Annotated in this window: 59 protein-coding genes, 1 tRNA gene and 1 pseudogene (2 of these 61 only partly in view); 28 read left to right on the top strand and 33 right to left on the bottom strand. The window is 70.9% G+C overall.

Annotated elements, in window-relative coordinates; genetic code table 11:
• On the bottom strand, window positions 1–815 hold the 5' portion of the coding sequence (locus FED44_RS10685; protein ID WP_138460529.1) for a nitroreductase/quinone reductase family protein. The gene continues 118 nt to the left of window position 1, outside the view; the window shows 815 of its 933 coding nt (coding positions 1–815); it begins with the start codon at window positions 813–815; its stop codon lies off the left edge, out of view.
• A 559-nt stretch (window positions 816–1,374) separates the two neighbouring features.
• Here FED44_RS10685 and FED44_RS10690 point away from each other — a divergent pair.
• From FED44_RS10690 to FED44_RS10705, 4 genes are all read left to right on the top strand, one after another.
• Complete coding sequence (locus FED44_RS10690) at window positions 1,375–1,923, top strand: GNAT family N-acetyltransferase (protein WP_138460530.1); 549 nt, start codon at window positions 1,375–1,377, stop codon at window positions 1,921–1,923.
• Window positions 1,924–2,028: 105 nt separating this feature from the next.
• A complete protein-coding gene (locus FED44_RS10695; RefSeq protein ID WP_187405995.1) occupies window positions 2,029–3,879 on the top strand; it encodes a flavin monoamine oxidase family protein in 1,851 nt (616 codons plus the stop codon).
• A gap of 98 nt (window positions 3,880–3,977) precedes the next feature.
• On the top strand, window positions 3,978–5,003 hold the full coding sequence (locus FED44_RS10700) for an ATP-binding cassette domain-containing protein (RefSeq protein WP_111699966.1): 1,026 nt from the start codon (window positions 3,978–3,980) through the stop codon (window positions 5,001–5,003).
• Window positions 5,000–5,836, top strand: coding sequence for an ABC transporter permease (locus tag FED44_RS10705; protein ID WP_111699967.1), 837 nt, complete (start codon window positions 5,000–5,002; stop codon window positions 5,834–5,836). The genes FED44_RS10700 and FED44_RS10705 overlap by 4 nt, the downstream gene beginning before the upstream one ends.
• Before the next feature lie 2,097 nt (window positions 5,837–7,933).
• Here the strand turns inward: FED44_RS10705 and FED44_RS37220 are convergent.
• Window positions 7,934–9,031, bottom strand: a pseudogene (locus tag FED44_RS37220) (BTAD domain-containing putative transcriptional regulator); the annotation flags it as partial.
• A 182-nt stretch (window positions 9,032–9,213) separates the two neighbouring features.
• Here FED44_RS37220 and FED44_RS10715 point away from each other — a divergent pair.
• The 3 genes from FED44_RS10715 to FED44_RS10725 are packed head-to-tail and all read left to right on the top strand — an operon-like array spanning window position 9,214 to window position 10,641.
• Complete coding sequence (locus FED44_RS10715) at window positions 9,214–9,510, top strand: ArsR/SmtB family transcription factor (protein WP_111699968.1); 297 nt, start codon at window positions 9,214–9,216, stop codon at window positions 9,508–9,510.
• Window positions 9,511–9,518: 8 nt separating this feature from the next.
• Window positions 9,519–9,800: a hypothetical protein gene (locus tag FED44_RS10720; RefSeq protein WP_133305956.1), complete on the top strand. Its 282-nt coding sequence runs from the start codon at window positions 9,519–9,521 to the stop codon at window positions 9,798–9,800.
• A gap of 1 nt (window position 9,801) precedes the next feature.
• The gene (locus FED44_RS10725) at window positions 9,802–10,641 is read left to right on the top strand and encodes a hypothetical protein (RefSeq protein ID WP_138460532.1); all 840 of its coding nucleotides are present in this window, start codon (window positions 9,802–9,804) and stop codon (window positions 10,639–10,641) included.
• Window positions 10,642–10,705: 64 nt separating this feature from the next.
• Here the strand turns inward: FED44_RS10725 and FED44_RS10730 are convergent, their stop codons facing one another.
• On the bottom strand, window positions 10,706–11,245 hold the full coding sequence (locus FED44_RS10730; protein WP_138460533.1) for a GNAT family N-acetyltransferase: 540 nt from the start codon (window positions 11,243–11,245) through the stop codon (window positions 10,706–10,708).
• Window positions 11,246–11,474: 229 nt separating this feature from the next.
• On the opposite strand from FED44_RS10730, the gene FED44_RS10735 reads away from it, so the two are divergent.
• The gene (locus FED44_RS10735) at window positions 11,475–11,693 is read left to right on the top strand and encodes a hypothetical protein (protein ID WP_133306196.1); all 219 of its coding nucleotides are present in this window, start codon (window positions 11,475–11,477) and stop codon (window positions 11,691–11,693) included.
• A gap of 87 nt (window positions 11,694–11,780) precedes the next feature.
• On the opposite strand, the gene FED44_RS10740 is transcribed toward FED44_RS10735, so the two are convergent.
• On the bottom strand, window positions 11,781–12,602 hold the full coding sequence (locus FED44_RS10740; RefSeq protein WP_154956601.1) for a 5'-nucleotidase C-terminal domain-containing protein: 822 nt from the start codon (window positions 12,600–12,602) through the stop codon (window positions 11,781–11,783).
• Between the two features lie 365 nt (window positions 12,603–12,967).
• Here FED44_RS10740 and FED44_RS10745 point away from each other — a divergent pair, with 365 nt between their 5' ends.
• Together FED44_RS10745 and FED44_RS10755 are read left to right on the top strand one after the other, a co-directional pair.
• A complete protein-coding gene (locus FED44_RS10745; protein WP_208758906.1) occupies window positions 12,968–13,630 on the top strand; it encodes a DinB family protein in 663 nt (220 codons plus the stop codon).
• A gap of 369 nt (window positions 13,631–13,999) precedes the next feature.
• Entirely contained in the window at window positions 14,000–14,416 is a 417-nt protein-coding gene (locus tag FED44_RS10755) for a nucleotidyl transferase AbiEii/AbiGii toxin family protein (protein WP_208758907.1), read from the top strand.
• Window positions 14,417–14,760: 344 nt separating this feature from the next.
• Here FED44_RS10755 and FED44_RS10760 read toward each other — a convergent pair whose 3' ends face one another.
• Both FED44_RS10760 and FED44_RS10765 read right to left on the bottom strand, forming a co-directional pair.
• The gene (locus tag FED44_RS10760; RefSeq protein WP_138460535.1) at window positions 14,761–15,210 is read right to left on the bottom strand and encodes a WapI family immunity protein; all 450 of its coding nucleotides are present in this window, start codon (window positions 15,208–15,210) and stop codon (window positions 14,761–14,763) included.
• A 202-nt stretch (window positions 15,211–15,412) separates the two neighbouring features.
• On the bottom strand, window positions 15,413–16,255 hold the full coding sequence (locus tag FED44_RS10765; protein ID WP_138460536.1) for a PHP domain-containing protein: 843 nt from the start codon (window positions 16,253–16,255) through the stop codon (window positions 15,413–15,415).
• Between the two features lie 499 nt (window positions 16,256–16,754).
• On the opposite strand from FED44_RS10765, the gene FED44_RS10770 reads away from it, so the two are divergent.
• Window positions 16,755–17,129, top strand: a complete 375-nt coding sequence (locus tag FED44_RS10770; protein ID WP_138460537.1) for a hypothetical protein — start codon at window positions 16,755–16,757, stop codon at window positions 17,127–17,129.
• A 119-nt stretch (window positions 17,130–17,248) separates the two neighbouring features.
• On the opposite strand, the gene FED44_RS10775 is transcribed toward FED44_RS10770, so the two are convergent.
• Window positions 17,249–17,611, bottom strand: coding sequence for an inositol monophosphatase family protein (locus tag FED44_RS10775; protein ID WP_138460538.1), 363 nt, complete (start codon window positions 17,609–17,611; stop codon window positions 17,249–17,251).
• Window positions 17,612–17,637: 26 nt separating this feature from the next.
• Between FED44_RS10775 and FED44_RS35740 the strand changes: the two genes are divergently transcribed.
• The gene (locus tag FED44_RS35740) at window positions 17,638–17,811 is read left to right on the top strand and encodes a hypothetical protein (protein WP_167521445.1); all 174 of its coding nucleotides are present in this window, start codon (window positions 17,638–17,640) and stop codon (window positions 17,809–17,811) included.
• 59 nt (window positions 17,812–17,870) lie between these two features.
• On the opposite strand, the gene FED44_RS10780 is transcribed toward FED44_RS35740, so the two are convergent.
• From FED44_RS10780 to cysS, 3 genes are all read right to left on the bottom strand, one after another.
• A tRNA-Thr gene (locus FED44_RS10780) sits at window positions 17,871–17,943 on the bottom strand.
• A gap of 50 nt (window positions 17,944–17,993) precedes the next feature.
• Window positions 17,994–18,953, bottom strand: coding sequence for a 23S rRNA (guanosine(2251)-2'-O)-methyltransferase RlmB (rlmB, locus tag FED44_RS10785; RefSeq protein WP_138460539.1), 960 nt, complete (start codon window positions 18,951–18,953; stop codon window positions 17,994–17,996).
• Between the two features lie 22 nt (window positions 18,954–18,975).
• Entirely contained in the window at window positions 18,976–20,370 is a 1,395-nt protein-coding gene (cysS, locus tag FED44_RS10790) for a cysteine--tRNA ligase (protein ID WP_117410353.1), read from the bottom strand.
• Window positions 20,371–20,665: 295 nt separating this feature from the next.
• On the opposite strand from cysS, the gene FED44_RS10795 reads away from it, so the two are divergent.
• Window positions 20,666–22,315, top strand: a complete 1,650-nt coding sequence (locus FED44_RS10795; protein ID WP_138460540.1) for a DUF2637 domain-containing protein — start codon at window positions 20,666–20,668, stop codon at window positions 22,313–22,315.
• Window positions 22,316–22,660: 345 nt separating this feature from the next.
• Here the strand turns inward: FED44_RS10795 and FED44_RS10800 are convergent, their stop codons facing one another.
• The 3 genes from FED44_RS10800 to FED44_RS10810 all read right to left on the bottom strand — a co-directional run bounded on the left by FED44_RS10800 (window position 22,661) and on the right by FED44_RS10810 (window position 24,080).
• A complete protein-coding gene (locus tag FED44_RS10800; RefSeq protein ID WP_138460541.1) occupies window positions 22,661–22,930 on the bottom strand; it encodes a GlsB/YeaQ/YmgE family stress response membrane protein in 270 nt (89 codons plus the stop codon).
• 191 nt (window positions 22,931–23,121) lie between these two features.
• The gene (ispF, locus tag FED44_RS10805; protein ID WP_138460542.1) at window positions 23,122–23,580 is read right to left on the bottom strand and encodes a 2-C-methyl-D-erythritol 2,4-cyclodiphosphate synthase; all 459 of its coding nucleotides are present in this window, start codon (window positions 23,578–23,580) and stop codon (window positions 23,122–23,124) included.
• Window positions 23,581–23,597: 17 nt separating this feature from the next.
• Window positions 23,598–24,080, bottom strand: a complete 483-nt coding sequence (locus FED44_RS10810; protein WP_030510364.1) for a CarD family transcriptional regulator — start codon at window positions 24,078–24,080, stop codon at window positions 23,598–23,600.
• A 256-nt stretch (window positions 24,081–24,336) separates the two neighbouring features.
• Between FED44_RS10810 and FED44_RS10815 the strand changes: the two genes are divergently transcribed.
• Window positions 24,337–24,993, top strand: a complete 657-nt coding sequence (locus FED44_RS10815; RefSeq protein ID WP_187405996.1) for a copper chaperone PCu(A)C domain-containing protein — start codon at window positions 24,337–24,339, stop codon at window positions 24,991–24,993.
• Window positions 24,994–25,074: 81 nt separating this feature from the next.
• Here the strand turns inward: FED44_RS10815 and FED44_RS10820 are convergent, their stop codons facing one another.
• Window positions 25,075–25,764 carry a response regulator transcription factor gene (locus FED44_RS10820; RefSeq protein WP_111697679.1) on the bottom strand — a complete coding sequence of 230 codons (690 nt, stop codon included), beginning with the start codon at window positions 25,762–25,764 and terminating at the stop codon, window positions 25,075–25,077.
• Window positions 25,761–26,933 carry a sensor histidine kinase gene (locus FED44_RS10825; RefSeq protein ID WP_244301839.1) on the bottom strand — a complete coding sequence of 391 codons (1,173 nt, stop codon included), beginning with the start codon at window positions 26,931–26,933 and terminating at the stop codon, window positions 25,761–25,763. The genes FED44_RS10820 and FED44_RS10825 overlap by 4 nt, the downstream gene beginning before the upstream one ends.
• Before the next feature lie 122 nt (window positions 26,934–27,055).
• Between FED44_RS10825 and phoU the strand changes: the two genes are divergently transcribed.
• A complete protein-coding gene (gene phoU / locus FED44_RS10830) occupies window positions 27,056–27,715 on the top strand; it encodes a phosphate signaling complex protein PhoU (RefSeq protein ID WP_111697758.1) in 660 nt (219 codons plus the stop codon).
• Between the two features lie 125 nt (window positions 27,716–27,840).
• Window positions 27,841–29,289: a hypothetical protein gene (locus FED44_RS10835; RefSeq protein WP_138460543.1), complete on the top strand. Its 1,449-nt coding sequence runs from the start codon at window positions 27,841–27,843 to the stop codon at window positions 29,287–29,289.
• 66 nt (window positions 29,290–29,355) lie between these two features.
• Here the strand turns inward: FED44_RS10835 and FED44_RS10840 are convergent, their stop codons facing one another.
• The 3 genes from FED44_RS10840 to mshA are packed head-to-tail and all read right to left on the bottom strand — an operon-like array spanning window position 29,356 to window position 31,956.
• Window positions 29,356–30,099 (bottom strand): phosphoglyceromutase, encoded by a 744-nt coding sequence (locus FED44_RS10840; RefSeq protein WP_138460544.1) that lies wholly within the window; start codon window positions 30,097–30,099, stop codon window positions 29,356–29,358.
• Between the two features lie 39 nt (window positions 30,100–30,138).
• Window positions 30,139–30,624, bottom strand: coding sequence for a type III secretion system chaperone family protein (locus FED44_RS10845; protein WP_111697683.1), 486 nt, complete (start codon window positions 30,622–30,624; stop codon window positions 30,139–30,141).
• 9 nt (window positions 30,625–30,633) lie between these two features.
• Window positions 30,634–31,956 carry a D-inositol-3-phosphate glycosyltransferase gene (gene mshA / locus FED44_RS10850; RefSeq protein WP_138460545.1) on the bottom strand — a complete coding sequence of 441 codons (1,323 nt, stop codon included), beginning with the start codon at window positions 31,954–31,956 and terminating at the stop codon, window positions 30,634–30,636.
• Window positions 31,957–32,070: 114 nt separating this feature from the next.
• On the opposite strand from mshA, the gene FED44_RS10855 reads away from it, so the two are divergent.
• Genes FED44_RS10855 through FED44_RS10865 form a run of 3 tightly spaced genes read left to right on the top strand, consistent with a single transcriptional unit; the run spans window position 32,071 to window position 34,218 of the window.
• Window positions 32,071–32,847, top strand: a complete 777-nt coding sequence (locus tag FED44_RS10855; RefSeq protein WP_138460546.1) for an SDR family NAD(P)-dependent oxidoreductase — start codon at window positions 32,071–32,073, stop codon at window positions 32,845–32,847.
• Window positions 32,844–33,680 carry a class I SAM-dependent methyltransferase gene (locus tag FED44_RS10860; protein ID WP_111697685.1) on the top strand — a complete coding sequence of 279 codons (837 nt, stop codon included), beginning with the start codon at window positions 32,844–32,846 and terminating at the stop codon, window positions 33,678–33,680. The genes FED44_RS10855 and FED44_RS10860 overlap by 4 nt, the downstream gene beginning before the upstream one ends.
• 10 nt (window positions 33,681–33,690) lie before the next feature.
• Window positions 33,691–34,218, top strand: coding sequence for a GNAT family N-acetyltransferase (locus tag FED44_RS10865; protein ID WP_111697686.1), 528 nt, complete (start codon window positions 33,691–33,693; stop codon window positions 34,216–34,218).
• A gap of 15 nt (window positions 34,219–34,233) precedes the next feature.
• On the opposite strand, the gene FED44_RS10870 is transcribed toward FED44_RS10865, so the two are convergent.
• On the bottom strand, window positions 34,234–34,779 hold the full coding sequence (locus FED44_RS10870; protein ID WP_138460547.1) for an O-acetyl-ADP-ribose deacetylase: 546 nt from the start codon (window positions 34,777–34,779) through the stop codon (window positions 34,234–34,236).
• A gap of 51 nt (window positions 34,780–34,830) precedes the next feature.
• On the opposite strand from FED44_RS10870, the gene FED44_RS10875 reads away from it, so the two are divergent.
• The 5 genes from FED44_RS10875 (at window position 34,831) to FED44_RS10895 (ending at window position 37,497) form a co-directional block, all read left to right on the top strand.
• Window positions 34,831–35,187 carry a BlaI/MecI/CopY family transcriptional regulator gene (locus FED44_RS10875; RefSeq protein ID WP_111697688.1) on the top strand — a complete coding sequence of 119 codons (357 nt, stop codon included), beginning with the start codon at window positions 34,831–34,833 and terminating at the stop codon, window positions 35,185–35,187.
• Window positions 35,184–36,110, top strand: a complete 927-nt coding sequence (locus tag FED44_RS10880) for a M56 family metallopeptidase (protein WP_138460548.1) — start codon at window positions 35,184–35,186, stop codon at window positions 36,108–36,110. The genes FED44_RS10875 and FED44_RS10880 overlap by 4 nt, the downstream gene beginning before the upstream one ends.
• A 101-nt stretch (window positions 36,111–36,211) precedes the next feature.
• Window positions 36,212–36,646, top strand: coding sequence for a helix-turn-helix domain-containing protein (locus FED44_RS10885; protein ID WP_111697690.1), 435 nt, complete (start codon window positions 36,212–36,214; stop codon window positions 36,644–36,646).
• Window positions 36,647–36,649: 3 nt separating this feature from the next.
• Window positions 36,650–37,036, top strand: coding sequence for a hypothetical protein (locus FED44_RS10890; protein ID WP_187405997.1), 387 nt, complete (start codon window positions 36,650–36,652; stop codon window positions 37,034–37,036).
• A gap of 131 nt (window positions 37,037–37,167) precedes the next feature.
• Window positions 37,168–37,497, top strand: a complete 330-nt coding sequence (locus FED44_RS10895; RefSeq protein WP_111697691.1) for a DUF2516 family protein — start codon at window positions 37,168–37,170, stop codon at window positions 37,495–37,497.
• 13 nt (window positions 37,498–37,510) lie between these two features.
• Here FED44_RS10895 and FED44_RS10900 read toward each other — a convergent pair whose 3' ends face one another.
• Complete coding sequence (locus tag FED44_RS10900) at window positions 37,511–38,482, bottom strand: magnesium transporter CorA family protein (RefSeq protein WP_111697760.1); 972 nt, start codon at window positions 38,480–38,482, stop codon at window positions 37,511–37,513.
• A 60-nt stretch (window positions 38,483–38,542) separates the two neighbouring features.
• On the opposite strand from FED44_RS10900, the gene FED44_RS10905 reads away from it, so the two are divergent.
• Entirely contained in the window at window positions 38,543–40,207 is a 1,665-nt protein-coding gene (locus FED44_RS10905) for a DUF2207 domain-containing protein (RefSeq protein WP_138460549.1), read from the top strand.
• Between the two features lie 193 nt (window positions 40,208–40,400).
• On the opposite strand, the gene FED44_RS10910 is transcribed toward FED44_RS10905, so the two are convergent.
• Complete coding sequence (locus FED44_RS10910) at window positions 40,401–41,342, bottom strand: asparaginase (RefSeq protein WP_138460550.1); 942 nt, start codon at window positions 41,340–41,342, stop codon at window positions 40,401–40,403.
• 45 nt (window positions 41,343–41,387) lie between these two features.
• On the opposite strand from FED44_RS10910, the gene dtd reads away from it, so the two are divergent.
• Window positions 41,388–41,813 carry a D-aminoacyl-tRNA deacylase gene (dtd, locus tag FED44_RS10915; RefSeq protein WP_111697694.1) on the top strand — a complete coding sequence of 142 codons (426 nt, stop codon included), beginning with the start codon at window positions 41,388–41,390 and terminating at the stop codon, window positions 41,811–41,813.
• Between the two features lie 134 nt (window positions 41,814–41,947).
• On the opposite strand, the gene ygfZ is transcribed toward dtd, so the two are convergent.
• The 11 genes from ygfZ to FED44_RS10970 all read right to left on the bottom strand — a co-directional run bounded on the left by ygfZ (window position 41,948) and on the right by FED44_RS10970 (window position 53,281).
• Window positions 41,948–43,036, bottom strand: a complete 1,089-nt coding sequence (gene ygfZ / locus FED44_RS10920) for a CAF17-like 4Fe-4S cluster assembly/insertion protein YgfZ (RefSeq protein WP_138460551.1) — start codon at window positions 43,034–43,036, stop codon at window positions 41,948–41,950.
• A gap of 173 nt (window positions 43,037–43,209) precedes the next feature.
• Window positions 43,210–44,784: a fused response regulator/phosphatase gene (locus FED44_RS10925; RefSeq protein WP_111697696.1), complete on the bottom strand. Its 1,575-nt coding sequence runs from the start codon at window positions 44,782–44,784 to the stop codon at window positions 43,210–43,212.
• On the bottom strand, window positions 44,777–46,462 hold the full coding sequence (locus FED44_RS10930; RefSeq protein ID WP_111697697.1) for an ATP-binding response regulator: 1,686 nt from the start codon (window positions 46,460–46,462) through the stop codon (window positions 44,777–44,779). Before FED44_RS10930 ends, FED44_RS10925 begins: the two co-directional genes overlap by 8 nt.
• Window positions 46,459–47,454 (bottom strand): ATP-binding SpoIIE family protein phosphatase, encoded by a 996-nt coding sequence (locus FED44_RS10935; RefSeq protein WP_111697698.1) that lies wholly within the window; start codon window positions 47,452–47,454, stop codon window positions 46,459–46,461. The genes FED44_RS10930 and FED44_RS10935 overlap by 4 nt, the downstream gene beginning before the upstream one ends.
• Before the next feature lie 32 nt (window positions 47,455–47,486).
• Window positions 47,487–47,885 (bottom strand): anti-sigma regulatory factor, encoded by a 399-nt coding sequence (locus FED44_RS10940; RefSeq protein WP_138460552.1) that lies wholly within the window; start codon window positions 47,883–47,885, stop codon window positions 47,487–47,489.
• Window positions 47,882–48,247, bottom strand: a complete 366-nt coding sequence (locus FED44_RS10945; protein ID WP_208758908.1) for an STAS domain-containing protein — start codon at window positions 48,245–48,247, stop codon at window positions 47,882–47,884. The genes FED44_RS10940 and FED44_RS10945 overlap by 4 nt, the downstream gene beginning before the upstream one ends.
• Window positions 48,247–49,080, bottom strand: a complete 834-nt coding sequence (locus tag FED44_RS10950) for an STAS domain-containing protein (RefSeq protein WP_111697700.1) — start codon at window positions 49,078–49,080, stop codon at window positions 48,247–48,249. Before FED44_RS10950 ends, FED44_RS10945 begins: the two co-directional genes overlap by 1 nt.
• A gap of 98 nt (window positions 49,081–49,178) precedes the next feature.
• Window positions 49,179–49,589 (bottom strand): Fur family transcriptional regulator, encoded by a 411-nt coding sequence (locus FED44_RS10955; RefSeq protein ID WP_111697701.1) that lies wholly within the window; start codon window positions 49,587–49,589, stop codon window positions 49,179–49,181.
• Between the two features lie 371 nt (window positions 49,590–49,960).
• Window positions 49,961–50,458, bottom strand: a complete 498-nt coding sequence (locus tag FED44_RS10960) for a heme-binding beta-barrel domain-containing protein (RefSeq protein ID WP_111697702.1) — start codon at window positions 50,456–50,458, stop codon at window positions 49,961–49,963.
• Between the two features lie 64 nt (window positions 50,459–50,522).
• Window positions 50,523–51,179, bottom strand: a complete 657-nt coding sequence (locus tag FED44_RS10965) for a response regulator (protein WP_138460553.1) — start codon at window positions 51,177–51,179, stop codon at window positions 50,523–50,525.
• Window positions 51,176–53,281 carry a sensor histidine kinase gene (locus tag FED44_RS10970; protein WP_138460554.1) on the bottom strand — a complete coding sequence of 702 codons (2,106 nt, stop codon included), beginning with the start codon at window positions 53,279–53,281 and terminating at the stop codon, window positions 51,176–51,178. The genes FED44_RS10965 and FED44_RS10970 overlap by 4 nt, the downstream gene beginning before the upstream one ends.
• Window positions 53,282–53,494: 213 nt before the next feature.
• Here FED44_RS10970 and FED44_RS10975 point away from each other — a divergent pair, with 213 nt between their 5' ends.
• On the top strand, window positions 53,495–54,136 hold the full coding sequence (locus FED44_RS10975; protein WP_111697704.1) for a hypothetical protein: 642 nt from the start codon (window positions 53,495–53,497) through the stop codon (window positions 54,134–54,136).
• A gap of 43 nt (window positions 54,137–54,179) precedes the next feature.
• Window positions 54,180–54,542 carry a DsrE family protein gene (locus tag FED44_RS10980; RefSeq protein ID WP_111697705.1) on the top strand — a complete coding sequence of 121 codons (363 nt, stop codon included), beginning with the start codon at window positions 54,180–54,182 and terminating at the stop codon, window positions 54,540–54,542.
• A 70-nt stretch (window positions 54,543–54,612) separates the two neighbouring features.
• Here FED44_RS10980 and FED44_RS10985 read toward each other — a convergent pair whose 3' ends face one another.
• Window positions 54,613–55,212, bottom strand: partial view of a type 1 glutamine amidotransferase gene (locus FED44_RS10985; protein WP_111697706.1) — the 3' portion only. The gene runs 108 nt beyond the window's last position; the window shows 600 of its 708 coding nt (coding positions 109–708); its start codon lies off the right edge, out of view; it ends in the stop codon at window positions 54,613–54,615.

Genomic DNA, 55,212 nt, shown 5'->3' on the forward strand with positions numbered 1-55,212 from the left:
TCCTCCGACATGCGGTCGAGTTCCGCCATGAACCGCCGGGGTTCGGCCGTGCCGATCCCGTCCAGCAGGGCGACCAGCTCCCCCTGGACGCGTGCGATCACCTGGTGCTGCTCGCCGAGACGGTCGAGGGCGTCGCGCAGGTGGGGATGCCGGTCCGCGAGCGTGGGAAAGACCGCGGCGTCCTCACCCCGATGATGGAGCGCCAGCCCCTGGCAGAACGCCAGGCAGTGCTGCCTGAGCCGCAACCCGAGCCCGAGGTCGCCCCGCTCCGGCCGGCTGTGTGCCTGCGCGGTGAAGTGGGCCTCGGCCTCCTCCCGCACGTGCCGGAGCTGGGCGCGCAGCCAGGCGTGGATCTCCAGCAGCTTGCCCGCCATGGTGGTGACGTCCTCGGGCACCTCGGCGGGCGCCTCCGGGCGCTCCAGCACGACGACCGGCAGGGTGCGGGCCGTACGCGCCTGGTAGTCGCCGTATCCCGGGGCCACCCGCACGACGTGCTCGAACAACCGCTCGCGCGCCGCGCCCTCGGCCGGCACCGCGATCGCGTCGAAGACCTCCTCTCCCACCTCGACCCGTACGGCCGGACGCGCGAGCAGGTTGTGATACCAGGCGGGGTGGCGTGGCGCGCCACCCGCGGACGCCACGACCAGCAACAGGTCGCCGTCGCGGACGTAACCGAGCGGAACGGTGTGCTCCTTTCCCGACTTCGCGCCGACGGTGGTCAGCAGGAGCAGGTCGCCGCCCTCGAAAGGGCCGCCGACCCTGCCGCCGTTGGCGCGGAACTCGTCGATGACGGACTGGTTGAACGATTCGGGCACTGAATGAACTCCAAGAGATCGAAAGAATGAACACGAAGACGGGCGCGGTGACGGCGCGTGCCGGCATGCCGCTCGGGGCGCGTCCGCGCGCGGAAAGGCCGGCAGGCGGAGACTCCCGGACGTCAGAGGACCGGAAAGGACCGGATCGACGGCACGGCGCTCACCGTGAGGAACGACGGCTCACGAACGGCGGCTCACGAACGGCAGGCCGACGAACGACGGCGGACGAGCGGACGTGGCCGGCGACGGCGTGGGAGTGCGCTCGCCCGTGGCGTACACGGGCGCGGCGGCTCAGCCGCGACGTGCGAGCACGGAGCGCGGCGTCAGGCGGGAGATGCGGAGTGTGTACTCACGGCGGAGGTCCCTTCACGAAGGTGCGGCCCGGCTGCCGATCGGCCTACCGCTGCCTCCCTGGGGCAGCGTCCATTTGATCGGCGCCACGCGGCACGCCGATCATTAGAACCGGCCCGTTCTCCCCCTGTCAATGCGGTCCCGTACTCGGCGGAATCCGCGCCGCCGGCGGAAGCGGAGAACGTCGCGATTCGGAGAAGGAGACCGCATGGCGGATCAGACCACCTCGATCCGGCTCGTCCGGGTGGACGACGCCGAGATCATCGCCGCGCATCGGGCCCGCGACAGGCGGGCGTACGCGCAGTGGGAGCCCGCGCAGCCCGACGAGTTCTACACGACGGCCGGGCAGCGGGCCCGCATCGAAGGACTGCTCGCCGACCATCGCCAGGGCGACCGGTGGCCCGCCGTCATCGTGGCCGAAGGCGAGGTGATCGGCCAGGTGACCGTGAGCACGATCCTGCGCGGCCCCTTCGGCAAGGGCTTCCTCGGCTACTGGGTCGCGACGGCCAGCCAGGGCCAAGGGCATGCGACCCGAGCGGTGGGCCAGACCCTCGCGGTGATGCGCCGGGACCTCGGGCTGCGCCGCGCGGAGGCGCACACGCGACTGGAGAACCTCGCCTCTCAGCACGTGCTGCGCGCCAACGGCTTCCGGCCCTGGGGTATCGCCCACGCGCACATCCTCGTCGACGGCGCGTGGCGAGACGAGATCTTCTGGGAACGGCTGCTCGACGAGGGGCCGCCCTTGACCCGCGCCTGACCATTTCCTGGGGCACCAGTTACCTTTTCGCGGCGCGTCGCGCGCCGCCGCACGGCCACCACTTCGAAACTCACTCTCCGCAACCATCACGTGGAGGAGGAGTTCGTGGTCACAATCGACCGGCGAGGATTCGCCAAGCTGGCCGGGCTGGGCGCGGTGACGTCCGTCGTCAGTCCGTCCCTGGGCACGGCCGCCCCCGCATCGGCGGCGCGGGCGCCGTACGCGGGAGAGCGCCGGCAGACCTGTCTTCGGGTGGCGCGCGATCTCCTGCTCGTGGAGGAGAACGGCACCGACCTCAAGCACCGGTACCTTCAGGTGCTCATCGACAAGGGTCTCCCCCGGGCCCGTACGTCCAAGAGGGTGCTGATCGTGGGGGCCGGCATCTCCGGGCTCGTGGCCGCCAGGCTGCTCAAGCAGGCGGGGCACCGGGTCACCGTCATCGAGGCCAACGGGAACCGCATCGGCGGCCGGATCAAGACCTTCCGCACGGGGTTCCGCGACCGGCGCCAGTACGCCGAGGCGGGGGCGATGCGCATCCCCGACTTCCATCCGCTGACGCTGGCGCTGATCGACAAGCTGGGGATCACCCGCCGCCCCTTCTACAACGTCGACGTGACGCCCGGCGTCCCCCCCAGGGGACCGGTGCCGCCGGTCGTCTACACCTCGCGGCAGGGACAGGTGTGGCGATCCGCCCCGCCGAAGGGCGACTTCACCGCTCCGCCGCGGATGAACCACACGTTCGTCCACGTGAACGGCGTCACCCAGCGCCGGGACGAGTACGCCGCGGACCCGCGCAGGATCAACGCCACGTTCGGGCTCAAGGACAGCCGGACCGCGGCCCGGATCCTCGACGAGGCGCTCGACCCGGCGAGGGACTACTTCTCCGTTGTCCGGGGCGGCGACCGGGTCGACAAACCGCTGCCGGAGCTGGTCGACGGCTGGGCCCGGCTGCTGCACGACTTCGACGGCTACTCGATGTACGCCTACCTGAAGGAGCACGCGAAGCTGAGCGACGAGGCGATCGACGCCATCGGCACGCTGGAGAACCTGACCTCCCGCCTGCCGCTGTCGTTCATGCACACGTTCCTCACCCGCAGCCTCGTCAACCCCGGCGTGACCTACTGGGAGATGGCCGGCGGCAGCGGATCGCTGCCGTACGCGCTGGAGCCCGGGCTGCGCGACGAGATCCGCATGGACCGCAGGGCCATGCGCATCGACACCTCCGGCCGGGGCGTGCGGATCTCGACCGTCAGCGAGGCGGGCAGCACCGAGGACGAGTTCACCCGGCAGGGGCGGCACGAGACGTTCGAGGGCGACGTCGCGATCATCACCGTGCCGTTCTCCGCGCTGCGCCACGTCGAGATCGCGCCGGCTCTGTCGTACGCCAAGCGCCGCTCGATCATGGAGTTGCACTACGACTCCGCGACGAAGGTGCTGCTGGAGTTCGGCAGGCGGTGGTGGGAGTTCACCGAGGAGGACTGGAAGCGCGAACTCGGCGGCCGTTACCGCCCCGGGCCCGTGACCCACGTGACGGGCGGCGGATCGGTCTGCGACAACGCCAACCGGTTCATGTACTTCCCCTCGCATCCGGTGCCCGGCAGTGAGGGCGGGGTCGTGCTGGCCAGCTACTCGTGGGCCGACGACGCGACCCGCTGGGACTCCATGGACGACGAGGAGCGGTACGGCTACGCGCTGCGCGGGCTGCAGGAGGTGCACGGCGACCGGATCGCGGAGTTCTACACCGGCCACGGCCAGACCCAGAGCTGGATGCGCAACCGCTACGCCTTCGGCGAGGCCGCGGTCTTCACCCCCGGCCAGATGACCGAGATCCACCCCGCCATCGCCGTGCCCGAAGGCCCGCTGCACTTCGCCGGGGAGCACACCTCGCTCAAGCACTCCTGGATCGAGGGCGCCCTGGAGTCGGCCGTACGCGTGGCCCTGGAGGTCAACGCCTGACCCGTACGCCTTCGGTGCCCCCGGCGGGGTGAGGGCCACGGCAACCGGTGAAACCTGGTCGAAGGCGCCGTGAAACCCGGGCCGCCGAGAGTGATGCCATGAGCATCACAGAATTCCGACCTTCCGGGGGCGGCCCGTCCGCGGCCGGGGGCACCGATCTGGCCGTACGGGTGAGAGGGCTCGTGAAGACGTTCGGCGAGCACCGCGCCGTCGACGGCATCGACCTGGACGTGCGTTCGGGTGAGATCTTCGGCGTGCTCGGCCCGAACGGCGCCGGGAAGACCACGACGCTGCGCATGCTGGCCACCCTCCTGAAGATCGACGAGGGCCGTGCCGAGATCTTCGGGGTCGACGTGGCCGGCAACCCGCACGTGATCCGGCAGCTGGTCGGCGTCACCGGGCAGTACGCGTCGGTCGACGAGAACCTGACCGCCCGCGAGAACCTCTGGCTCTTCAGCCGCCTGCAGGGCGTCGCCGCGCCCCGTGCCCGACGCATCTCCACCGAGCTGCTCGGCCAGTTCGGCCTGGAGGACGCCGCCGACAAACCGATCTCACAGTTCTCCGGCGGCATGCGCCGGCGTCTCGACCTGGCGGCCAGCCTGATCACCAGGCCACCGCTGATCTTCCTCGACGAGCCGACCACCGGTCTCGATCCCCGTACGCGCGGCCAGATGTGGGACACCATCCGCGGCCTGGTCGCCGACGGCTGCACGGTGCTGCTGACCACGCAGTATCTGGACGAGGCCGACCAGCTCGCCGACCGCGTGGCCGTCATCGACCACGGCCGCAAGGTCGCCGAGGGCACCCCCGACGAGCTGAAGACCGCCGTCGGCGACTCCACCCTCCAGTTGCTGCTCGCCGATCCGGGCGAGGTGCCCGCCGCCGTGGAGATCGTACGGCGCGTCCTCGGATCCGAGCCGGTCCTCAGCCCGGAGAAGGGCCGCCTCAACGTCGCCCTCGACCAGGCCGACCTCGCCGCGGACGTACTGATCGCGCTGCGCTCCGCCGGGGTGTCGATCACCTCGGTGAGCGTGGACAAGCCCAGCCTGGACGAGGTGTTCCTGGCCCTCACCGGCCACGGGACGGACGGGGACGCCGAGAACGGCAAGAAGGAGAACCGATGAGCACCGTGATCGCACCCTCCCGCGAGGTGGTCCGGGCCGCCGAGCGCGTGGCGGCAGCCCGGCCGCGTGTCTCCATCGGCGACACGCTCAGCCAGACCCTGATGATGGCCTGGCGGGCGCTCAAGAAGATGCGCCGCAACCCGGAGCAGTTCTTCGACGTGGCGCTGCAGCCGCTCCTGTTCACGGCCATGTTCGCCTTCATCTTCGGCGGCGCCATCGCCGGCGACGTGGCGAGCTACCTTCCCCTGATGATCCCCGGCATCGTCGCCCAGACGGTGCTGACGACGTGCATGGCCACGGGCACCCAGCTCCGCGAGGACATGGAGAAGGGCGTCTTCGACCGGTTCAAGTCGCTGCCGATCGCCCGGATCGCGCCGCTCGCCGGCCCGATGGTGGCCGACCTGCTGCGCTACACGATCGCGGCCACGCTGACCTTCGCCATGGGCCTGGTGATGGGCTACCGCCCGGATGGCGGGCCGGCCGGGGTGCTCGCCGCGATCCTGCTGGCGGTCGTCACGGGCTGGTCGCTGGCGTGGGCCTTCACCTGGGTCGGCACGATCGCCCGGAGCGCCCAGGCCGTGCAGGGCATCTCGATGATGATCCTGTTTCCGCTGACGTTCCTGTCGAACGCGTTCGTCCCGGTCGAGACCCTGCCCGGCTGGCTGGCCGCGTTCGTCCGGATCAACCCGGTCTCACACCTGGTCACGGCCACCCGCGACCTCGCCAACCACGCACTCGTCAGCGGAGAGGTGGGCTGGACGCTCCTCGCGTGCGCCATCGTCATCGCGATCTTCGCACCGCTGTCGGTACGCAGCTACAAGCGGCACATGTGACGTTCGTCCGTCGCGGCCGAAGACCTGCTCGACGAGGCTCCGCGCCTCGGGGAGCAGGTCCGCACCGCGCCGATCGCCGTACTCGGCCCGGACGGCGGCGATCGTCCCGGGCGCGGCCCGCTCCGCGTACGGCTCTATCAGCTCGATGGCCATGCTGGGCATGCTGTTGTGGTACGTGAACCGCTCGGCCAGCACCAGCAATCCGATCGCCTCATGGGGAGCCATCGCTCCCCGCAGCAGCCCCCAGGCGCCGAGCCCGAAGAGCACCGTGCCGCACAGCGGGTAGTCGAAGGCGGGGTCGTCCACGCTCCACAGGGCAGGGCCCCAGGTGTCGGAGAAGGACCCTGCCAGGGCCAGCGGGTTGTAGCCCTGGGCGATGGAGAACAGCGTCTCGCCGTACCCGGCGTCCTCCGGCGACGCGTGGTACGCGTACGCCGTGAGGGCGACCGACACCGCGATGATCACCCACGGCGTCTCCGCCGGCTGGTTGCTCTTCGGCAGGCGCAGGTCACGCGCCCGCTCGACGGCCAGGCGATACTCCCCGAGAGCGGCGGCCGTCTCGCCGCGGGTGAGGGCGAGCTCGGCCGAGCACATCGAGGCGATCGCCGACACTCCGAGCACCGCCTCTCGGGCGTTGATCCGGGTGATCTCGGCGAGCTCGGCCTCGGCGGTGCCGAGATCGCCACCGGCGAGGGCGGAGGCCAGCAGCACCGTACGGAGCTGGGTCTCGTCCTCGGTCGCCGCGAGTCGGTGCAACACCGGAATGGCGGTTCGCGCGTGCTCGACCGCCCCCCGGTGATCGCCGCGCCGCAGCACCAGGTGGGCGAGCGCGGCGTGCAGGATCGCGGCGAGCCACGGCCCGTCGTCCACGGGCAGCATCGTCAGGGTCTGCTCGGCGGCCTCGATCGCCCCGGTCACGTCTCCCGCGTTCTCCAGGATGTAGACGCTCATCTGCGTCGCCATGGAGGCGACGTGCCGGTCGCGGCTCCGGCGCAGCTCCATCAGCCGGCGGTGTATCTCGACCCCGTCGCCCGCATGACACGCGAACAGCACGGTGGCCATCGCCGCCAGCCGGGGGTCGGTCGTGGGGCCGACGGGCAGCGTCTGGATGACGTCACGTACCGGGTCCACCCGTCGATCGGTGACCATGCTGTTCATGAGTGTGATCAGCATGGCGCCCCTGGTCACCTCGACGAGGTGCGGGGGCGGCGTCCAGGCGGTGACCACCTCACAGATCGCGTCCAGGTGGACGAGGAGCCGGGAGTGCTCGCCGCGGATCGACCACAGCGCCCCGAGGCCGGCCAGCAACTGGACCGTCGCGACCGGATCGGCCTCGCCGAGTGCCTGCCGGAGCAGATCGGCGAGGTTGCCCTCCTCCGCCCGCATCGCGTCGACCGCCGCGAACTGGGCCGAGGTGAACATCGCACGGCCGTTCTCGACGGCGTACGCCGTCGCCCAGGCCCGTTGCGCCGCCTGGGCGTCCGTCTCCTCGCCGGCCTCCCTCAGCCGCATCCGCCCGAACTCCCTGACGGTTTCCAGCATCCGGTAACGGAGACCGTACGTCGTCTCGGAGAGGCTCAGCATCGACTGCTCGGTCAGCGCGGCCAGGACGTGCAGGGCGTCCGGGCCGAGCACCTGCTCGGCCGTGGCCAGCGTGAAGCCGTCGCCGAACAGCGACAACCACCGCAGCGCCCGCCGTTCCGGCTCGTCCAGCAGGTTCCACGACCAGTCGATGACCGCGAGCAGCGTCTGGTGCCGGTCGGGGGCCGTACGGTTACCGCCGCGCAGCAGGGCGAACCGGTCCGCCAGCCGCCGCGCGATCTCCTCCACCGACATCACCCGCACCCTGGCCGCGGCGAGCTCGATCGCGAGCGGCAGCCCGTCGAGGCGGGCGACGATCTCCTCGGCCACGCCTTCGTCGATCCGTACGCCGGGGCGGGCGGCGGTGGCGCGCTGGCGGAACAACTCGACCGCGTCGCGCGCCGGTAGCGCGCCGAGCGGATAGACGCGTTCGGCCGGGATCGACAGGGCGGCGCGCGAGGTGGTGAGCACCCGCAGGTCGCGGGTCGTCACGGTCAGGAAACCCACCAGGTCGGCGACGGCCTCGATCACATGCTCGCAGTTGTCCAGGATGAGCAGCGCCGGGGCCTGGCCGAGATGCTGGGCGATGCGGGCGCGGACGTCGGAGCGCTGCTCGGCGGTCAGGGCCCGACGCCCGCTGACCGAGTCGCGGACCCCGAGCGCCGAGCCGACCTCGCCCACCACGCCTTCGGGCGAGGAGACGCCGACGAGCTCGACGAAGTGCGCGACGGGCTGCGCGGCGTTCCTGCCGACGATGTGGGCCAGCCGCGTCTTGCCCAGCCCTCCAGGGCCGATGATGGAGACCACCCGGTTGGTCCGCAGCAGGGCGTGCACCGCGCGGATGTCGCCGTCGCGGCCGAGCAGCGAGGAGCCGTCGAACAGGATGCCCTCACGCACCGGCCGGTCGGCGACGAGGAGCTCGGCGTACACGCGGGTGAGCTCGGGCCCGGGTTCCGCGCCGAGCCGCTCCACCACGGCCGCGCGATACCGCTCATAGCGCTCCAGCGCGGCGGCGGCACCCCGTACGGCGGCCTCACTGCGCAGCAGGCAGGCGAGCAGTTCCTCGTCGTGCGGCCGATCGGCGGCGGCCTCCTCCAGCAGCGGCAGCGCGCCCTCGTGTGCGCCGCTCCGGCCACGCGCGATCGCCGCCACCCGTCGCGCCTCGGCCGCCCACCCCGCCGCGGCGCCCCTGAGCTCGGCCAGCGGGCCCGTCGCGCCGTCCGATCCGCTCTTCCCGAGATCGATCGCCTCTTCGGCGCGGCTGCGCGCGAGCGCCACGTCGCCTTCGCCCAGCGCGGCGCGTGCCTGCTCCACCAGCGCGGCGAGCAGCAGCGCGTCCACCTGGTCGGCCGTGAGCCCGAGCCGGTAACCACGCGGAATCCGGACCACGACATCGGCGTGGGTCGCCGCCCTGGTCCGCGAGACGACCACCTGCAGCGCCTTCGCCGGATTGGCCGGCGCCTCCTCAGGCCACAGCTCCTCGATCAGGCGCTCGTCACGAACCCCCGCACGCCCGTGCGTGGCGAGCACGGCCAGCAGGGTCTGCGCACGGAAGCCGACCACGCGCGCACCCCGCCAGCGGACGCCGTCGAGCAGGACGAGTTCAGGGGACACACCTTCAGCTTACGGACGAGCCCCCCTTGACGGGCGTGCCCACGCGCATCTCGCCGAGGACGCGGTCGCCTCCGAATTGTCGTCACCCGGTCAGGTGCCGCACGACCGACCGTAACGCCACAAAGGACTGACATGTGTAAGCTAATGCTGACACGTGTCAGCACAAGCCAGAAGGGAGCATCATGAGCTCCGATCTTGTTGCGGTGCTGGCAGCGCTGGCGAGCCCGCAGCGGCTGCGGTTGATCGCAGCGCTGGCCAGTGGCAGCAACTACGTCAGTCAGTTGGCTCGTGAACTTCAGCTGAGCCGGCCGTTGGTGCACATGCACCTACGCCGACTGGAAGAAGTGGGGCTTGTCATCGGCCGGATGGAGCTGTCCGCCGACGGCAAGGCGATGCGGTTCTTCGATGTCGCGCCGTTCGCCTACCAGCTCACCCCGGAAGCGATCCAGGACGCGGTACGAACAATGGAGGAGAAGTGACTCAATCGGTGGACGAGAGCATCGATCTGGTGGCTTGGCAGGGCACCTTCGCATTTTTGATCACACTCGCCGTGGTAGCCCTGCTGGCGGTTTACGTAACCAGGCAGTGGCGCCGCGCGTGGGAGGCCCGGGCCGCAGTCGACCGCGACAACGCGTTGCGTGATCTGGCGGTGAAGTCCGTCGCCGCCCAGCAGGCGCAGGCGGATGAGATAGCCGCGCTGCGCTCAGAGTTGGCCGCGGTGAAAGCGGACACGGGCGGGATCCACGAACTGCTCCGCAGCGTGAGCTGACGTGCGAAGAGTTCTGCTGTGGACGGCCGCGTCCTTGCTGGTGGCGGCCTCAATGCTCGCGCTGCTGACGTTCACCTACTTCTGGCGCTCGCCGGCCTATTACCCGCGGCCGCTGGCGGCCTCCCCCACGGAAACGCGCATCATTCCACGGTCGCAGTACTCCGAAGAGCACCGCCGTCCCTACACCTACCGCCATGGCAACGTGGTCGTCTTCGGGGCTGAACACAAACCCGCATCCGTCGATCTGCAGCTCCGGCAGATCGACGAGATGTGGCGGGAGCTGCGCCCCACCGTTGCCCTGGTCGAAGGCAGGTTGGGATTCCTCGCGCCGGGCTTCATGGATCCGGTGGAGCACTATGGCGAGTCAGGTCACGTGTACGCGCTGGCGAAGAAGGACGATGTGCAGGCGTACACGTGGGAGCAGCCGCTTGACGAGCACATCACCGATCTCGCCCGCGTGCACGCGAAGGACCGGGTAGCGCTCTTCATGGTGTTGCGGCCCTACTTCAGTAACCTGCGGTTTGGCAAACCTGAGTCGCCGGAGGCCTTCGTGGAGGAGTTCCTCGGCCGGGCGGATCATCCAGCGATACGCGGAGAGATCAATAGCATCGCCGACATCGACCGCATCTGGCAGCGCGATTTCGCCGGCGGCAAAGACTGGCGGGACGTGTCCGACGAGACCGATCTCCCCGGCTATCTCGAGCAACTGACCGAAGATTCCAACGATCAACGTGACAGGTATCTGGTCCGCCTGGTCTCCCATCTCAGTGCCGAAGGTGAACGAGTGTTCGTAATCACCGGCTCCAGTCACGCCGTACTAATAGAGCCGGCCTTGACGTGACCGTTGCTGTCAATGACCCACCATTCGCCGGATAAGTCGCTCGGGTACGGCTTGTGCTCGGTCTTCACCGTGGATCGAGCACGCGCGTCATCCAGATCGTGTCGCCGCGTTCGGCGTCCTCGGTGATGCGGTCGCTTCGGTAGAAATCGAGCTTCTCGAGGACCCGGAACGAGGGTGCGTTCCACTCCCGCACGGTCGCCCAGAGACGTCGACGTCCTGTTCGCGTCGCGGCTTCGACGACCGCACGGGCGGCCTCTGTCGCGTAACCACGGCTGTGAGCTCGTTGCGCCAGCTCGTACGCGATCTCAGGTTCGTCGAAAGATGCCTGGCCGACAGTCAGTCCGCAGTACCCGATGAACTCACCGCTGTCTCGCAACTCGATCGGCAGCAACCCGAGCCCCGGTTCCGCCATCAGCGGATTGTGAAGAAGCCGGTCGCGCATGTCCTCGACCGTCGGGCGTCCCTCGGCGTCGATCCGCCGTACCGCTCGTGGACCCCGCTCAAGCCACAACCCGCGGTACTCCTCGGCATCCGACGGCACCCACCGCCGCAACCGCAGCCGCTCGGTCACCAGCTCCGCCGGCAGATCCGTATAGGTCCCCACCCGGCCACCCTAACCCGTGCCGGCCAAGACCGGAGATGACTGCATAAAGCCACTCACGGAACCGGTGTCAGCGCGGAGGATTCGCAGAGAAAGTTTCAGCGCATGTTCGGTATCGCCGCAGGTCGCCTCGCAGGGAAACTACGGCGGAGAACATGAACTGTACGGATATCCCCCGCACTGCAATGCTTCCAGTGGAAGTCCGGCACGACATCCACTCCAAGGAGGGTAAGTGCGGAAACTCAGATCTTTGGCCGTCGCCGGTGCTTTGGTCAGTGGGCTGGTGGTCGTCGCCAACGCCGCCCCCGCGCACGCCGATACGCTTCGCAACGTCTACTACTACTCCTCCGACTGCTACCGGTACGGGGACTACGGCGTCCAGAACCACATGTGGAGCTGGTACCACTGCGATTACCAATACAACTTCTGGTTCCTCTGGAGCGTCCCGTAAAGCTCCTCCACGGCCGCGACCGGCTCAGGTCCACTGATCGCCGGGCGGAACGAATTCCACCCGGCGATCAGCTCGTTCACGTGATGCTCATCGAACGGTGACCCGGTCGCCGGCCGGTGCGCTGACCGGCGAGTTCTTCACCAGATAGGTGGCCAGGGCCCCTCTGTCGTCCGGGCCACCGCGATAGACGTTGGTGACTCCGGGCCATCGGGGGAAACCTTCGTAGCCGCCCACCAGGATGTAGTTGGCCGCGATTCTGATGACCTGGTCGTCGGTCACCGGAACGCCGTTCAAGGTCATCTCGGTGACGGCGCCGCCCTCCAACGTGTAGCGGAGCGAGGACGACGGCGTCAGCACCCAGCCCTGCGCGTTCGGGTAGGCGAGGACGGACTTCAGGGCGGCACCGGTGATCTCCCACACATCCACCGCGAACCCGGCCGGAAGCGTCGCGAACACCTCCTCGTAGGTGACCGGGCCCGCGTCGAGGTCCATATGGAATCCGTACCTGCTGACCAGGGCGGCCTCCGCGCCCGACCGGGCCTGGACCGCGTCGAGGTTGGCATCGGCGACCAGTTCGGCCAGCGGGCCGCCGCTGGGCGTCCGAACGATGGGCTCGGAGGTCTCGCCGAAGGTCTCGTCCGCGCCGGCCATGCCGCACTCGAAGTAGTAGAGCTTGTTGGACACGAGACCGTCGGGCTGCCTGAGCTCGATCTGGACTGACGTCTGACCCGACGTCTCGGTCTCGTAGTCCCATTCCCAGTCGAGCGTCGCGAGCAGGGCGGTGAAGCTGCCGTTGTGCTTGAACGGGGATTTCAGGCTCTTCCATTGCTCGGTGCCGACGATGCGGTATTGGATCAGTTGCAGTCCCGGAGGGAGTCCTTCGAAGGTCCCGTAGACCTTGAAGGTCACCGGGCACTTGGTCGCAGTGGTCCGCTCGAATGAGAGGGTGAGTTTCCGCACCGGATTGTCGGCCGATGCGAATTGGGCGGAGGCCGTACCCGAAAATGCTCGCTGGGGTGCGGCTTGTGCGGCGGGAACGAAAACACCGGCCGACAGAACCGCGATTCCCGCCAGCCCTCCGATCCGACGCCCGGCCCTACTGGGTAATCCCACAGTCTTCCCATCTGTCGATGACGACAAGGACGAGCAGACCCTAGCCACGCCGAACGACAATTCCGCGCCCCGAATAGACCGGTGATACTGGCACGGCACCCGGCGAGACCGTGGCGGGTAATCGTGTCACGGTCGGCTGACCGGGCTGTCAGGGCTCCGGCGTGGTACCCGCGGGCGGCCGGACTGCCGGCCGACGCGGCCAGAGCCAGTTTTCGCGGGTCGAACGCCAGTGCCTGAAAGATGTCGGTCTCGCTTGCTACCGTTCGGCACCTGCCGATGACGATGCCGGGCGGCGTTTCTCGCCGACCCTTCATTCGGTGATCAGAAAGGGTGAGGACCCGGTGGATGACAGTGAGAGGGACACACTGCTGATGTTCCTGGAGGCGCAACGCGCCAGCGTTCTCGCCATCATCGAGGGATTGGACGACGAAGCCTTGACAACTCCTCTCCTGCCCTCGAAATGGACGCCGCTGGGTCTCGTGGAGCATCTCGGCTACGCCGAGCGGCACTGGTTCCAAGAGATCGCATGCGGCTCCGCCGAGCCGCTGCCCTGGCCCGACGACGACGTACCACTGACCACTCCGCGACCGCCATCCAAGGTCTTCGCGTTCTACCGCGACCAGTGCGAGCGGTCCAACGCGGTCCTTGCCTCCATGCCACTGTCGACGCCCCCGCGCGGACGTCACCCCTCTCCACTCGGCGACGAGATCACCGACCTGCGTCGGATCGTCCTCCACATGATCGAGGAGACCGCACGCCATGCCGGCCATCTCGACATCGTCCGTGAGCTCATCGATGGGAAGACGGGGCTCGGACCTCGATAGGGTGCGAAGATCGACCTGACGATCAGCGCCGAATCGGTCACTCTGGATGCATGGAAGCCAGGGGATACGGGGCGCTCCGCCCTTACGTCGTTCCCGCGACTCTGGAAGAGCTCACCGGGCCGACAGAGGGCGTCATTGTGCTGCCCAGTCATCTCGATTGGGGCCGGAGCGCCGCTACCACTTGGACCAGATCGCCGATGCCCGACTGTTGTACATGCGGGTGATCCGGGAAAGCGTCACTCCTGACGACCTGCGACGTTTCCTCAACGCTTCGCTCCTGCGCAAGCTCTGGCCTGAATTGGTCCTACCCCCTCGCGTCCGCGCTCTGTGGCTCGATCGATTCCCCGAGCTGCAGCGTCAAGCCGTCTGATGGACGGCTTCCACCGTCGTCTGGCCGGCATCGCCCTGGCGGCGGCCGCCGATTACGGGTTCGCTCTGGCGGGCGGCTACGCCGTACAGGCTCACGGCGTGCTCGAGCGGCCCAGCGAGGACATCGACCTGTTCACCTCCAGCGTGCGCGACGACTTCTCCGAGGGAGTCGCGAAGATCTGCGACGCCTATGTCGAACACGGCCTGGCGATCAAAGTTGACGTCGACAGCCCCCAGTTCGTACGGCTCAGCGTCTCCGAGCCCGCAACGGGCCGGACCAGCAAGGTGGAGCTGGCCGCGGATCTTCGCTCGCACCCACCGGTCACCATGGAGATCGGCCCGGTCGTCCACCTTGACGACGTCGCGGGAGGGAAGGTCGAGGCCTTTTCAGCCGAGCCGAGGTCCGCGACTTCATAGACGTCGACGCCTTCCTGTCCACCGGCCGGTTCACCCGCGAACAACTGCTCGACCTCACCGCGTCCCGCGATCTCGGCTTCGACCGTGCCGTCTTCGCCCAAATGCTCTCCGCCCTGGAGCTCTACCCGGACAGCGAATTCCTCGCCTATGGCTTGACCGAGCCCGAAGTCCGTCCGCTCCGGTCGCGGTTCAACGACTGGCGAGCGGCACTGACGAACGAGTGATCAGATCATTGCGAGTGACATGCGCTGTCCCTGACGGCCCTTCGATCAGCTCAGGAGGTCACCCATGCGAGCGGACTTATTAAAGCCCTCTCCCGAACACGGGATGGCTCCCAGACAAAATCACTCGCGCCTCAGGACGGGGAATCGCTTCTCCACGGCAATGAGCGCACCCACGAGTTCCGGGATGTCTGTCTGATCCAAGCCGTCGATCTCAAAGCGAAGAGTGTTCCGCATTCCAGGATGGTCGGCCACAGTCCCGGCGATCGACAGGGAACCTGTGGGATGACACTCAACCGTAAGTTCTATCCAATGCTCAAGGGAAGAGAGCGTGGCGCTTCCCCTGCCTTCGGCGTAGACGCGCTCCAAGGCTACTCGGAAATCGTGCAACTCCTCAGCGCGAAGCGCCGCATCCACTTCGGCAGTGAACCCCCCGACCCGGACGTGGATCGGCGAGGCCAGCCAGTTGCCATCCCAAAAGTCGGTACAGTCGGGATGCATACGACCGAGGACCCGGATCAACACGTGATCCGAATTCCCGCCTCGGCCGACGACGATCTCAGCATCCTCCATACGGTCATTCTCTGTGAGGAAACACTTACCCGGCCAGGCTCACCAGGTTGGAAGATTTCGGTGCATGACTGGCTGACATGCTCCGCAGCAGCTCAGATCAGGTGAGACGTTGCTCGGGAGTCACCGTGACTCCCCTCGATTCGCCACCCTGACGGGCACGCAGGGGGCACGGACTGTACCACCGCGCTTCATCGTGCATCGATCAGCCCAAACGAGTCCAGAAGTCGTGGGGGTGCCGGCCAGGTCGGAAGCCTTGGGCCTCGACCATGGCAGCAGCGTCGGCGAAGCCGTGCGCAAGCGCAGCCGGGCTGTGGGCATCGCTTCCGAAGGTGACCGCTTCTCCGCCTTCATCGCGCCACCAGCGAACGATCTCTGGAGGGAACCGTGCGCGCGTGTTGACCTCCAAGGCTCGACCGCTGTCAGCGAGCACTCGTAGGGCATGGCGGAACTCTTCCTGGAACGAATCTGGATCGAACGGGCTAGCCTGCGTCGGCCAGGTGCGGATCGGGTAGTCAATGTGGGCGAGCACGCCGAACGCATGCGAGATCTTGATCAGGCGGACTATCTCGGCCAGGTATTCCCGAAGCACCTCCGCAGCTGGTTGCTGACGGTACAGGTAAGGGGGCTCAGAGAACCGCTCCCCCACAGGCAGGCAATGCAGCGAACCAAGCACCCGGTCGAACTGCCCGGCGTCGAGCAGCCTCGCGACCTCATCGCCGTACCAATGCGGCTCACCCAGTTCCACGCCGCTCAGGATGCGAAGGCTCGGGAACCGATCGCGGCAGCGCTCCACGCACTCCAGGTACCCGTGGAGATTGAATTTTGGCGGAGCCACTGTTCCATCTTGCGTGACGAATGCCTTGAGATGATCATGTCCATCGAGCTCGCCATCAACGAACAGCCAGGCCGCATAGTCCACATGCTCGGTGAACGCAACCGCGGGGAGACCCATATCCACCGCGCGCGCGCAGGTCCGCTCCATCGCGCCATCCGGTGCGTCCCACGACCATTCGCTGTGAACATGGCTATCTCCGGGCAGCGCCACCGTCGCATCCTTCCGCCGGCATCAAAGGGACACGTCGAAGAGCAACGCTTTGGCACGTACGGTGCCCGTCTACGAGACCGGGATCATATTCCTGGCCGATGACAGGTTACGACCGGGGAATGCGGGCGGAAGTATGGAGAGGAGACCGACACTCGCCGATCGCCCCCGACCCCAACGGTGGCCAGCCCACATGAGGCGATCGTAGGGCTGTAATTGTGTGGCGGCGGGCCGCTGGAGTCGGCGGGTTCGCTCGGTACGGCGGGCGCGGCGGTCGGCGTGGCGGCCTGCCGCTGCTGCCGCTCGGGACCGGCCCCCAGGCCGCATGCCCGGGCGGCGGGCAAGCGCCAGGCCGCTGTACGGCGGCGCGGCGCGCCGCCGCTTGATCTATATGTGAACAATTCAGCAACGCCGCTGAGTCTAAGGAAGGCTGGATGTCAAGACCGGCATCTGCTTGATACTGGGGGATCTTGGCACTGCTCGATCGCTTTCTCTGAAAGGCATGCCGATGGACAACCCAGCCCTGACCCGCTTCGGTGAGCTCGTCCAGGCAGCAGCCGAGCTGCGCCCCCTGGAGTTGGCCGAACTGCATGAGATCGGTGGTGTGCTGAGCGAGGTGATCCTTACCGCCGCCGCCCTGGCCATCCGTGTGGAAGCCGAGAGCGCGACCCTGGGGAAGCGGTACGTTCTGCGCGATGCGACCGGCGACCCCGATCCGGAGGCGCGTTTGGCCGAGGTTCGGCAGCGTATGAGACGGATGGTTGATCTCCTGCAGAAGGCCGATCTTCACGCCCGCCGCTCCCACGTCGCGATCAACCGCATCGTGCAGACCGACCCCGACGCCGCCACGGGCCAACCGGTAGCGTCCGGGAGCTAAACAGAGCAACGGAACTGTACCCACGAACAACCATGGAAGCCGCAGGCGCGGTCGTGCCCGGCCAGAGCTTGCACCCAGCCCATGCCGCTAAACGCAGCGGCGCTGCATGATTCGGCAGGCTAAACGGCGCGGTCCGCGTCCTTCTCCGCTCCTGCCACCAGCTCGACGAGATCGGCGAGGATCTTTGGGGCTGCGGCGATGGTGGCTCGGGCCTTCATCGTGTGCGGGGTGCCGTCGATGTCGGTGATGATTGCTCCGGCTTCGCGGGCGATGAGGACGCCTGCGGCGGTGTCCCAGGGGTTGTTGGACAGCATGATGCAGGCATCGGTCTTGCCCTCGGCCACCCATGCGAGATCCACGGCGACTGAGCCGAACATGCGGACGCGCTGTACCCGGGTGGCGAGCTGGTAGTTGAGCGGGAGGCGGACGCGGTTCTTGGCCTCGGCGCCCTTGCCTACGGCGTAGTCACCGACGGAGACGATGGCGCCTCCAGGGTGTCAGTTTGCACGTGGTCTCCGAAGTCCTCGGGCACGCCAGTGTCGCGATCACCAAAGACGTCTACGGGCATCTCATGGAGGGCGACCGGCGGGCGGCGACGGAGGCCATTTCCGGCGCTCTGCTGGGGCAACGGAAGCGGGTGGCTCCCAGAGTGGCTCCCAGCGACGCCGAAGAGATCGGGTGAGCCGCCAAAGCACAAGGCCCCTGACCGGGAAGCACCTGGTCAGGGGCCTGTCGTACGAGAGCCGCCTTGGGGAATCGAACCCCAGACCTTCTGTTTACAAGACAGATGCTCTGCCGATTGAGCTAAGGCGGCCTGCTACCAGACGAGTTTAGTGGGCCGGGGGCCGTACCGTCACGACGGAATCACCGGCGGCGGTGGCGGGCGACCTCGTAGAGGGCGATCCCGGCGGCCACGCCCGCGTTCAGCGACTCGGCGGCGGCGTTCATGGGGATGCGGGCGATCTGGTCGCACGACTCCCTGACCAGGCGCGACAGGCCCTTGCCCTCCGACCCGACGACCACGACGAGCGGTTCGGAGGCCAGCTCGACGTCGGCGATGTCCACGGTGGCGGTGCCGTCGAGGCCGACCACGAAAAGGCCCTCCTCCCGGTACGTCTGGAGCGTCTGGGTGAGGTTCGAGGCGCGGGCGACGGGCAGGGTGGCGAGGGTCCCCGCCGAGGTCTTCCAGGCGCCCGCGCTGACGCCCGCGGAGCGGCGTGACGGGACGAGCAGCCCGTGCGCGCCGAAGGCGGTCGCGGAGCGGGCGATGGCGCCGAGGTTGCGGGGGTCGGTCACGCCGTCCAGGGCGACGATCAGCGGCACCTCCGCCGCGTCCCTGGCCAGCTCCACGAGCTGCTCGGGATGCGCGTACTCGTACGGCGGGATCTGCAGCCCGACACCCTGGTGCACCGTGCTCTCGGTCATCCGGTCGAGCTTGTCCCGCGTGACCTCGAGCAGCGCGATGCCACGGTCAGCCGCGATCTTGATGGCCTCGCGGACCCGGTCGTCGCTGTCGACCCGCTGCGCCACGTACAGGGCGTTGGCGGGGACGCCGGCACGCAGCGCCTCGACCACGGGGTTGCGGCCGCCGATGATCTCGGGGGCGTCCTCCCGGCGCGTACGGCTCGGCGCACGGGAGGCCGAACTCCCACCACCCCGCGACTCGCGCTCGATCCGCTCGGCGCGGGCCTTGTCCTTGTACCAGTGCCGCATGTGCGCGGGTGGCGTCGCTCCCTTGCCTTCCAGAGAGCGCCTGACCTTGCCGCCCGTGCCCTTGGTCGGCCCCTGCTTCTTCGACGGCTTCCCTGAAGCCCTACCCGCCATGGTCTCTAGCGTAGGGCCACGTTCAGCGTGCCAATTCCCACCGCGGGCCCTGCGGGGTGTCCTCGACCACGATGCCCGCGGCGGCGAGCTGGTCGCGGATCGCGTCGGCCGCCGCGTAGTCCTTGCGGGCACGGGCCGCCTGCCGCTGCTCCAGCGCCACCGCCACGAGCGCGTCCACGACCTCCCGCAGCCCGGAGTCGCCGGTCGTACGCCACTGCTCCGACCTCGGGTCGAGGCCGATCACGTCGAGCATGTTCTGCGTCTCGGCGAGCAGCCGGGCGACCTGCTCCTTGTTGCCCTGGGCCAGGGCGACGTTGCCCTCGCGGACGACCTCGTGGACCACGGCGAGCGCCTGGGAGACGTTCAGGTCGTCGTCCAGTGCGTCCACGAAGGCCTGCGGCAGCGGCGCGGCGGCGTCCACGTCGTGGATCACCTCGGCCGCCCGGGTCACGAACCCCTCGATCCGGCGGTAACCGGCCGCCGCCTCCTGGAGCGCCTCGTCGGAGTAGTCGATGGCGGAGCGGTAGTGGGCCGCGACCAGGTAGTAGCGGAGCTCCACGGCGCGCACCTTGCGCAGCATGTCCGGGATCAGCAGCGAGTTGCCGAGCGACTTGCTCATCTTCTCGCCGCCGAGCTTGAGCATGCCGTTGTGCAGCCAGTAGCGCGCGAAGCCGTCGCCCGCCGCCTGCGACTGGGCGATCTCGTTCTCGTGGTGCGGGAAGATCAGGTCGACGCCGCCACCGTGGATGTCGAAAGTGCCGCCGAGATACTTGGTCGCCATGGCCGAGCACTCCAGGTGCCACCCCGGGCGGCCCCGGCCCCACGGCGTCGGCCACGTCGGCTCGCCGGGCTTGGCGCCCTTCCACAGCGCGAAGTCGCGCGGGTCGTGCTTCAGCGAGTCTGTGTCGGTGTCGCCCGCCGCCCGCATGTTCTCCAGCTTCTGGTTGGAGAGCTTGCCGTACCGGTCGGCGTAGGAGACCACGTCGAAGTAGACGTCGCCGCCCGACGCGTACGCGTGCCCCTTGTCCATCAGGCGCCGCATCAGCTCGACCATCTCGGGCACGTGGCCCATCGCACGCGGCTCGACGGTCGGCGGCAGGCAGCCGAGCTGGTCGTACGCCCAGGTGAAGGCGCGCTGGTTGCGTTCGGAGACGACGAACCAGGGCACGCCCTCCGAGGCGGCCACCCTGATGATCTTGTCGTCGAGGTCGGTCACGTTGCGGCAGAAGATCACGTCGTAGCCCTGCCGCAGCAGCCATCGCCGCAGGACGTCGAAGTTCACGCCGGACCTGATGTGACCGATGTGCGGCGGAGCCTGAACGGTCGCACCACACAGATACATCGAGACCCGGCCGGGCTCGACCGGTACGAATTCACGGACCGTACGCGTGCTGGTGTCGTAGAGGTGCAGGCTCACGAAGGCTAGGCTAACGCCTGACGCCACAGCACAGGGCTACTTGGGCGCCCGTGAATGCCTCGGCCTGGCGGAGCAGTGAAACATACGTCACATAAGTCCCGATTTAAGCCGCAGCAAAACCGGTATTGATCTCGCGGCCCCGCCGAATCTCTCCTGGTCTGTCCCGGACACACGCCGCGAGACACGCGGGCGAGGCCGGGACGATCTCCGCCGCGACACGCCGCTCACGACACGAAGCGGGCCGTCACCCCGGTGCGATCAACCCTCCGGTCCGATTCTGTAGGCTCGAAACGCCATGGACGTCACTCCCCCCGGCGCGGCAGGCAGGGCCTCCCGCCCGTCCCGAAACACTTATTCCGGTATCCCGCTGGTGCTGCGCCGCCTTGCCGTCGGCCTCGCGGGCGCCGCCCTCGCGATGCTCGCCGGAGCAGCCTGCGCGCTCTCCTTCGAGGATCTGCGGACGCTGGCCGTCTCCGGACGCGCCGAGCCCCGCCTCGCCTACCTCTATCCCGCCGCGTTCGACATCCTGCTGGTCGTCGCCCTGGTCAGCGTGCCCCTGCTGCGGGGCGCGCGTCTCCTGGTCCGGGTGCAGGCGGGCTTCGTCCTGCTGGTCCTCCTCGCGTCCGCCGCCGCCGCGAACGCCTCGACCGCCATGGGCGTCTCCTTCGATCCCGAGGCCGCGGCGCTCGTCGTCGCGCTGCTGCCCTGGGTGATGCTCACCGCCGGCCTGTGGCTGCTGCTGCTCCTGCTGAAGCACGTGCGGACCAACCGGGCCGACCTGGACCTGGACGACGACTCCGACGAGGGCCTCCTGCCGTTCGACGGCGAGCCCATGAGCCGGCGCGCCCCCCTGCCGGCCGCCACCGCCCCCTATCCCGTCGTCCGCGAGGAACGGCGCGCTCCCCCGCCGCCTCCCGCCGAGGAGCACGCCGCTCCGCTGAATCCCGTGCCCGAGGCCGTGGCGCCCCTCGGCTACGTCCCCCCGCTGCCGGTCAGCCCGGTCTCCGAGACGGTCGCACCACCCGAGTACGCCCCGCCCCTGCCGGCCGCCGCTCCAGCCGACGGCGAGGCGACCGGCGTCGTCACCCCTGACACCGACGAGGACGGCGTACGGCTGCCCGCCGAGGCGGTCCCCGGCACTGTCTCCGAGGCGGGATCCGAAACGGCGTCCGAGACCGACGACTCGCGGGACGACCCCGAGGCGCTGGCCGTCGTGCCCCCGACGGCGGCGCCCCCGACGCCCCCCGTGACGGAGCTTCCCGTGGAGGAGCCCGCCGAGGCGGCTTCGCCCGCGCCGGAGCCCCCGGCCGACGACACGATCGGGAACCCCGGCCCGACCGGCACCGGCTCCGCCGAGATCCCCGCGAGCACCGAGATCCCCGCGAGCACCGCCGACCCTTCGATCGCCGCGAGCCCCGAGGCCCCTGTGGCCCCTGTGGACCCCGAGGACTCGGGGAGCCCGGACTCGGCCGTCGTCACTGACGCCCCCGCGAGCCCCGAGAGCCCCCGCCCGGCCGAACAGGCGGCCCCGCCTCGGCGGAACCGGCCGGTGCGCTGGGGCGATCTCGTCCGGCCCCACACCGGTGACGTCCTCGTGCATCCCCGGCCGAAGCCGGCCGAGGAGACTCCCGGGACGGACGACATCGTGGACGGCTCACAGGGGGAAGACCCGCAGGACGAGGCGGGCATCGACACCCAGCCGCTCCGCACCATCCGCGACGTCCCCGACCCCGCTCACGCGGCGGACTGCGCCGAACCGGACGAGCAGGCGAGACGGCACGACCCGTACGTCGCCAAGGGCGGCGAGCGGTCCTCGCAGGAGACCGCACAGGACGTGGAGACCGCACACGACACCGGGCAGGAGGCCGCGGAGGACGGCGAAGAGTCCGTGCCCATGGCACCGCCGTCGGGCCGGATGCGCAGCACCCCTCGCCCGCCTGCCTGACAGGCGGCACCGGCAGGTGCGACACCTCCGGGTTCTGACGACGTGCCCGACCGAGGCGGATGCGCCCAACCGAGGTGTGGTCCCGCCCTCCGGCTTGAAAAGGTGTCGTCGACACCGTCCCGGCCGGAGGGCAGGCGACCGGTCTCGCCCGGACAGACGACGCTGCGGACAGCCGGTGCGACGGACAGCCGGTGCGACACCGTCTGAGCCGGTCGGCCGTGTGTTTCCCCGGCTGCCGGTGGTCGGTGGAGGTGGGCCCGAACGCGGTGCAGGCCCGCCCGGCTGGGGAGCCGGACGGGCCTGCACCGTTGATTGGGGCGGGAGCCGCCCTACCAGGCGAGTGCCTTACACTCGCGACCCTCGCTTCAGGCCGGCGACGATGCCGACACCGACGATGGCCAGTACGACCTGCATGACCAGTTCGATCCAGTCGATGCCATCAGTCGTGGCGACACCCATGACCTGCGCGATCGCGGTACCGATGAGGGCCGCGACGATGCCGACGACGATCGTCAGCAGCCAGCCGATCGGCTGCCGCCCGGGCAGGATCAGACGGCCCACGGCGCCGACGATCGCGCCGATGATGATAGCGCCGAGAATGGACTCGATTGTCATATCGACCTCCCGTTGAGGGTGACCCTTTCATCCTCGAACTGTGGGCTACCCCATGGGACGGGAATATGCATCCCACGAAAGAAAAAAGAGGGCGGCGGCTCGATTCCGCGCCTGGTTCGTGCCGCCGCCCACGTGTTAGTGAGACGCGCCGGGCCTCAATCAGGTTGGCATGTCCGATTGGAACGGGACATTCACGCCGGCACGATCAGGGCGGTCGCGATGGCCGCGATCCCTTCACCCCGGCCCGTGAGCCCGAGACCGTCGGTCGTGGTGGCGCTGACGCTCACCGGCGCCCCCGCGGCGGCCCCGAGGGCCTTCTCCGCCTCCGCGCGGCGGGGTGCCACCTTCGGGCGGTTCCCGATGATCTGAACCGCCAGGTTGCCGATCTCGAAGCCGGCCGCCCGCACCTGACGGGCCGCCTCCTCCAGGAGCGTGACGCCCGCGGCGCCGGCCCAGCGGGGGTCGGCGGTACCGAAGAGCGCGCCGACGTCTCCGAGCCCGGCCGCCGACAGCAGCGCGTCGCAGCACGCGTGGGCCGCCGCGTCACCGTCCGAGTGGCCGGCCAGCCCGGTCTCGCCCGGCCAGAGCAGCCCGGCGAGATGAAGATCTCTCCCAGATGCGAAAGGGTGGACGTCGACTCCGACGCCCACCCTTGGCAATGTCGTGTTCAGGAGTTGAGCACCTCGTCGAGCAGGGCCTCGGCCTTGTCCTCGTTGGTCTTCTCGGCCAGCGCGAGCTCGCTGACGAGGATCTGGCGCGCCTTGGCGAGCATGCGCTTCTCACCCGCGGACAGGCCGCGCTCCTTGTCGCGCCGCCACAGGTCGCGCACCACCTCGGCCACCTTGTTGACGTCTCCCGACGCCAGCTTCTCAAGGTTGGCCTTGTAGCGGCGGGACCAGTTGGTGGGCTCCTCCGTGTGCGGCATGCGCAGCACGTCGAAGACCCGCTCGAGTCCTTCTTGGCCGACGACGTCGCGCACACCGACGAGCTCGGCATTCTCTGCTGGTACCTGTACGGTCAGGTCGCCCTTGTCGACCTTGAGCACCAGGTAGGTCTTTTCCTCACCCTTGATGGTTCGGGTCGTGATGGCCTCGATCCGAGCAGCCCCATGGTGGGGGTAGACGACAGTGTCGCCGACCTGGAAAGTCATGTGACGAGTACCCCTTCCGCTGTACTCCAGAGTACCACGCGGTTCCCGCCTCCCGGAACAGTGAAAGAAACATAACTGCAGGTCAAAGCCCCGTTTTGGGGCTTGACAAGCAATCCACTCTGTGAATGGGCCGGTGCGACACAAGGGGTGACCTGCGGTGCTACGGGCCACGGGCGGGAGCCGACGCCGGACCGGGGACCGGCGCGGATAAGGTGATTGCTGCCCATACACGTGCGTACCAAGGAGACCTCGAACCGTGACCAGCAGCAGCCGTCGCAGGGCGATCGCCGTTGCCGCGCTCCTCGCCGCCGCCATCCCTGCGCTGGCCGCGTGTGGCGCCGGTTTCGACGCCAACACCAATGTGCCTTACGCCCCCGGCGAGGCCGGGGTCCTCATCTCCGATGACGGTTCCGGCCAGACCTACGGCATGAACGGCGTCAAGATCCCGCAGGCGTTCATCCTCGGGCCGGACTCCGGCGAGCAGATCGCCGCCGGCGGGTCGGCGCCGATCCACCTCACCCTCCTGAACGGCACGGGGGCCGCGGACCAGCTCGTCGGCATCGTGCCGGAGGAGCAGAAGGCGTCCTCGGTGAAGGTGCCGAGCCCCATCACGCTGGAGCCCGGCACGCTCGCCAAGACCCCCGGCGTCACGATCGAGGGGCTGAAGACGGCCCTGCGCGGCGGCGAGACCGTCCAGCTCACGCTGCGGTTCCAGAAGGCCGGCGACATCCCGGTCATCGCGCCCGTCGTCACCCGCAGCCGGGAGTACGCCACGCTGCCCCCGGCCGCCCAGGCGACGCCCACACCGGCGGCCTCGGCCCCGGCCGGCGCGAGCCCGGCGCCGACGGACACCGCGCTGCCCGGGGCCGGCCAGGCCGCGCCCTCCGGCTCCCCGAGCGCCCCTGCCGGGTGAGCCGGCGCGAGAGAGCGCAGGCCACCTGGAGGAACACGAGAGCCCCTGTCCGCGACCGGACAGGGGCTCATGCCGTACGGGTCACTCCTCGGCGGGGTCGAACTTGTAGCCAAGGCCGCGCACGGTCAGGATGCAGCGCGGGTTGGACGGGTCGGCCTCGACCTTCGCGCGCAGCCGCTTGACGTGCACGTCGAGTGTCTTGGTGTCGCCCACGTAGTCGGCGCCCCAGACCCGGTCGATGAGCTGGCCACGGGTGAGCACCCGCCCGGCGTTGCGCAGCAGCACCTCCAGCAGCTCGAACTCCTTGAGCGGAAGCTGCACCTGGCGGCCGCGCACCGCCACGATGTGCCGGTCGACGTCCATGCGGACCGGCCCGCCGGTCAGCACCGCCGACTCCATCTCCTCGACGTCGCCCTGGCGGCGCAGCACCGCGCGGATGCGCGCCACCAGTTCGCGGGACGAGAACGGCTTGGTCACGTAGTCGTCGGCGCCCAGCTCCAGGCCCACGACCTTGTCGATCTCACTGTCCTTGGCGGTCAGCATGATGACGGGCACCTTGGACCGCTGCCGGAGCGACCGGCAGACCTCGGTTCCGGGCAGGCCCGGGAGCATCAGGTCGAGCAGGACGAGATCGGCTCCGTTGCGGTCGAAGGTCTCCAGGGCCTCGGGGCCGGTGGCCGCCACGGCGACCTCGAACCCTTCCTTCCTGAGCATGTACGACAGGGCGTCCGAGAACGACTCCTCGTCCTCGACGACGAGTACCCGAGTCACTTAGCGGCCTCCTGGGGGATGATCGTGCTTGGTACGGGGACCGCCTGACCGCCGAACGCGGGAAGGCGAAGCGTGAAGGTGGATCCGGAGCCTTCCTTGCTCCACACGGTGACCTCGCCCCCGTGGGCGCCGGCCACGTGTTTGACTATCGCGAGCCCCAGCCCGGTGCCGCCGGTGGCCCGCGACCTCGCCGCGTCGACGCGGAAGAACCGCTCGAAGATGCGTTCCTGGGCGCTCTCGGGGATGCCGATGCCCTGGTCGCTGACGCTCACCTCGACGGCGTTTCCGGCCGGTCGGGCGCTGATGACGACCCGGGTGTGGTCCGGGCTGTAGGCGACGGCGTTGTCGATGAGGTTGCGCAGGGCGGTGACGAGAAGCTCCTCGTCGCCCCAGACCTTGAGCCCCTCGGTGCCGCCCGCCACCAGCGTGATGTCCTTCGCCGCCGCCTTGGTGTTGCACCGGTCGATGGCCTCGTGGACGGTCTCGTCCACCGGCACCTGCCCCGGCGCGGGGATGGGCTCGCCGCCCTGGATCCGCGACAGCGTGATCAGGTCCTGCACCAGGTACGTCAGCCGGGCGGCCTCGTGCTGCATCCGCCCGGAGAACCTCTTGACGGCCTCGGGGTCGTCGGCGGCGTCCTCGATGGTCTCGGCGAGCAGGCTCAGCGCGCCGACCGGCGTCTTCAGCTCGTGGCTGACGTTGGCGACGAAGTCCCGGCGTACGGCCTCGACCCGCTGGCGCTCGGTCTGGTCCTCCGCCAGCACGAGCACCTGCCCGTGGGAGCCCAGCGGGGCCACCCGGACCGCGAACGACGTGGACTCCTGCCCGAACTTGCGCCCGGCGGTCTCTATCTCGCTCTCGCGGATCTCGCCGTCCCGGCGGACCTTGCGGGCCAGCGCGAGCAGTTCGGCGGCCATCAGCGACTCTCCGCGCACGAGGCCGAAGGCACGCGCCGCCGAACTCGCGCGCAGCACCCGGTCCTCGCGGTCGAGCACGACCGCCGAGGACGGGAGCACGGCCAGCACCGACGCCACGCCCGGAGGCAGGGTGTCGTCCACCGGGTCGGGCTCGGGGGGCTTGTACGTCTGCCGTCGGATCGCGAGCATGACGAAGGAGCCGAGGACGAATCCGCCCATCGCCGCCAGGCTCGCCAGCAACTCGTTCACAATCAGCAGCCTAGGCGGCATTTCGGGTTCTTCCACCTGTCCGACCAGGCACGACTCTTCTGTTTCCGGAAAAGTTCATCCGGTGGTCGAAATTCGTTCATCGGCGCGCGCGTAGCGTGGCGGCCATGCGCGACGCCTATCACGAAGAGCTGGCCGGTCTGACCGACCGCCTGGTGGAGATGACACGCCTGGTGCGGTCGGCCATGTCGAGGGGGACGACCGCCCTGCTCGACGCCGACCTGCAGCTGGCGGAGAGCGTCATCGCCCAGGACGCCGAGGTCGACCGGCTGCACATGGAGCTGGAAACCTCGATCTACGAACTCATGGCCACCCAGCAGCCGGTGGCGGTCGACCTGCGCACCGTCATCACCGCGCTGCGCATGGCCGCCGACCTGGAGCGGATGGGCGACCTCGCCGAGCACATCGCCAAGCTGGCGCGGATGCGCCACCCCGAGTCGGCCATCCCGGCCGAGCTGCGCGAGACGTTCGTGGAGATGGGCGCCATCGCCGAGAACCTGATCACCAAGGCGGGCAGCTGCATCGCCTCCCGGGACATCGACCTCGCCAAGGAGCTGGAGGAGGACGACGACGCCATGGACCGCCGTCACCGCCGCCTGTTCCGCGTCCTGCTCTCCAAGGACTGGGAGCACGGCATCGAGGCCGCGATCGACATCACGCTGGCCGGCCGCTACTACGAGCGGTACGCCGACCACGCCGTACGCGTCGCCCGTGACGTGGTGTACCTCGTCACCGGCACCCGCGACGCGGACGCCCTCACCGGCTGACGCGCCACGGCGTTCAAGAGACGGCGTACGGGGGACGGCGGACGAAAGCCGCGAAAGCCCCGGTCCTCGGGGGGCCGGGGCTCTCGCATCGGTTCTGTCGCACGGGTCGCGTAGTCTGCGCTCCTGTGCCGAGACGATCATGGGTGCTCTGGGCGGCGGCGGTGCTGACCTCCGCCGCCCCCACGCTCTACTTCTGGGTCGCGTCGCTCCTGACCGGCGGCGAAACCGTCGAAAGTTACTTCTCGGCGGTCGTCTACCCGGCCTCCTGCCCCGGGTGGGAGATCTACGATCGGGTCTATCTCCCGGCATACCCGGTCATCGGCTTCCCCCTCCTCGCGACCAACGGAGCCCCGCTGGTCGTCCTGGGCTTAGCGGGCTGGTGGCTCAGTGTCCGGAGAGGGCGGGTCCGGCTCGGCCGGATCATCGGCCGTTGCGTCGCCGTCGTGCTGCTCGTCCTCGCCCTCCCCGGGTTCCTGACCCCCACGCTGGACGCCGCTCTCGGCCCGGGATGCGCGCAGATGTGGGGACCACCGGAGGTGTTCTCCTGGCAGATCGGGTGGAGCCTCTACGACTCCCTTCCTCCGCTGCTCATGCTGCTCGCCGTACGCGTTCCACGGCGCGTGTTCGTGCGGCGCGGCCCGGTCGCCCGTACGGCGACGGCCGTCCTGACGGTGGCCGCGGTCGTCCTGCTGCCGGCGGCGTCGGCCGCCTCCGGCAGGGTGAGCGCGGAGTGGGAACTCGACTGCGCCGGATTCGGCGACGGCACCGTGAAAGGGCTGACCACAGCGGAACGGCACTTCCTCTGCGCGGTCCGCGGCTACGGCCTCCCGTCCGACCCCTCGTACGACTCCGGTGTCGAGGGGTGGGACGAGGCGTCCGACGAGGCCGTCCTGGCTCAGGGGCGGCATCTGTGCGCGCTGGCGACCCGGCACGGAGGCGACATCGGCGCGCGAGCCGTCGAGGAGGCTCCAGAGGCGTCCCTGGCGACCAAGCTCGCCTTCCTGTGCCCGGCCGTGGCCGGCGCGCAGCAGGCGGAGGAAGAGCGGCGGCAGGCGGAGTCGGACGCGTACGTCGCCGAGAAGGAGCAGGTGTGCGCGGCGCTGCCGCGGCACCGGCCGGAGATCAGGCCCGTACGGCAGCGCCGGGCCACGATGTGGACCGAGTTCTGGACCATCGACGGCTGGGAGGAGGGCTACGAGGGCGATCCCCCGGACCTGGTGAGAGACCTGGTCGGAAGCGGCCGGGGCACGCTCGCGATCTGGGCCGCCGACGAGGTCGGGCACGCCTGCGTGACCGTCGAGTCCTACACCCGGCGCCCGCCCGTGGAGACCAGAGGCTGGGAGGAGGTGGTCGAGGTGGCGTACGAGAGCCCGACCGGGGCCCTGGAGCTCGTCGACGGCGACGGACGGAGACTGACCGGGCTCACCACGCGCGGGCCGGGCTCCTACCGGGTCAGGGTCCACCTGCGCGGCCGCAAGCTCGTCTACCAGGTGCCCGATCCCCCCGACGGCGCCGTACGGATCCTGATCGAGGTCTTCCCCGGCAGGGCGAAGAAGACCGTCGTCTACAAGTAGGCCGCGCGAACGGACACGGCCGCGTCCCCTCGGCGAGGGGCGCGGCCGCGGTGACGGAAGCGGGAGTTACTTCTTGCCCTGGTTGGCGACGGCCTCGATGGCGGCCGCGGCGGCGGCGGGGTCGAGGTACTCGCCCTTTCCGACCGGGCGGAAGTCGTCGTCGAGCTCGTAACGCAGCGGGATGCCGGTGGGGATGTTCAGGCCCGCGATGTCCTCGTCGCTGATGCCCTCCAGGTGCTTGACCAGCGCGCGCAGGGAGTTGCCGTGCGCGACGACCAGCACCGTGCGGCCGCCGGTCAGGTCGGGGACGATCTCGTCGTACCAGTACGGCAGCATCCGGCCGACGACGTCCTTGAGGCACTCGGTGCGCGGCACCAGCTCCGACGGCAGCAGCGAGTAGCGGCCATCGCCGAGCTGGGAGTACTCGTCGTCGTCGGCGATCGGCGGCGGCGGCACATCGTACGACCGGCGCCACAGCATGAACTGCTCGTCGCCGAACTCGGCGCGGGTCTGCGCCTTGTCCTTGCCCTGGAGCGCCCCGTAGTGGCGCTCGTTGAGCCGCCAGGAGCGCTTCACCGGGAGCCACAGCAGGTCGGCCGCCTCAAGGGCGATGTTGGCGGTCCTGATGGCCCGGGTGAGCACCGAGGTGTGCACCACGTCGGGCCGGATGCCGGCCTCGAGGAGCAGCTGCCCGCCCCGCCGCGCCTCCTCCTCGCCGGTCGGCGAGAGGGTGACGTCCACCCAACCGGTGAACAGGCCCTTGACGTTCCATTCGCTCTCACCGTGCCGCAGCAGCACCAAAGTAGCCATGCGGCCAATCCTATCGGCGTACGGTTGACGGCCCGTTGGTCAGGAGTCGACCACGCGGGCGAACGCCTGGAGGTTCGCCAGCGACTCGCCGCGCTTGACCCGCCACTCCCATTCGCGCCTGATGGACGACGCGAAGCCCAGCTCAAGGGCACGGTCGAACGACTCGTCCGAGTAGGTGAGCACACAGCCGAGGATCCGGTCGATCTCCTCGCCGGTCACCGCGCCGAGCGGCAGCCGGCCGACCAGATGCACGTCGCCCACGGCGTCGACGGCGAAGTGGACGCCGTACATCGAGCCGTTCTTGTGCAGCAGCCAGCGGTAGAACTCGGCGTGGTTCTCGTCGGGCTGACGGCAGAAGAACGCCTCGACGGTCAGCGCCTGGTCGCCGACGACGAGCCAGGTCATGGTGGCGAGCTTGTGCCGGCCCGGCAGCTTCACCAGGAACGCGCCCGGTCTTGGCTGTTCGTAGGACAGCTCGGCGGACTCCAGCGCCGACTCGATCACGACTTCGAGCTCGGTTCTCATCTCGCCAGACTACGAGCTGACCGCGATGGGAGTGCGGTGGAGCTGGGCCTTGGCGCCGGCGTAGACCTCGGCGAGGCGGGCGGCGGTCGCCGACCAGCCGAAGGCGGTCGCGTGCTCCACCGCGTTGGCGGCGAGCGCGGCGAGCCGGTCGGGACGCCCGGTCAGCAGGCCCAGCTCCCGCGCCCAGTCGTGCGGGTCGTGCCCGTCCACCAGCACGCCGGACACGCCGTCCCGGACAGCGGTGCGCAGACCGCCGACCGCGGCGGCGACGACGGGGGTGCCGCACGCCTGCGACTCCAGCGCCACCAGCCCGAACGACTCATTGTGCGACGGCACGACGGTCACGTCCGCGGCCCGGTACCAGTCGGCGAGCTCGTGCTGCGGCGCGGGCGGCGCGAGCCGTACGACGTCGGAGATGCCGAGCTCGGCGGCGAGGTCGCTGAGCAGCGCGGGACGGGCGAGGCCGTTGCCGCTGGGCCCGCCCACGCAGGCGACGACGAGCCGCGACCGCAGCGAGGGGTCCTCGACCAGCATCCGGGCGGCGGCCCTGAGCAGCACGTCGGGGGCCTTGAGCGGCTGGATGCGGCCCACGAACAGCAGCACGTGGGCGTCCTGCGGGAGGCCGAGGCGGCGCCGGGCGGCGCCCTTCGACGCGGGCTGGAAGACCGCGAGATTCACGCCGGGGTTGACCACGGCCACGCGCTCACGCGGCGCCTTGTAGAGGTCGATCAGCTCCTCCGCCTCGGCGCTGGTGTTGGCGACCAGGCGGTCGGCGACCTCCACGACCTGCTCCTCGCCCAGCACCCGCATCGCCGGCTCGGGCTTGTCGCCCTCCGCGAGCAGGGCGTTCTTGACCTTGGCCATCGTGTGCATGGTGTGCACGAGCGGCACGCCCCAGCGCTCCTTGGCCAACCAGCCCACCTGGCCGGACAGCCAGTAGTGGGAGTGGATCACGTCGTAGCGGCCGGGGTCGTACATCGCCTCGGTGCGCAGGACGCCGGACAGGAAGCCGCACAACTGGCCCGGGAGGTCGGCGCGGCCGAGCTCCTCGTACGGTCCCGCCGTGACGTGGCGGACCAGCACGCCGGGGCTCAGCTCGGCCTCCGGGGGCAGGTCGCGTGCGGTGCGCCGTGTGAAGATCTCCACCTCGATGCCGAGCGCGGCGAGCCGCTTGGCGACCTCGAGAATGTAGACGTTCATGCCCCCCGCGTCGCCCGTACCCGGCTGGTCAAGCGGGGACGTGTGCACGCTGATGGTCGCGACGCGGCTGACCCGACGCCGAAAGACCGACACCCGAACCACCTCCGAAAGGCTTACAACCACCAAAATCATCACCGGATTCCCCGACACCTGTGAGCGCCGGGGGTCCTGAGAGGATGGCGGCTGCCTCAGGGGGACTCCCTGGGGCGCCCAGAGAAGCGGCGTGGAGGGAGGATGTCGGTGACGATGACCGATCCGACGGTGACCGATCCGGAGGTCAGGACCGCGGTGGTGACCGGCGCCAGCAGCGGCATCGGCGAGGCGACGGCCCGGCGGCTCGCCGCCGCAGGCTACCGCGTGGTGGCCGCGGCGCGGCGGCGGGACCGGCTCGACAAGCTGGCGGCCGATGTGCCGGGCGTCCGCCCGGTGACGCTCGACGTGACCGACCAGGCGTCGGTGGACGCGCTGGCCGGCTCGCTCGACCGCTGCGACGTCCTGGTGAACAACGCCGGCGGCGCGTTCGGGCTGGAGCCGGTGGCGGGAGCCCAGGTGGACGACTGGCAGCGGATGTACGACGTGAACGTGCTCGGCGCCCTGCGGGTGACCCGGGCGCTGCTGCCGAAGCTCGTCGCGTCGGGCGACGGCGTGCTGGTGATGCTCACCTCGACGGCGGCCTTCGTGTCGTACGAGGGGGGCGGCGGCTACTGCGCGGCCAAGCACGCGCAGACCGCGATGACCGAGACCCTCCGCCTGGAGCTGTGCGGCGAGCCGGTGCGGGTGGTCGAGGTCGCCCCGGGCATGGTGAAGACCGACGAGTTCGCGCTGACCCGCTTCGGGGGCGACGCCGAGCGGGCGGCCAAGGTGTACGAGGGCGTCCCCGGCCCGCTGACCGCCGACGACATCGCCGACGTGATCGCCTTCGCGGTGACCCGCCCGGCCCACGTCAACATCGACCGGCTGGTCGTGCGGCCCCGGGCCCAGGCCGCCCAGCACAAGGTGCACCGGGTCGCGTCCGGGTCATGAGGCCGGTCCGGCCCGGCCGGCCCGTCGGGGCGGTCACCCGCGGCACGACCGGGCACAACCGGCTGCGCCGCTGCGACCGCTGGATCGCCGCCGTGTACGGCCCGCTGCTGCGCTCGGGCCGCGCGGGGACGGCGCCGCCGCTGGTGGTCGACCTCGGCTACGGCGCGTCCCATGTCACGACGACCGAGCTGTTCACCAGGCTGCGCCGGGTCTGCCCGGTCGTCGAGGTGGTGGGCGTCGAGATCGACCCCGGCCGGGTCGCGGCGGCCAGGCCGTACGAGCGGGAGGGGCTGTCGTTCGTCAGGGGCGGCTTCGAGCTGCCGGTCCCCCGCCCGCCGCTGATCGTCCGCGCGTTCAACGTGCTGCGGCAGTACGGCGAGGACGAGGCGTGGGCGCACTGGGACCTGCTCCGCGCGGGCCTGCACCCGTCGGGAGTGGTCGTCGAGGGCACCTGCTCGGAGGTCGGCCACCGGGCGACCTGGGTGGCGCTCGGCGCCGAGGGGCCGCGGACGCTGACCTTCGCGGCCCGCTTCACCGGCTTCGGGCGGCCGTCCGACCTGGCCGAGCGGCTGCCCAAGACGCTGATCCACCGCAACGTCCCCGGGCAGCCGGTCCACGCGTTCCTGGCGGACTGGGACCGCGCCTGGGCGACCTGCGCCCCCTTCGGCGCGTACGGCGCCCGGCAGCGCTGGATCAGGGCGGCCGAGCTGGTGGCGCGGGACTGGCCGGTGGAGACCCTGCCACCGGCCGGGGGCCCGGGACGGTGGCGGCTCGGCGAGCTGACCCTGCCGTGGAGCGGTATCGCCCCGAGCGCCTCTCCCGGTGCTTGGTAACGTCCGGGCCATGCGTTTCGTCCTCGACCCGGAGATGACCCCCGAGCTCTTCGAGCAGCTCCTGCTCTGCTGGACGGAGGTGACCAACGCGGACGGCGCCGTCGGCTTCGTGCCTCCCGTGACGCCGGACGTCATCAGGCCGACGGCGGAGAAGGCGTTCGCCCGGACCCGCTCCGCCGGTGGGCCGGGAGCCCCGGACAGCCTCCTCGCCGGGTTCGGCGACGACGGCGAGGTCGCCGCCTGGCTCATCCTGGCCGACAACGACTCGCGCCTGCGGGCGCACTGGCGGTGGGTGCTGCGGGTCATGGTCCACCCCAAGCACCAGGGCAAGGGGTACGGCCGGGCCCTGCTAAGCGCGGCCGACGACGCCGCGCGGTCCCTCGGCCTGGAGGCGCTGCAGCTCACCTGCCGAGGCGGCACCGGGGTGGACGCCTTCTACGCGAGCGCGGGCTACCGCGAGGTCGGCCGGGTGCCCCGCTCGATCCGGCTGGCGCCCGGCGACGAGCGGGACGAGATCTACATGCTCCGGTGGCTCTGAATCTTGGCCCAATGCTTAGGCCGGCTCCGCGAGAGCGGTCTCGAACGCGGCATAGGCTGCGTTACTGAACAGTACGAACCGCACCTCGCGGAGGGCTGACCCGGCTTGCCGCACGGTGCTCATCTGTACGGTGGCCATCCGTACGGTGGTCAGCGCGATGCGGGCGGCGTCCTCCATCGGCCACCGGTAGACCCCGGTGGAGATGGCGGGGAAGGCTACGGTGGCGGCGCCCAACCGGTCGGCGACGGCCAGCGACTCCCGATAGCAGGAGGCGAGCAGGTGGGATCGGTCCTCATCCGGCGAGTACACGGGCCCGACCGTGTGGATCACCCATCGGGCGGGCAGCCGTCCGGCGGTGGTCTCGACGGCCTGCCCGGCCGGCAGTCCCCGGCCGTACCGGGAGGCACGCAGCGCCCGGCACTCCTCCAGGATCGCCGGACCGCCGCGCCGGTGGATGGCCCCGTCCACGCCTCCGCCGCCCAGCAGGGACGAGTTGGCCGCGTTGACGATCGCGTCGACCCGCTGCTCGGTGATGTCTCCCTCGACCAGAACGATGTTCATGTGCGTCACCTCTCTACAGGACGTAGTACTACCCCAGGTAGCCTTGGAGGTGTGAAGGGACTGGGAGAGCTCGAACGCAGCATCATGGACATTCTCTGGGCGGAGAACGCGCCGCTCACGGCTCGCGAGGTCGGGCGTCTCATCGAGGACCGCGATCTCGCGCCGACGACCGTGATGACCGTGCTCGACCGGCTCTCCCGCAAGGGGTTCCTCACCCGCACCCGAGACGGGCGGGCCTGGCGCTACCAGCCCGCCGCGAGCCGCGACGCGTACGTCGCCGAGCTGATGCTCGAAGCGCTCGACATGACCGGCGACCGGGACGCGGCGCTGACCCGCTTCGCCCAGGCCGTCTCCGGCACGGAGGCCGAGATCCTCCGGAAAGCGCTCACGGAGCTGGGGGAAGAGTGATCGCGGCGGCGGTCTTAGCCGCGCTCGCGACGACCTGCGCGCTGGCCGCGTGGCGGCTGACCTTCGCGCGCTGGACCTGGCGCGCCCCGCGCACGGCGATCCTGCTCTGGCAGTCCCTCGGGGTGACCTGGGGCCTCGCCTCCACCGGCGCCCTGCTCGCCTTCGCCCTCGGCCCGTACGGCAAGGGGGTCGTGCACGGCCTGGCCGAGTTCCTGGCGGGATTCCTGGCGAGCGTGGGGTCCAGCGTGCGCGACCCGTACGACATGGTCCGGCTGGCCGCGCTGATCGCGGGCCTGTCGCTGCTCGCGGTGCTGGTGGCCCTGCCGCTCGCGGCGGGGGCGCAGACGCTGCGGGCCCGCCGCAGGCACCGGCTGCTGCTCGCGCTGGTGGCCAGGGACGAACCGGCCGTGCCCGGCGTGCGGGTGGTCGACTTCCCCGGCGCCGCCGCGTACTGCCTGCCCGGGCTGAAGTCGCAGGTGGTGATCAGTGACGGCACCCTGCACCTGCTGTCGTCCGCCGAGCTGGAGGCCGTGCTCGCGCACGAGGCCGCGCACGTGCGCGAACGCCACGACCTGGTGCTGCTGCCGTTCGCCGCGCTGCGCCGCGCCCTGCCGTGGTCGAAGCTGGTGCGCGACGCGCAGGCGTCGGTCGAGCTGCTGATCGAGATGGCCGCCGACGACCGCGCCCGCCGGCGTTGCTGCCCCCGCAGGCTGGCCACGGCCCTGCTGCGGTTCGGCACCTCGGCCGCGCTGCCCACGCCGCAGGGCGCGCTGGGGGCGTCCGCGTCGTCCAGCGTGATGGCCAGGGTCGACCGGCTCGTGCGTCCCGAGGTGTCGCTTCCCCCCGCGCAGCGCTTCCTGATCCTGACCGGGTCGGTGGTGCTCGCGACCAGCGCGCCGCTGCTCTGGCTGCTCCCCGGCTGAGACCGCCTCCCGGCCCGACCGTTCTCTGACCAACGCTTGGGTGTTAGCTGAAGTTAGTCACTCAGTTTGCAATTGCAAGCAGTGCGATGCAGACTGGGGACATGGAACTGCCCAAGGTCGGCTCGCTCGGTGAGTACATCCGCCAGCAGCGGCAGCAGGCGAAGATCTCGCTCCGCCAGCTCGCCGCGCAGGCCGGCGTGTCGAACCCTTACCTGAGCCAGGTCGAACGGGGCTTGCGCAAGCCGAGCGCGGAGATACTGAACCAGATCGCCAAGGGTCTGCACATCTCCGCCCAGGCGCTGTACGTCCAGGCCGGCCTCATCGAGGACCGCGAGCCGCACAGCGACGTGCTGGCCGCGATCCGGGCCGACGTGGCACTCACCTCGCGGCAACGCCAGGTGCTCGTCGATATCTACGAGTCGTTCCGCAAGGAGAACCGGGCCGGCGCCGCACAGCCGCCGCAATCGGCTGCGCATCTCGGAGACGACCCGGTTCCCTCGCGTGACGGCTTGACGCCGGATTCGCAGGAAGGATAACCCATGACCACCATCGTCACCCAGGCCAAGAAGATCACCGAGAGCAAGCCGTTCTACGCCCTCACCGGGGCCGGCGACTTCGCCGTGGAGAAGGCCCGCGCCTACGCCTCCACGGTGCAGGACAGGGCCGAGACCGTCGCGCGCGAGCTGCCGGAGAAGGCCCGGGGCTACGCCGACGCCGCCGCCACGCAGATCAACCGCCTGTACGACGACCTCGCCACCCGTGGCCGCAAGGTCGTCAGCCGGGTGAGCGGCGAGGCCGCGCTGGAGCTCACCGAGGTCTCGGAGACCGCCGAGCCGGCGATCGCCGCCGAGGTCACCAGCGGGACCACCACCGGGAAGCGGACCACGGGCGGCCGCACCCGCGCCACCACCGCGAACCGCGGCTGACCTTCCGCCCACGCCGGCGACACCGGGGCCCGCCTTCCCCTGGGGGAGGCGGGCCGCCGCCGTCCACGCCACCTGTCGGCGGCGCCCATTAGTCTTGGGGTCGTCGGCCACCTTGACCATGCGGAGAACCAATGTTCGGGCTCCACGGAATCCTCTCCATCATCTTCTGGCTGCTCGCCCTGGCGGCCTTCCTGCTGTGCGTCGTGGCGCTGGTCCACGCCGTGCGCATCCCGGCCCGGGCCTTCCCCGCGGCGGGCAAGCAGACCAAGCAGCTCTGGCTGATCATCCTCGGCTTCGCGACGTTGTTCACCTTCGCCGCGGCGGTCCAGTACCTGGGCGCGCTGAGCATCTTCACGATCGCGGCGGTCATCGCGGCGGGCATCTACCTCGCCGACGTGAAGCCCGCGGTCAACGAGCACAAGGGCGGCGGCGGCAACCAGGGGCCGTACGGACCCTGGTGACGGGGGCGGCGCCTCAGAGCCAGTCGCGCGCCCGGAACACCCGGTAGAGCGTGGCGGAGGCGACGACGATCAGCACGCTGGACGTCCAGAAGCCCCAGTGATGCCCGAAGCCGGGGAACGGGATGTTCTGGCCGTAGAATCCCGTGATCAAGGTCGGCACCGCGATGATCGCGGCCCAGCTGGTCACCCGCTTCATGATCAGGTTCATCCTGTTGCCCTGCATGGTCAGCTGCGTCTCGCGGATGTTGCCCACCAGGTCGCGCAGCGACTCGGTCCACTCGGTGGCGCGCAGCACCTGGTCGTACACGTCCTGGAAGTACGGCGCCATCTCCCCGTCGCCGACCATGCCGTTTCGGCGCAGAAGCGTGTTCACCGCCTCCCGCATGGGCATCACGACCCGGCGGAGCGTGACCAGGCTCTTGCGCAGCTCGAACGTGCGCCGCTGCTCCTCCCGGCTCACCGGCCGCTCGCCGAAGACCGTGTCCTCCAGGTCCTCCACCTGCTCGTCCATCGCCTCGACGGTCGCGAAGTGGCTGTCCACCACGTAGTCGAGCAGGCCGTGCAGGAGGAACGCGACGCCGTGCCGGGCGAGGTCCGCCCCCTCGTCCCAGCGCCGCATCACCTCCTCTACGGAGAACGCGTCCGACTGCCGCACGGTGACCAGCGCGTTCGAGGTGATGAAGGCGGCGGCGTCGGCGACCCGCACCTCGCCGGTCCCGACGTCGAAAGCGGACGCGTAGACGCTCAGGAACATGTGGCCGTCGTAGACGTCCAGCTTGGGCCGCTGCCGGCGTTGCAGCGCGTCCTCCACCGCCAGGGCGTGCAGCCCGAGCTCCTCGCTGATCGCGTGGAGGTCCTCCTCGGTGGGGTCGCACATGTCGAACCACACCACGGCCGCCGGATCCCTGACGTGCTCGGAGACGTCGGCGACCGGAAAGCCCTCGGCCTCCAGGACGCCGTTCCGGTACAACCGGGTGTGTCCCATGGACGGTAACCCTACCGACCCCGCGAAACGTGTCGGATGGGACCGATAAGGTTTCGGCTCATGCTGGATCTCGCGCGCCGGCTCGGACCGGCGGCACTGCTCGCCGCCCTCGCCGTCCTCGCCGTCTCCCCCGCGCACGCCTCGCCCGCACCCGCTCAGCCCGCACGCGCTGCGGCGGCACCGGCCGACAAGGACGAGGTGACCCTGGAGCTCCGCCGGGACGGCGTGCTCCACGTGAAGGAGACGGTCACCCCCGCCGGCGGGACCGTGCGGCGCACGCCGATCACCCGCACCCGCTTCGACGACGGCCACGACCGCGTTTACCGCCTCTCCAACGTCAAGGGCGGCTCGTACGACGGGGAGACCCTGACGTTCGGCGGCACGGTCGAGTACGACGTGACCGGCGCCGTCTCGCCCGTCGCCGACGGCGGCGAGGAGCTGCGCTGGTTCGCGGTGTCCGGCCCCGTGCGGGACGCGGTGGTGACCGTGACCGGCCCGGGCAGGGTGCAGAACCTGTCCTGCTTCGCGGGCGAGCCCGGCGCGGCCACGGCCTGCACCGGCGCGTCGGTCGACGAGACCGGCGCCACCGCCACCTTCGAGCAGCAGGACCTCCGGCAGGGCCAGACGCTCACCGTCGTCGTCGGCTATCCGAAGGGCGCGACGGGCGCGGCCCCGATCCTGGAGCGCAGGTTCGAGCTGTCCAACGCGTTCGCGCTGAACGCGGTGACCGGCGGGTCGCTCGCGGCGCTGCTCGTCCTGCTGCTGGGCGGCGTGGGGCTGCTGTACTGGACGCGCGGGCGCGACGCCCGGGTGATCGGCAGCGAGACGGCCGGCACCGGGACGACAGGCGACTGGCTGACCCAGGTCAGCGGCCACTGCGGGCGCTTCACCCCGCCGGACGGGGTGCGGCCAGGGCAGATCGGCACGCTGGTCGACGAGCAGGCCGACGTGGTCGACGTGACCGCGACCCTCGTGGACCTCGCCGTGCGCGGCTTCCTGCGGATCGACGAGCAGCCCCGGCAGACGTACGAGTCCCCCGACTGGTGCCTGGTCAAGCTGCCCGGAGCCCCGATCGGCGACCTGCTCCCCTACGAGCGCGCGCTCTGGGACGCGGTCTTCGACGGCCGCGACAGGGTGCTGCTGTCCCAGCTGCACGGGTCCTTCGCCACCCGCCTCACGGCGGTGCGCGACGCGCTCTACCAGGACGTGGTGGACCAGGGCTGGTTCGCCCGGCGGCCCGACTCGGTGCGGTCGCGCTGGACCACCCTCGGAGTGGTCGTGCTCGCGCTCGGGGTGGTCGCCACGGTCCTGCTCGCCTGGTTCACGTCGTACGGCCTGCTGGGACCGGCTCTGATCATCGCGGGGGCGGCCCTGGCCTTCGGCGGCCAGTACATGCCGGCCAAGACCGCCAAGGGCGCCGAGGCGCTGGCGCACACCCTCGGCTTCCGGGAGTACCTCGCCCACGCGAGCGCCGACGACGTGCCCCCGGACCGCCGGGTGGAGCTGTTCTCCCGCTACCTGCCGTACGCGGTGATCTTCGACAACGTGGACCGGTGGGCGGGGATCGTCGGCACGTTCACGGGCGACGGCCGGCAGGCCGACCACCTGTACTGGTACCAGGGACCGGCGGAGTGGGACCTGTCCAGGTTCGCCGACTCGATGCGGACGTTCACGCTGACCACCTCCGGCGCGATCTCGTCCTCCCGCCAGTTCCGCTCCCTCTGATCCCCCCGCCCCCGGATCGGAGGGCGCACTCGGGCGGAGGGCACTCGGGCGGGGGTGAGAAGCGCAGCGGGCCGCGACTCGGGCGGCTCAGGCCGCTCTCACGCCCGGCGGGGTCGGACGGCGCGGACGCGGACCTCTCTCACGCCTGGGATGTCAGAGGGCGTGGACGCGGACCTCTCTCACGCCTGGCGGGTCAGGCGGCGTGGACGCGGACCTCCCCGACCGGGACGCCGCCGCCGAACAGCGGCGTGGTCGCGAGCCCGGCGAACTCGGGGGCGTCGATCCCGGCCGCGCGCAGGGCGGCGACGGTGACCGGCACGCGGGCCCGCCCGCCGCCGTCCACGATCTTCACGGCGCCGGCCCGGCCCTCGGCGTCGGCAAAGGCGTCGAACGCCTCCGCGCCCGACTTCACCAGCAGCCCGGGAACGGCCCGCATCAGCAGGGCCTCGGCCCGGGTCGTGCCGCTCGTCCACTCGGGGTGCGCGCGCATCGCGTCGGCGACGCGCCGCTCCGGGGTGCCGTCCGGGGCGAGCGTGAGGCGGCGGAAGGCGCGGGCGACCGCCGCCATCGAGACGAAGAACAGCGGCGCGCCGCAGCCGTCCACGCCGGTCGCCGCGACCCGTTCGCCGGTGAGTTCCTCCACCGTGGCGCGGATCGCGCGCTGCAACGGGTGCCCGGGATGCAGGTAGCCGTCCACCGGCCAGCCGTTGACCACGCAGGTGGCGAGCATCGCCGCGTGCTTGCCCGAGCAGTTCATGAAGACGCGGCGGGCCTCGCCGTACTGCCGCAGGACCTGGCGGCTCGCCTCCTCGTCCAGCGGCAGGTCCTCGGGGCAGCGCAGGAAGGACTCGTCCAGTCCCGCACCCGCGAGGATCTTCCGGGCGCCGTCGACGTGGAAGGGCTCCCCGCTGTGGCTGGCGGCGGCCAGCGCGAGCAGTTCCCCCTCCAGCGGCAGGCCGGCCCGGACCATCGCGAGCGCCTGCAACGGCTTCATCGCGGAGCGCGGCGAGGCGAGACTCGCCGTGTCCCCGCGCACGAGGGCCGGGGAACCGTCCGCCCCGATCACGTGCACGCGTGCGCGGTGCACGGACTCGACGAACCCCGAACGGACGACCTCCACCACTATCTCCGACATGGGGCGCAGTCTACGAAGCCCTCGGACATGGCAGAATCCGGGGGCATGCGTGCCGTCGTACAGCGGGTCAGTTCCGCGTCGGTTGTGGTGGAGGGGCGTGTCGTCGGAGCGATCGACGAGCCCGGCCTGCTGGTGCTCGTGGGCGTCACCCACACCGACGGGCGGGCCGAGGCGGCGAGGCTCGCCGCCAAACTGTGGGGGCTGCGAATCCTGCACGGCGAGAAGTCGTGTTCCGACGTCGGCGCCCCGCTGCTCGTCATCAGCCAGTTCACCCTGTACGGCGACGCCCGCAGGGGCCGCAGGCCCACCTGGCAGTCGGCCGCCCCCGGCCCGGTGGCCGAGCCGCTGGTGGAGGCCGTGGTGGCCGAACTGCGGACGCTCGGCGCGCGGGTCGAGACGGGCCTCTTCGGCGCCGACATGAAGGTGACCCTCACCAACGACGGCCCGATCACCCTCGTCCTGGACGTCTGAGCCACTCCGGCCCGGACGCGGCCCGGATACGGCATGGGCGCGGCCCGGATTCCGCCCGAGGCGTGATCCTCACCGGCCGAGGGAGCGTCCCAGCCGTCCCAGCCGGCGGACGCGGGTGATCGGCAGGGGCGCCGTCAGCGGACGCGGCGGCGCAGGGCGGGGTCGATGTGCACGTTGCGGCCCGCGTCCGGCGGCACGACGACCTCCTGGCTCGCCGCCACGCCACCGGCCAGCAGGTCGATGTCCACCGGCACCGTCCGCTTGACGACCGCGAGGGCGATCGGGCCCAGCTCGTAGTGGCGGGCCGATGAGCCCACGAACCCGAGCTGGCCGGGCTCTGCCGCGCCCTCCACGGCCGCCTCCGGCTCCGCCTCGACCGGGGTGGCCACGCCGAGCGTCACCGGGGCGCCGTGGGGAGGCAGGCTGTCGACGCTGCCGTCGAGGTGCAGGAAGACCAGGCGGCGGGGCGGGTGGCCGAGGTTGTGCACCCGGGCGACCGTCTCCTGCCCCCGGTAGCAGCCCTTGCTCAGGTGGACCGCCACGCCGATCCAGCCGACCTCGTGGGGGATCGTCTTGTGGTCGGTCTCGAACCCGAGCCGGGGCACGTGGGCCGCGATGCGCAGCGCCTCGTAGGCCCACAGACCGGCGGGGCGCAGGCCCAGCTCCTCCGGGAGACCGGCCAGCCGCCCGCGCGGCACGAGCAGGTCGCCGCCCATCACGACGGTCCCCTCGGGGAGCGCCCGGCGCTCCGCCCAGCCCTCCTCCTCGGCCGCCGGCTCACCCGCGGGGGCGGGCGGCGCGACGGAGACCACCGCGTAGTCCGAGGTGAGCTCGGCGACCTCGACCCGCAGCATGAACCGCATCTTCTCCAGGAAGGCGACCAGCTCGGCCGCCGTGCCCGGCTCCACGTGCGCCCACACCGCCTCGCCGTCGTCCACCAGGGTCAGGTGGTGCTCGACGCGGCCCTGGCCGTCCAGCAGCAGCGCCTGGGCGGGCGTGCCCGGCTGGAGCGTGTCCAGCTTCTGCGAGCTGAGGCTGTTGAGCCAGCTCAGCCGGTCGGGTCCGGCGATGCGCACGACCTCGCGATCGCTCCGGTCGACCAGCGCCCGCCCCTCGGCGAGCGCGCGCTGCTCGGCGTAGGGGTCGCCGTAGTGGGCCGCCACCGTCTCGTCCGGCGCCTGCGCGGCCACCGCGCCGGATGTGTCAAGCAAAGGGCTCCGCATGCCCCAAGGCTATTCGGTCCCCCGCGACCGTCGCGGTCCCGGCTCGCCCCTGTGGACAACTCACGGACTGTGGACAACTCACGGACTGTGGACAACTCGCGGCACTGTGGGCAACTGGCGGGACTGTGGGCGACCGAGCCGCGGACGACCGGTCATGAGCGGCCGGCGTGACGTCATCGCGGCACGCGGCGGAAGGCGACCAGCGCCACGTCGTCCTCGCGGGCCCCGAACGTGGCGATGAGCCGGTCGCAGAAGCTTTCCAGGTCGTCGCCCACGTGTTCGGCCTGCTGGCGGGCGACCTCCAGGCTCTCGTCGAGCAGTTTGTCGCGGTCCTCGATCAGGCCGTCGGTGAACAGCACCATCGTGGCGTCCTCGGCCAGGTGGAGCCGGTCCACCCGGTACCGTTCCTCGGCCACGCCCAGCAGCAGGTTCCCGAACCTGTGATAGGCCGCGTCAGGTCCCGCCATCAGCGGCGGGATGTGCCCGGCGTTCACGAGTTCCAGCTCACCCGTCTCCGGGTCGAGCAGGAGCAGGCAGACGGTCGCCGTCATCTGCGGGTGATAACGCCGCAGGACCGCGTTGAGCAGGCTCATCGACCGGGCCGGATCGACCGCCTCGATCACCGACGCCCGCAGCGCGTACCGGAGCTCCGCCATCACGGTGGCGGCGTGCAGCGAGTGGCCCTGCACGTCGCCGAGCGCGATCAGCACCCGGTCGCCCAGAGGCAGGACCTCGTAGAAGTCCCCGCCCACCTCCACGTTGTCCACCGCGGGCTGGTACCGCACGGCGATCCGCAGGCCCGGCACGGGCGGGATCTTGTCGGGCAGCAGGCTGCGCTGCAGCGTCAGCGCGATCGTGTGCTCCTCGGCGTACGCGCTGGCGGCGTCGACGGCCAGGGCCACAGCCTGCCCGAACTGCCGCAGCAGGCTCACCTCGTCGCCGTCCAGCGGCGAGGCCGGATCCACCCCCAGGAAGACCGGCGGCCTGCCCGTCTTCGTCCGGCACAGTACGCCCGACACGGTCGCGACCCCGTCGCTGTCGGGGACGACCGCGGCCCATGTCCGGCTGTCCAGGTCGAACGTCCGCACCCCGGGGGAGTCCCCGATCGCGATGTCGCTGAGCCTGTCGAGGGTGTCGGGCCGCACCGGCCGGGCCGAAGCGGCCTCGCCGGGCCGGGCGGCGAACCTGCGCAGGACTCCGTCCGGCGACACCGCCAGCACCCGCGCGAACCGGTCCACCAGCCGGGAGCAGCCCTCGGCGGCCACCGACAGCAGCCGTTCGAAGTCCTCCGCCTCGTTCAGCAGCAGCGTGATCTCGGCGAGCATGCTCAGCCGCGCCGCCATCCGCTCGGCCCGCTGCCGCGCCCGGTAGTACCGCAGCATCGCCCGGACCGTCGCCGCGAACTCGTCGGGCTGGATCGGCTCGGAGAGGTACGCGTCGGCCCCGCGCTCCAGCCCCTCGGCGCGGTCGGCCGGGGTGATCGCGTTGCCGGACACCTGGATCACCGGGATCGAGGTGGTCTCGGGGTTGGCCTTGATCTTCTCGCAGACCTCCATGCCCCCGAGGTCGGGCATCCGCACGTCGAGGACGACCAGGTCCGGCCTGAGCGTGGCGACGAGGGCCAGCGCCTCCTCGCCGCCACCGGCCTCCACGACCCGGTGCCCCGCCCGCCGTAGCCAACTGGAAAGTATGTAGCGCTTGGTCGGGATGTCGTCGACCACGAGCACGGTCGCCGCGGCGTCAATCATCGGCCCCACCTCCGCGCCGCGCGGCGACCGCCTCCCTGATCGTCTCCAGCAGCCGGTCCCGGCGCAGCCCGTGCTTGCTCAGCGACAGATGCGCGCTCTCCTGCTCGTCCAGCGCTCCCGACACCGTGACCACGGGCACCTCCCGGAGGCTCTCGTCCTCGGCCATCCGCTGCCGCAGAGCGGCGCCGTCCAGCCGGGGCATGAAGAGATCGACCAGGGCGACGTCCGGGACGTGCTCACGCATCCGTTCAAGGGCTTCGTACCCGTCGGCGGCCTCGTCCACGACGGCGGCGAAGCCGAACAGCAGGCGCCGGGCCAGCGCGCGGAACCCCGCGTCGTCGTCGGCCACCAGCACGTGACCGATCTCGGGGCTCGCCATCCGGTGCGGCACCCGCAGCGTGACCGTCGTCCCCTCCCCCTGCGTGCTCGACAGCTCCAGGTCGCCGCCGAGCGCCTCGGCGAGCCTGCGGGCGTACGGCAGGCCGAGGCCGGTCCCCTTCGCCTTGAGCTGGAGCGGGCCGGGCACCTGGAAGAACTCCTCGAAGACGCGCTCCAGGAGCTCCTCGGGAATACCGACGCCGGTGTCGGAGATGGTGAAGACGACCTCGGCCATCTCAGGGTCGACCTCGGCGCTGAGCCGCACCTCACCCTCCTGGGTGAACTTCAGCGCGTTGCTGAGCAGGTTGCGCAGGATCCGGGTGAGCATGACCTCGTCGACGAGCATCTCGCCGACCTCGGGGGACACGTCGATCACCAGCCCGACCCCCTCCGACCGTACGGCGGTGTGCAGCGTCCCGCGCAGCGCCTCGGCCACCGCGACCACGTCCACCACCGACGGCTCCGGGTCGAGCCGGCCCGACTCCGCCTTGGCGAGGTCGAGCAGCTCCCCCACCAGGACGAGCAGCGTCTCCGCGCTGCCGCCGATGAGGTTTACCTGGTGCTCCTGCTCCTCGGTCAGCGGCTCGCCCCCCGCGCCGACCATCAGCCGGACCAGCCCGATGATCGAGGTCAGCGGCATTCGCAGCTCGTGGCTCACGTTGGCCCAGAACCGCTGCCTGGCCTCGGCGGCGCTGCGCAGCTGGGACGACTTCTCGTCCAGCTCGGCGTACAGCGCCACGACGCCCCGGTTGGTCTCCTCCAGCTCCGCCGACAACTGGTTGTACAACGCCATGACGCCCTGGTTGGTCTCCGCGAGCTCGGCGTTGAGCCGCAGGACCTGCTCCAGCGTCCGGGCCAGCTCCTTGTTCTGCTCGCGCAGCTCGTCCAGGGCGGTGGCGGGCGCCAGCGGGGCCAGCCCGGCCCGTACGTCGGCGACCGTCAGGCTGCGCCGGTGCCCGGGCACCCGCTTCACGAGCGTGACGCGTCCCTCCTCCGCGGCCAGGCTGACCTCGTCGACCAGGCGGCCCGCGAGCGTCAGGCCCTCGCTGGGCCGCAGGCTCTGCCCGTCGCCGTACTCGACGGTGACGACCAGCCGGTCCTCCGCCAGGCTGAAGGTCACGTGGCCCTCGGCGCCCGAGGCCAGCACCTCGCGGCCGATCTCGCTGAGCGCGGTCGCCATGCGGATCTGGTCCTGCGACTCCATGCCCACGAGCTCGGCGATCCGCCTGCCGAGCCGCCGGACCGCGAAGACGTCCTGGTCTCCGCTGATGTCCGCGCGGGTGAGCACCTCGCCGGTCACGGCCGCTGCCTCAACGCCACGACGCAGGCGTCGTCCCTGCGGCTGCCGGCGTCCCGCAGCAGGGTGGCGCCGATCACGGCCGGGGAGCGGGCGAACAGGCCGGGGAAGGACGCCGGGTCCCAGCGGTCGGTGAGGCCGTCTGAGTGCAGCACCACCGTGGCGTGCGGCGGCAGCGCGTACTCGTACTGCTGCGGGCGCCTGCTCTTGTGCCCGGCGATGCCCGGCAGGGAGATCATGCCCTGGCGGCCCTCGGCGTGCGCGATCCAGCCCGAGATGTTGCCCAGCCCGGCGTACGACACGGTCTCCCGCTCGACCCTGACGACGGCCACGGCGCCTCCTCTGGTGTGGCTCAGCCCGCGGTGCACGCGTTCCAGCGCGGCGACGGGCGGGGCGAGGGGGTCGTCCAGGAACACCCGTACGGCCTCGCGGGAGGCGTGCGCGGCGGCGGCGCCGTGGCCGAGCCCGTCGCAGAGCACGGCCGTGATCACGCCTCCGGTGTCGACCACGGCGTAGGAGTCGCCGCAGATCGTCTCCTCGCCGATCGGGCGGCGGATCCCGCTCACGCGCGGCGGCGGCCCGGGCGAGCCGTCCGCCGTGAAGTGCGTCACCAGGACGGTGCCCCGGCCCGGCATGCTGTGCACGTCCCAGGCCGAGGCCATCCGGGCGATGGCGCCGAGCCCGATGCCGAGGGTCCCCGAGGTGGAGAAGCCGTCCCGCAGGGCGCGGGCGAGGTCGGCGATGCCCGGTCCGCGGTCGACGGTCACCAGTTCCACCACACGCGCGCGCTCGCCGTGCGGGCGCACCAGGACGACGCCGTCCTCGGCGTGCTTGACCAGGTTCGAGACCGCCTCGGTGACCGCCACGGCCACCTGGCCGGTGCGGTTCTGGTCGAACCCGGCGGCCGTCGCCAGCGCGACCGCCGACCTGCGGACGGCGCCGATCACGCTGGGGTGCGCGGCGCGGACCCAGATGTCCTCGTGACGGCCGGTCACGCGGCTCTCACCGGGCGGCTCGTCAGGGCCGCTCAACGGGCCCACTTGGTCACCGTGATGCGGGTGCCCTCACCCGGGGCGGAGACCAGGTCGAACTCGTCGACGAGCCGCCGCGACCCGCTCAGGCCGAGCCCGAGACCACCCCCGGTGGTGAATCCGTCGGTCATCGCCTGCGCGATGTCGGAAATGCCGGGGCCCTCGTCGGAGAAGACCAGCCGCAGGCCCGGCCGCAGCCCGGTGGAGACCTTCTCGACCTCCACCCGCCCACCGCCGGCGTGCACCAGGACGTTCCTGGCCAGCTCGCTGGCGGCGGTTACGATCTTGGTTTGGTCGACCAGGGAGAGCCCGATCTCGGCCGCCACGCTCCTGACCTTCTGGCGTACCAGTACGACGTCACCGTTGGTGGCGATGGGCAGCTCCTGCCCGCTCACCCCTCGGCGCTCCTCGCGTGCTCCAGCATCACGACTCCCTTTTCGAGGTTGAGGGCCGTGCGCACGCCGCCGAGCGACAGTCCCAGTTCCACCAGCGTGATCGCCACGGCGGGACGCATCCCGACCACCACGGTCTCCGCGTCGAGCATGCGCGTCATCGCGGCGATGGTGGAGAGCATCCGGCCGATGAACGAGTCGACGATCTCCACGGCGGTGATGTCTATGATCACCCCGCGCGCTCCTCTGGAGACAACCGTCTCGGCCAGGTCCTCCTGCAGAGTGAGCACGCTCTGGTCGTCCAGATCGATCTGGATGGAGACGATCAGGATGTCGCCGAGCTTGAGGATCGGCACACGCTCCATCAGCCGCGCTCCGCCCTGACCGCGACCCGGGTGGTCGCGGCGCCCTTGACCTGCACACCGCTGCGCGTCAGCGCGTACGCCAGTGCGTCGGCGAGCGACGCCTTCGTCACGATGTCGCCGAACTCGATGCCCAGTGTGACGATGGTGTGCGCGATCTGCGGGCGGATGCCGGAGATCACGCACTCCGCGCCCATCAGCCGGGCCGCGACGACGGTCTTGAGCAGGTGCTGCGCGACCTCGGTGTCCACCGCGGGCACGCCGGTGATGTCGATCACCGCGTGCTCCGAGCCGGTGTCCACCAGCGTCTGCAGCAGCTTCTCCATCACCACCTGGGTACGGGCGGAGTCGAGCGTGCCGACCAGCGGCACCGCGACGATCCCCTCCCACAGCTTCACGACAGGGGTCGAGAGTTCGAGAAGCTGCTCGGCCTGGTCGATGATGATCTTCTCGCGGGCGGCGGAGTAGGTCTCGAAGGTGAACAGCCCCAGGTCGTCGATCAGCCGCGACAGCCAGGCGAAGCCGCGCAGCGCCTCGGTCTGCCCGTCGGCCTCGACCTGTTCGTACACCGCCTCCTTGAGCGAGAACACGACCCGGGCGGTGTCGGAGGGGGTGTAGCCCTGCCGGGCGCGGGAGCGGGACAGCTCGCCGAGCAGGCCGCGTACGTCGGCGAGGTCGGCGTCGCCGACGAGGGCCGTGCGCAACGCCTGGTGCAGATCCCGGAGTTCGTCGATCGGCGCGCCGGAGATCTGGCTCCACCGCCGCAGCAGCGGCTCTTCCTGGGAAGTGAATATCTCGACGATGCGCCGCCGGGCGGCGTCCGCAGGAACGGTCACGTGTACTCCTGACGACGGCAAGGTGTCTCACCCGCAACGCTACCGTCAGAAGGGTGTAGCACCGCCCACAAATGGGACATTACCGACGTTTAACAACATCAGCGGCATTTCCGGCAGGTGCCGAAGACGGTGAGGTGGCGCACGTCGGTCGCGAAGCCCAGTTCCGCGTCGAGGGCCGAGACGAGGCCGTCCACGAGCGGGGGGGCCACCTCGGTGACCTCGCCGCAACCCCGGCAGACGAGGTGGACGTGATCGGCTTCCGAGGCGAGGTGATAGGTCGGAGCGCCGTGACCCAGGTGGGTGTGGGTGACGAGCCCGAGCTCCTCCAGCAGTTCGAGGGTCCGGTAGACGGTCGAGATGTTGACCCCTCTGGCCGTCCGCTGCACCCGGGCGCAGATGTCCTCCGGCGTGGCGTGCCCCAGCTCGGTGACCGCTTCCAGCACGAGCTGGCGCTGGGGGGTGATCCGGTAGCCGCGGGCCCGCAGCTCCTCGTGCCAAGTCTCGGCCATGACCAGAAGTTTAGGTCGTGGCGCGGAAACCGGCCTCCGCCACGCCCCGGGGGCCGGCCGATAATCCGCTTGCCCCTTCGCGGATCGCTCGCATAACTTGAATGCACGCAGAAGGGAGGTGGTCCAAACAATGGTTGATCATTATTGGGCTAGCGAGGTGGCTGTCCGCTAGGACTCGTCCATCTGGACCCTCCGTCTGGATGTCGTACGACGTCCCGGCGAATCCTCGACAGACACCGGAACCCCGGGCAGCCGGCGGCCGCGGACGAATGTCCTCGGCCATGGTCCAGCCGGCCCGCCTCCTCAGGAGGCGGAGCGCGCCCGGGGTTCTTTCTTTTCCCCCACTCGCGCTCTCGTGACTCCCGCTCTCGTCACTCCTGCTCGTCGAAGTCGCCGGTCCTCCTGAGCTCCGCGGAGGCGTGCGACTGCAGCGGGTGCCCCACCGCCGCCATGTCGTAGGCGTACATGAGGTTGCCGTTCACCAGGCCGTACAGCCGGTGGCCCGCGTTGTACTCCTTGGCCGTCGTGGTGCGCGCGACCACGTCCGTACGCAGCTCGATCTTGTGGAAGACGACCTCCCCCACGTAGATCTCGACGATGCCGGTGGGATGCGCGAGGCACACCTCGATCTGGCGCCCGGGCTGGATGCGCCAGAAACCCGCCTCGGTGGACAGCGGTCTGACCTTGTTGCCCTCGGCGTCGAGCAGCCAGCTACGGCTCCGGTAGCTCAGGAACGGCTTCCCGTTGTGCCCGAACACGACTTCCTGGCCGAAGTTGGCACTCTCCATGGTGGGATAGCCGATCACGCCGGCCCCCTCCCAGCGGCCCAGGAGGAAGGCGATCGGCTCAAGGTCGGGGTGTACGTCCATGGAGACGAGCTTAGAGGCGGTAGACGGCCCTCCCGACAGAACCGCACAGCCCGGCCGCGGAGCCTCAGCGGCCGAGGCCGGCGTCCCGCCCCCGGATGATCGCCTCCGCCCGGTCGGCCGCCTGGATCTTGCCGAGCACCGCGTGCACGTGGTTGCGCACGGTCTTCTGGGACAGGAACAGCCGCGCGGCGATCTCGCCGTTCGACAGTCCGGCGGCCACCAGGTCGAGCACCTCGTGTTCGCGGGCGGTCAGGCCGGGGAACGCCGTGGCGGCGCCGCTCTGCGGCCTCGGGGCCAGGAAGTCGGTGATCCGCCCGGCGAGGACCGCCCCGAACACCACGCCGCCGCCGGCCACGGTGGTGATCGCGCGCACCACCTCCTCGGGTTCCGCGCCCTTGAGCAGATAGCCGCGCGCTCCGGCGCGGAGCGCCTCGAAGATCGTGCCGTCCTCCTCGGACATGGTCAGCACCACGACACCGGTCTCCGGCCGCTCCCGCAGGATGTGACGGGTGGCCTCGATCCCGTCCATGCCGGGCATCGAGACGTCCATGACCACGACGTCGGGCTCGTGCCGGGCGGCCTGCTCGACGGCCTCGGCGCCGGTCGCGGCGGTCCCGACGACCTCGACCTCGTCGATGCTGCCCAGCAGGGCCGCGAAGCCCTCGCGGAACACCGGGTGGTCGTCCACCACGAGTACCGTCACCGGGCGTTGTCCCGTCATATCCCCACCTCTTCCGTCGTCGCCGCTCGCGTCACGGCCTCTCGCCTCGTGGCGGGCGGTCCGATGGGCAGCCGCGCCCACACCCGCGTGCCGCCGGACCCGGCGGAGGTCACACTGCACGACCCGCCGAGTTCGGCGGCCCGTTCGCGCAGGGAGACGAGGCCCACGCCGCTCACCACGCCGTCGCCGAGGCCGACGCCGTCGTCGGTCGTCACGACGTCGAGGCACCCCGCCTCGCCGTCGCGGGTGAGCGTGATCACGCACTCGCCGGCCCGCGCGTGCCGGACCACGTTGGTGAGGGCCTCGGACGCGATCCGGTACGCCGCCACCTCGACCGCCGCCGGGAGGTCGGACAGGTCGCCGTACTCCTCGACCCGGACGGCCAGTCCCGGGGCCCGCAGCCGCTCCGCCTGCTGCCGGATCGCCCCGACCAGCCCGACGTCGTCGAGCGCGGGCGGCCGCAGGCCGTGCACCAGGCGCCGCACCTCGGTGAGCATCCCGGTGAGCTCCTGCCGGGCCAGGCCGAGGATCCGGTCCGCCTCCTCGGGCGAGCGGCGGGCGGTGATCCGCGCGGTGTCGACGCGGGAGGCCACCGCGGCCAGGGCCGGCCCGAGACCGTCGTGCAACTCGCGGCGAAGGCGGCGGCGTTCGTCCTCCACCGCCGCGACCAGGCGCTCGCGGCCGCCCTGCAACTCCTCTGCGAGGCGTACGGCGCGGGCGGCCGCGGCGGCCTGCCGGATCAGGTCGGCCAGCAGGCGCTCGTCGTTCGACGAGAGCCGGGTGCGGGAGGGCGCCTGGCGGGGCAGCAGCAACCGGCCGATCTCCTCGCCGCGGTAGGTGATGGGCAGGGCGCGCGTCCCGGCGGGACGCTCGCCGTCCTCGACCAGCAGCCGTTCACCGCTGAACTGCGTGATCTCCACGCCGACGTACGGCGACCGGAAGGCCCGCGCCACCGTCCGCGCCAGCGTGAGAAGCTGCGTCCCCGAGTCGTCGGCCCGCTCCAGCCGCTCGGCGAGCCCGGACATCACGCGGTAGGGATCGTCCCGTTCGCCGACGACCCAGCGCCGCACCAGCCGCCACAGCCGGTGCCGTAGCTGCGCGTACAGGATGGCGACCGCGAAGACGGCGATGACCAGGCGCTCCCCCTCGTTCAGGCGCGGCCCCAGCAGGCGGCCCGCGCCGCCGAGGACCAGCAGGTCGAGCAGGAGGGTCAGGGCGAGCAGGGCGCCGTACACCACGGTCCCGCCGAGCAGCCGGTCGATGTCGACGAGGTCCGGCCGGACGATCCCGACCGCGACCGATCCGGCCGTGAGGACCAGGGCGATGTCGAGACCTGCGGTGCCGAAGTCGTTCGGCAGCAGCCGGATGGTCAGCATGACCAGCAGGTCGGCCACGGCCGCCCACAGCAGCCAGCGCATGCGCGCCCGGCCGACGCCGGCCGACCTCCGGTAGCGCCGCACCACCACGACGAACGGCGCGAGGAGGCTGAGCGGGATGCACAGCTGGGCCACCAGGAGCACGCCGCTCCACACGGCGTCCGGCAGCGGGACGTACAGCGGATCGAGGTCGAGTGCGGTCAGCGGCGCGGGGATCGGCCGGGAGTCCGAGGTCGCCTGCGCGATGGCGGACGGCACCGCGACCAGGGCCAGCGGGAGCAGGCTCGTCAGCGCCAGGCTGACCAGCGTGACCCCGCGCCACCAGCCCGTGGGCATCTTCCCGTCGGGGTAGAGCAGCAGCACCAGCGGCAGCAGCAGCAACAGTCCCGCGCCGAGCCGCTGGTAGACGAAGAAGGCCGCCGACCCGCCCGGCAGTGCGGGGTGGTGCAGGGTGGCGTAGGCGAGCCACGAGGCGGCCGCGTCGTCCACCGCCCACCAGGCGCCGAAGACCGCCATGAGCCGGCCCAGGGGATGGCGCGCGTGCCGGGTGAGCACCGCCGCGCCGGCCGTGGCCAGCGCGACGCCCGCCATCGCGTCGGGACCCGCCGGAGGCAGGTCGAGCAGGACCCGGTGGGCCTGCGGCACCCGCAGGCCGATCAGCGCAGCCGCCACCGCCGCGGCCATCGCGACCACGAGGAACGCGAGCCCGGCGACGTTCAGGCGCACAGGCCGACGAACCATCACAAACCGCACCAGAGCAGTGTGCCGCAGGCGGAACGGGATGTCCCTAGGACGCGCGTCCCGTCCGTCCTGGGACACGAGACAGGCCCGGAATCGGGACGCCGCGCCCTGACGGCCCGGGGCGGTGATTCAGCAGGATCGTCCTCGTCGCCGCGGTGATCCCCACCGCCGCTCCACCCCCGAATCGAAGGAAGCCCGATGACCAGCACCTCCCACGTCCCGGCGCACACGGACCCCGCCGCCCCCACCGCCGCTCCCACCGGAGGGCTCGCCGACTCGACGGTGCGCCGGCTGGCCCTGGGCCTCTCCACCGGCGCGCTGACCTGGTCGGCCGTCAGCTTCGTCTACGGCTTCGACGTCGCCGGCGACCCGGCCCTCATGATCACCGACCTCGGCGGCCTGGCGTTCCAGATCGGCGCCCAAGGCCTTCTCACGATCATGCTCCGCACCGGCGCGACCGGCGTGAGCCGCGTGGCGCGCGGCATGGTGCAGGCTGAGCGGGTGCTGCTGGCCCTGGCCATGGTGTGGAGCCTCGTCCACGGCCTCTTCCCGGCCGCGCGTGACACGGTCTGGCTCGGGATCCTCGACGCGTTCTGGCCGCTGTCGATGCTGGGCATGTTCGTGCTCGGCGTCAAGATCGCCATCACCGGCCGGTGGCGCGGGGCGGCCCGCCTGTGGCCGCTCGTCGCCGAGAGCTGGGTGGTCGTGACCCTCCCGACCCTGGCGATCTTCGGCACCTCCGTGTCCAACGTCGTCGGCGCGGCCCACCTGCTGGTGGGCTACACCACTCTCGGACTCATCCTCGCGTTCCGTCCCGACCTGGTGCGCGGCGGGAAGTGAGTGGCGGAGAACACACGGCGGCCCGGCGGACTAGGCTTCCGTTATGGCACGATCTTTGGTGATCAAGGTGACGGCCGGGGCGGACGCCCCGGAGCGCTGCAACCAGGCCTTCACGGTCGCGGCGGCGGCGCTGGCGAGCGGTGTCCCGGTCTCGCTGTGGCTGACCGGCGAGTCCTCCTGGTTCGCCCTGCCGGGGCGGGCCAAGGAGTTCACCCTGGCCGAGGCCGCGCCGCTGGAGGACCTGCTCGCGGCCGTCCTCGCCGCGGGCAGGGTCACGCTGTGCACGCAGTGCGCCGCCCGCAGGGGCATCACGGTGGACGACGTCATCGACGGGGTCCGCATCGCGGGAGCCCCCACATTCGTCGAGGAGGTCCTGGGCGAGGGCGTGCAGGCGCTCGTCTACTGACCCCGCTCCGGGCCCGCCCGGCGACCGACCGCCGGCCCCCGATTTCTAGGGGACCGGAGGCGCGGGCGGGTCAGGCGGGCAGCACCGCGCGCAGGCGCTCGTCGCGCAGCGCCTGGTACCAGCCGTCGTCGATCGCGGGCAGCGGCCCGGTCACCCAGCTCAGCAGCAGGTCGGCCAGCGCGGGGTTGCGGGCGAGCGCCGGGCCGTGCAGGTAGGTGCCGATGATCCGGCCCGCGTAGCAGCCCTCCGTGCCGTCGCCGTTGCCGGTGCCGACGACCGTCCGGGACAGCGGGCGCACCCCCGGCCCCAGCCTCGTCACGCCCATGTGGTTCTCGAACCCGGTCAGCGTGGGCAGCCCCAGCGCGGGGTCCACCTCGGCGGCCAGCTCGCCGACCGCGCGCCGCTCGCCCCGCCCCGAGCTGATGTCGAGCAGGCCGACGCCGGACACCGGCTGGCCCTCCTCGCCGCCGAACACCGTGCCCATGATCTGGTAGCCGGCGCAGACCGCCAGCAGGGCCGCGCCCCGCTGGATCGCGGCGTGCAGGCCGCCGTCGCGGCGCAGCCGCTCGGCGCCGAGGATCTGCGGCCGGTCCTCGCCGCCGCCGATCAGGTAGACGTCGCCCTGCTGCGGCACGGGGTCCGAGGAGCGCACGTGGATGGTCCGGGTGGG

Origin of the sequence: Microbispora triticiradicis, assembly GCF_005864065.1 — a bacterium.
In the GTDB taxonomy this organism is placed as follows: domain Bacteria; phylum Actinomycetota; class Actinomycetes; order Streptosporangiales; family Streptosporangiaceae; genus Microbispora; species Microbispora triticiradicis.

Coding starts and splice junctions, on each gene's coding strand:
- phoU (WP_111697758.1), top strand. CDS start 27,056: ATGCGCGACGCCTATCACGAAGAGCTGGCCGGTCTGACCGACCGCCTG.
- FED44_RS10980 (WP_111697705.1), top strand. CDS start 54,180: ATGGCACGATCTTTGGTGATCAAGGTGACGGCCGGGGCGGACGCCCCG.
- FED44_RS10705 (WP_111699967.1), top strand. CDS start 5,000: ATGAGCACCGTGATCGCACCCTCCCGCGAGGTGGTCCGGGCCGCCGAG.
- FED44_RS10795 (WP_138460540.1), top strand. CDS start 20,666: ATGGACGTCACTCCCCCCGGCGCGGCAGGCAGGGCCTCCCGCCCGTCC.
- FED44_RS10925 (WP_111697696.1), bottom strand. CDS start 44,784: ATGATTGACGCCGCGGCGACCGTGCTCGTGGTCGACGACATCCCGACC.
- FED44_RS10700 (WP_111699966.1), top strand. CDS start 3,978: ATGAGCATCACAGAATTCCGACCTTCCGGGGGCGGCCCGTCCGCGGCC.
- FED44_RS10965 (WP_138460553.1), bottom strand. CDS start 51,179: ATGACGGGACAACGCCCGGTGACGGTACTCGTGGTGGACGACCACCCG.
- FED44_RS10905 (WP_138460549.1), top strand. CDS start 38,543: ATGCTGGATCTCGCGCGCCGGCTCGGACCGGCGGCACTGCTCGCCGCC.
- FED44_RS10870 (WP_138460547.1), bottom strand. CDS start 34,779: ATGAACATCGTTCTGGTCGAGGGAGACATCACCGAGCAGCGGGTCGAC.
- FED44_RS10810 (WP_030510364.1), bottom strand. CDS start 24,080: ATGACTTTCCAGGTCGGCGACACTGTCGTCTACCCCCACCATGGGGCT.
- FED44_RS10855 (WP_138460546.1), top strand. CDS start 32,071: ATGACCGATCCGACGGTGACCGATCCGGAGGTCAGGACCGCGGTGGTG.
- FED44_RS10975 (WP_111697704.1), top strand. CDS start 53,495: ATGACCAGCACCTCCCACGTCCCGGCGCACACGGACCCCGCCGCCCCC.
- FED44_RS10760 (WP_138460535.1), bottom strand. CDS start 15,210: ATGGAGGATGCTGAGATCGTCGTCGGCCGAGGCGGGAATTCGGATCAC.
- FED44_RS10890 (WP_187405997.1), top strand. CDS start 36,650: ATGACCACCATCGTCACCCAGGCCAAGAAGATCACCGAGAGCAAGCCG.
- dtd (WP_111697694.1), top strand. CDS start 41,388: ATGCGTGCCGTCGTACAGCGGGTCAGTTCCGCGTCGGTTGTGGTGGAG.
- FED44_RS10690 (WP_138460530.1), top strand. CDS start 1,375: ATGGCGGATCAGACCACCTCGATCCGGCTCGTCCGGGTGGACGACGCC.
- FED44_RS10895 (WP_111697691.1), top strand. CDS start 37,168: ATGTTCGGGCTCCACGGAATCCTCTCCATCATCTTCTGGCTGCTCGCC.
- FED44_RS10960 (WP_111697702.1), bottom strand. CDS start 50,458: ATGGACGTACACCCCGACCTTGAGCCGATCGCCTTCCTCCTGGGCCGC.
- ygfZ (WP_138460551.1), bottom strand. CDS start 43,036: ATGCGGAGCCCTTTGCTTGACACATCCGGCGCGGTGGCCGCGCAGGCG.
- FED44_RS10755 (WP_208758907.1), top strand. CDS start 14,000: ATGGACGGCTTCCACCGTCGTCTGGCCGGCATCGCCCTGGCGGCGGCC.
- FED44_RS10945 (WP_208758908.1), bottom strand. CDS start 48,247: ATGGAGCGTGTGCCGATCCTCAAGCTCGGCGACATCCTGATCGTCTCC.
- FED44_RS10800 (WP_138460541.1), bottom strand. CDS start 22,930: ATGACAATCGAGTCCATTCTCGGCGCTATCATCATCGGCGCGATCGTC.
- FED44_RS10865 (WP_111697686.1), top strand. CDS start 33,691: ATGCGTTTCGTCCTCGACCCGGAGATGACCCCCGAGCTCTTCGAGCAG.
- FED44_RS10860 (WP_111697685.1), top strand. CDS start 32,844: ATGAGGCCGGTCCGGCCCGGCCGGCCCGTCGGGGCGGTCACCCGCGGC.
- FED44_RS10910 (WP_138460550.1), bottom strand. CDS start 41,342: ATGTCGGAGATAGTGGTGGAGGTCGTCCGTTCGGGGTTCGTCGAGTCC.
- FED44_RS10900 (WP_111697760.1), bottom strand. CDS start 38,482: ATGGGACACACCCGGTTGTACCGGAACGGCGTCCTGGAGGCCGAGGGC.
- mshA (WP_138460545.1), bottom strand. CDS start 31,956: ATGATTTTGGTGGTTGTAAGCCTTTCGGAGGTGGTTCGGGTGTCGGTC.
- rlmB (WP_138460539.1), bottom strand. CDS start 18,953: ATGGCGGGTAGGGCTTCAGGGAAGCCGTCGAAGAAGCAGGGGCCGACC.
- FED44_RS10770 (WP_138460537.1), top strand. CDS start 16,755: ATGCCGATGGACAACCCAGCCCTGACCCGCTTCGGTGAGCTCGTCCAG.
- FED44_RS10840 (WP_138460544.1), bottom strand. CDS start 30,099: ATGGCTACTTTGGTGCTGCTGCGGCACGGTGAGAGCGAATGGAACGTC.
- FED44_RS10955 (WP_111697701.1), bottom strand. CDS start 49,589: ATGGCCGAGACTTGGCACGAGGAGCTGCGGGCCCGCGGCTACCGGATC.
- FED44_RS10715 (WP_111699968.1), top strand. CDS start 9,214: ATGAGCTCCGATCTTGTTGCGGTGCTGGCAGCGCTGGCGAGCCCGCAG.
- FED44_RS10845 (WP_111697683.1), bottom strand. CDS start 30,624: ATGAGAACCGAGCTCGAAGTCGTGATCGAGTCGGCGCTGGAGTCCGCC.
- FED44_RS10885 (WP_111697690.1), top strand. CDS start 36,212: ATGGAACTGCCCAAGGTCGGCTCGCTCGGTGAGTACATCCGCCAGCAG.